Source organism: Alphaproteobacteria bacterium, assembly GCA_017308135.1.
In the GTDB taxonomy this organism is placed as follows: Bacteria; Pseudomonadota; Alphaproteobacteria; order CACIAM-22H2; family CACIAM-22H2; genus Tagaea.
Genome location: JAFKFM010000011.1, coordinates 1 through 57,671 on the forward strand (window position 1 = coordinate 1; position 57,671 = coordinate 57,671).

The 57,671-nt window shown below is 63.1% G+C and carries 48 protein-coding genes and 2 pseudogenes (1 of these 50 running past the window's edge); 37 read left to right on the plus strand and 13 right to left on the minus strand.

Annotation, left to right across the window (positions count from 1 at the left end; translation table 11 throughout):
- The 4 genes from J0H39_19280 to fdrA form a co-directional block, all read left to right on the plus strand.
- On the plus strand, positions 1-8,580 hold an 8,580-nt coding region (locus tag J0H39_19280; protein MBN9498902.1), incomplete at its 5' end, for a filamentous hemagglutinin N-terminal domain-containing protein.
- A gap of 34 nt (positions 8,581-8,614) precedes the next feature.
- Complete coding sequence (locus J0H39_19285; GenBank protein ID MBN9498903.1) at positions 8,615-10,207, plus strand: MBL fold metallo-hydrolase; 1,593 nt, start codon at positions 8,615-8,617, stop codon at positions 10,205-10,207.
- Positions 10,208-10,240: 33 nt separating this feature from the next.
- Positions 10,241-11,650, plus strand: coding sequence for a DUF1116 domain-containing protein (locus tag J0H39_19290; protein ID MBN9498904.1), 1,410 nt, complete (start codon positions 10,241-10,243; stop codon positions 11,648-11,650).
- A complete protein-coding gene (gene fdrA / locus J0H39_19295) occupies positions 11,647-13,143 on the plus strand; it encodes an acyl-CoA synthetase FdrA (protein ID MBN9498905.1) in 1,497 nt (498 codons plus the stop codon). Before J0H39_19290 ends, fdrA begins: the two co-directional genes overlap by 4 nt.
- Here the strand turns inward: fdrA and J0H39_19300 are convergent.
- A complete protein-coding gene (locus tag J0H39_19300; protein ID MBN9498906.1) occupies positions 13,127-13,855 on the minus strand; it encodes a DUF2877 domain-containing protein in 729 nt (242 codons plus the stop codon). The two genes, fdrA and J0H39_19300, sit on opposite strands and share 17 nt — an antisense overlap.
- 83 nt (positions 13,856-13,938) lie before the next feature.
- Between J0H39_19300 and J0H39_19305 the strand changes: the two genes are divergently transcribed.
- Together J0H39_19305 and J0H39_19310 are read left to right on the plus strand one after the other, a co-directional pair.
- Positions 13,939-15,468, plus strand: coding sequence for a cryptochrome/photolyase family protein (locus J0H39_19305; GenBank protein MBN9498907.1), 1,530 nt, complete (start codon positions 13,939-13,941; stop codon positions 15,466-15,468).
- Between the two features lie 370 nt (positions 15,469-15,838).
- Positions 15,839-16,237, plus strand: a complete 399-nt coding sequence (locus tag J0H39_19310; GenBank protein ID MBN9498908.1) for a helix-turn-helix transcriptional regulator — start codon at positions 15,839-15,841, stop codon at positions 16,235-16,237.
- Between the two features lie 75 nt (positions 16,238-16,312).
- On the opposite strand, the gene J0H39_19315 is transcribed toward J0H39_19310, so the two are convergent.
- Entirely contained in the window at positions 16,313-17,131 is an 819-nt protein-coding gene (locus J0H39_19315) for a flagellin (protein ID MBN9498909.1), read from the minus strand.
- A gap of 278 nt (positions 17,132-17,409) precedes the next feature.
- On the opposite strand from J0H39_19315, the gene J0H39_19320 reads away from it, so the two are divergent.
- The 9 genes from J0H39_19320 to J0H39_19360 all read left to right on the plus strand — a co-directional run bounded on the left by J0H39_19320 (position 17,410) and on the right by J0H39_19360 (position 27,445).
- Entirely contained in the window at positions 17,410-19,899 is a 2,490-nt protein-coding gene (locus J0H39_19320) for a response regulator (protein MBN9498910.1), read from the plus strand.
- A gap of 7 nt (positions 19,900-19,906) precedes the next feature.
- Positions 19,907-21,322, plus strand: coding sequence for a sigma-54-dependent Fis family transcriptional regulator (locus J0H39_19325; GenBank protein MBN9498911.1), 1,416 nt, complete (start codon positions 19,907-19,909; stop codon positions 21,320-21,322).
- A gap of 102 nt (positions 21,323-21,424) precedes the next feature.
- Positions 21,425-22,684, plus strand: a complete 1,260-nt coding sequence (locus tag J0H39_19330) for a DUF3419 family protein (GenBank protein ID MBN9498912.1) — start codon at positions 21,425-21,427, stop codon at positions 22,682-22,684.
- Positions 22,685-22,704: 20 nt separating this feature from the next.
- Complete coding sequence (locus J0H39_19335) at positions 22,705-23,316, plus strand: class I SAM-dependent methyltransferase (GenBank protein MBN9498913.1); 612 nt, start codon at positions 22,705-22,707, stop codon at positions 23,314-23,316.
- Between the two features lie 51 nt (positions 23,317-23,367).
- Positions 23,368-24,105 carry an ABC transporter ATP-binding protein gene (locus tag J0H39_19340; protein ID MBN9498914.1) on the plus strand — a complete coding sequence of 246 codons (738 nt, stop codon included), beginning with the start codon at positions 23,368-23,370 and terminating at the stop codon, positions 24,103-24,105.
- Positions 24,102-24,884, plus strand: a complete 783-nt coding sequence (locus J0H39_19345) for an ABC transporter permease (GenBank protein MBN9498915.1) — start codon at positions 24,102-24,104, stop codon at positions 24,882-24,884. The genes J0H39_19340 and J0H39_19345 overlap by 4 nt, the downstream gene beginning before the upstream one ends.
- Entirely contained in the window at positions 24,881-25,693 is an 813-nt protein-coding gene (locus tag J0H39_19350; GenBank protein MBN9498916.1) for a nucleoside phosphorylase, read from the plus strand. The genes J0H39_19345 and J0H39_19350 overlap by 4 nt, the downstream gene beginning before the upstream one ends.
- The gene (locus J0H39_19355; GenBank protein ID MBN9498917.1) at positions 25,690-26,685 is read left to right on the plus strand and encodes an ABC transporter substrate-binding protein; all 996 of its coding nucleotides are present in this window, start codon (positions 25,690-25,692) and stop codon (positions 26,683-26,685) included. The genes J0H39_19350 and J0H39_19355 overlap by 4 nt, the downstream gene beginning before the upstream one ends.
- A gap of 7 nt (positions 26,686-26,692) precedes the next feature.
- Positions 26,693-27,445, plus strand: a complete 753-nt coding sequence (locus J0H39_19360; protein ID MBN9498918.1) for an ABC transporter permease — start codon at positions 26,693-26,695, stop codon at positions 27,443-27,445.
- Here the strand turns inward: J0H39_19360 and J0H39_19365 are convergent.
- On the minus strand, positions 27,442-28,368 hold the full coding sequence (locus J0H39_19365; protein ID MBN9498919.1) for a LysR family transcriptional regulator: 927 nt from the start codon (positions 28,366-28,368) through the stop codon (positions 27,442-27,444). The two genes, J0H39_19360 and J0H39_19365, sit on opposite strands and share 4 nt — an antisense overlap.
- Positions 28,369-28,508: 140 nt before the next feature.
- Between J0H39_19365 and J0H39_19370 the strand changes: the two genes are divergently transcribed.
- The 6 genes and pseudogenes from J0H39_19370 (at position 28,509) to J0H39_19395 (ending at position 32,889) form a co-directional block, all read left to right on the plus strand.
- Positions 28,509-29,132: an FMN-dependent NADH-azoreductase gene (locus J0H39_19370; GenBank protein ID MBN9498920.1), complete on the plus strand. Its 624-nt coding sequence runs from the start codon at positions 28,509-28,511 to the stop codon at positions 29,130-29,132.
- A 66-nt stretch (positions 29,133-29,198) separates the two neighbouring features.
- A complete protein-coding gene (locus tag J0H39_19375; protein MBN9498921.1) occupies positions 29,199-29,888 on the plus strand; it encodes a substrate-binding domain-containing protein in 690 nt (229 codons plus the stop codon).
- Positions 29,889-30,421: 533 nt separating this feature from the next.
- Positions 30,422-30,965 (plus strand): annotated as a pseudogene (locus J0H39_19380) (hypothetical protein).
- Positions 30,965-31,315, plus strand: a complete 351-nt coding sequence (locus J0H39_19385; protein MBN9498922.1) for a hypothetical protein — start codon at positions 30,965-30,967, stop codon at positions 31,313-31,315. The pseudogene J0H39_19380 and the gene J0H39_19385 overlap by 1 nt, the downstream one beginning before the upstream one ends.
- Before the next feature lie 194 nt (positions 31,316-31,509).
- Positions 31,510-32,616, plus strand: a complete 1,107-nt coding sequence (locus J0H39_19390; protein MBN9498923.1) for a hypothetical protein — start codon at positions 31,510-31,512, stop codon at positions 32,614-32,616.
- 135 nt (positions 32,617-32,751) lie between these two features.
- On the plus strand, positions 32,752-32,889 hold the full coding sequence (locus tag J0H39_19395; GenBank protein ID MBN9498924.1) for a hypothetical protein: 138 nt from the start codon (positions 32,752-32,754) through the stop codon (positions 32,887-32,889).
- 538 nt (positions 32,890-33,427) lie between these two features.
- On the opposite strand, the pseudogene J0H39_19400 reads toward J0H39_19395, so the two are convergent.
- The 5 genes and pseudogenes from J0H39_19400 to J0H39_19420 all read right to left on the minus strand — a co-directional run bounded on the left by J0H39_19400 (position 33,428) and on the right by J0H39_19420 (position 38,725).
- Positions 33,428-34,366: pseudogene (locus J0H39_19400) on the minus strand (IS3 family transposase).
- A gap of 163 nt (positions 34,367-34,529) precedes the next feature.
- A complete protein-coding gene (locus J0H39_19405; GenBank protein ID MBN9498925.1) occupies positions 34,530-35,633 on the minus strand; it encodes a glycosyltransferase family 2 protein in 1,104 nt (367 codons plus the stop codon).
- A 990-nt stretch (positions 35,634-36,623) separates the two neighbouring features.
- Positions 36,624-37,997 (minus strand): adenylate/guanylate cyclase domain-containing protein, encoded by a 1,374-nt coding sequence (locus J0H39_19410; GenBank protein MBN9498926.1) that lies wholly within the window; start codon positions 37,995-37,997, stop codon positions 36,624-36,626.
- 5 nt (positions 37,998-38,002) lie between these two features.
- Positions 38,003-38,224 (minus strand): hypothetical protein, encoded by a 222-nt coding sequence (locus tag J0H39_19415; GenBank protein MBN9498927.1) that lies wholly within the window; start codon positions 38,222-38,224, stop codon positions 38,003-38,005.
- Between the two features lie 36 nt (positions 38,225-38,260).
- The gene (locus J0H39_19420) at positions 38,261-38,725 is read right to left on the minus strand and encodes a hypothetical protein (GenBank protein ID MBN9498928.1); all 465 of its coding nucleotides are present in this window, start codon (positions 38,723-38,725) and stop codon (positions 38,261-38,263) included.
- 850 nt (positions 38,726-39,575) lie between these two features.
- Here J0H39_19420 and J0H39_19425 point away from each other — a divergent pair.
- The 6 genes from J0H39_19425 (at position 39,576) to J0H39_19450 (ending at position 42,142) form a co-directional block, all read left to right on the plus strand.
- The gene (locus tag J0H39_19425) at positions 39,576-39,767 is read left to right on the plus strand and encodes a hypothetical protein (GenBank protein MBN9498929.1); all 192 of its coding nucleotides are present in this window, start codon (positions 39,576-39,578) and stop codon (positions 39,765-39,767) included.
- A 24-nt stretch (positions 39,768-39,791) separates the two neighbouring features.
- The gene (locus J0H39_19430) at positions 39,792-40,259 is read left to right on the plus strand and encodes a multicopper oxidase domain-containing protein (protein ID MBN9498930.1); all 468 of its coding nucleotides are present in this window, start codon (positions 39,792-39,794) and stop codon (positions 40,257-40,259) included.
- Positions 40,260-40,550: 291 nt separating this feature from the next.
- On the plus strand, positions 40,551-40,865 hold the full coding sequence (locus J0H39_19435) for a hypothetical protein (GenBank protein ID MBN9498931.1): 315 nt from the start codon (positions 40,551-40,553) through the stop codon (positions 40,863-40,865).
- A 33-nt stretch (positions 40,866-40,898) separates the two neighbouring features.
- The gene (locus J0H39_19440; protein MBN9498932.1) at positions 40,899-41,198 is read left to right on the plus strand and encodes a copper-binding protein; all 300 of its coding nucleotides are present in this window, start codon (positions 40,899-40,901) and stop codon (positions 41,196-41,198) included.
- A 65-nt stretch (positions 41,199-41,263) separates the two neighbouring features.
- On the plus strand, positions 41,264-41,383 hold the full coding sequence (locus tag J0H39_19445) for a multicopper oxidase domain-containing protein (protein MBN9498933.1): 120 nt from the start codon (positions 41,264-41,266) through the stop codon (positions 41,381-41,383).
- A gap of 3 nt (positions 41,384-41,386) precedes the next feature.
- Entirely contained in the window at positions 41,387-42,142 is a 756-nt protein-coding gene (locus J0H39_19450) for a phytanoyl-CoA dioxygenase family protein (GenBank protein ID MBN9498934.1), read from the plus strand.
- A gap of 386 nt (positions 42,143-42,528) precedes the next feature.
- On the opposite strand, the gene J0H39_19455 is transcribed toward J0H39_19450, so the two are convergent.
- Positions 42,529-43,215 carry a Crp/Fnr family transcriptional regulator gene (locus J0H39_19455; protein ID MBN9498935.1) on the minus strand — a complete coding sequence of 229 codons (687 nt, stop codon included), beginning with the start codon at positions 43,213-43,215 and terminating at the stop codon, positions 42,529-42,531.
- Here J0H39_19455 and J0H39_19460 point away from each other — a divergent pair.
- From J0H39_19460 to J0H39_19500, 9 genes are all read left to right on the plus strand, one after another.
- Positions 43,138-43,803, plus strand: coding sequence for a hypothetical protein (locus tag J0H39_19460; protein MBN9498936.1), 666 nt, complete (start codon positions 43,138-43,140; stop codon positions 43,801-43,803). The genes J0H39_19455 and J0H39_19460 overlap by 78 nt on opposite strands.
- A gap of 691 nt (positions 43,804-44,494) precedes the next feature.
- Positions 44,495-44,995 carry a DUF4396 domain-containing protein gene (locus tag J0H39_19465; protein ID MBN9498937.1) on the plus strand — a complete coding sequence of 167 codons (501 nt, stop codon included), beginning with the start codon at positions 44,495-44,497 and terminating at the stop codon, positions 44,993-44,995.
- Between the two features lie 59 nt (positions 44,996-45,054).
- Positions 45,055-47,535 carry a copper-translocating P-type ATPase gene (locus J0H39_19470; GenBank protein MBN9498938.1) on the plus strand — a complete coding sequence of 827 codons (2,481 nt, stop codon included), beginning with the start codon at positions 45,055-45,057 and terminating at the stop codon, positions 47,533-47,535.
- A gap of 23 nt (positions 47,536-47,558) precedes the next feature.
- The gene (gene cueR / locus J0H39_19475; GenBank protein MBN9498939.1) at positions 47,559-48,086 is read left to right on the plus strand and encodes a Cu(I)-responsive transcriptional regulator; all 528 of its coding nucleotides are present in this window, start codon (positions 47,559-47,561) and stop codon (positions 48,084-48,086) included.
- 83 nt (positions 48,087-48,169) lie between these two features.
- Positions 48,170-48,370, plus strand: a complete 201-nt coding sequence (locus tag J0H39_19480) for a heavy-metal-associated domain-containing protein (protein ID MBN9498940.1) — start codon at positions 48,170-48,172, stop codon at positions 48,368-48,370.
- A 356-nt stretch (positions 48,371-48,726) separates the two neighbouring features.
- Positions 48,727-49,233, plus strand: a complete 507-nt coding sequence (locus J0H39_19485) for a DUF305 domain-containing protein (protein ID MBN9498941.1) — start codon at positions 48,727-48,729, stop codon at positions 49,231-49,233.
- Complete coding sequence (locus tag J0H39_19490) at positions 49,230-49,703, plus strand: DUF411 domain-containing protein (protein ID MBN9498942.1); 474 nt, start codon at positions 49,230-49,232, stop codon at positions 49,701-49,703. The genes J0H39_19485 and J0H39_19490 overlap by 4 nt, the downstream gene beginning before the upstream one ends.
- A 24-nt stretch (positions 49,704-49,727) precedes the next feature.
- The gene (locus J0H39_19495; GenBank protein MBN9498943.1) at positions 49,728-52,067 is read left to right on the plus strand and encodes a heavy metal translocating P-type ATPase; all 2,340 of its coding nucleotides are present in this window, start codon (positions 49,728-49,730) and stop codon (positions 52,065-52,067) included.
- Positions 52,068-52,078: 11 nt separating this feature from the next.
- Complete coding sequence (locus tag J0H39_19500; protein MBN9498944.1) at positions 52,079-52,297, plus strand: DUF2933 domain-containing protein; 219 nt, start codon at positions 52,079-52,081, stop codon at positions 52,295-52,297.
- Between the two features lie 4 nt (positions 52,298-52,301).
- Here J0H39_19500 and J0H39_19505 read toward each other — a convergent pair whose 3' ends face one another.
- The 4 genes from J0H39_19505 to J0H39_19520 form a co-directional block, all read right to left on the minus strand.
- Positions 52,302-53,030, minus strand: a complete 729-nt coding sequence (locus J0H39_19505; GenBank protein ID MBN9498945.1) for a pyridoxine 5'-phosphate synthase — start codon at positions 53,028-53,030, stop codon at positions 52,302-52,304.
- Between the two features lie 3 nt (positions 53,031-53,033).
- Positions 53,034-54,005 (minus strand): 4-hydroxythreonine-4-phosphate dehydrogenase PdxA, encoded by a 972-nt coding sequence (gene pdxA / locus J0H39_19510; GenBank protein ID MBN9498946.1) that lies wholly within the window; start codon positions 54,003-54,005, stop codon positions 53,034-53,036.
- A gap of 156 nt (positions 54,006-54,161) precedes the next feature.
- The gene (locus tag J0H39_19515) at positions 54,162-55,478 is read right to left on the minus strand and encodes a HAMP domain-containing protein (protein MBN9498947.1); all 1,317 of its coding nucleotides are present in this window, start codon (positions 55,476-55,478) and stop codon (positions 54,162-54,164) included.
- Complete coding sequence (locus J0H39_19520) at positions 55,475-56,206, minus strand: response regulator transcription factor (GenBank protein ID MBN9498948.1); 732 nt, start codon at positions 56,204-56,206, stop codon at positions 55,475-55,477. Before J0H39_19520 ends, J0H39_19515 begins: the two co-directional genes overlap by 4 nt.
- A gap of 499 nt (positions 56,207-56,705) precedes the next feature.
- On the opposite strand from J0H39_19520, the gene J0H39_19525 reads away from it, so the two are divergent.
- Positions 56,706-57,671, plus strand: the 5' portion of a protein-coding gene (locus tag J0H39_19525) for a TolC family protein (protein MBN9498949.1). The gene runs 417 nt beyond the window's last position; the window shows 966 of its 1,383 coding nt (coding positions 1-966); its start codon is at positions 56,706-56,708; its stop codon lies beyond the right edge, outside the window.

The following is a 57,671-nucleotide window of genomic DNA, read 5'->3' on the forward strand; positions in this document are numbered from 1 at the left end:
CAGAGCTTCTCGATCGGGGCGGGCAATATCGTCCGCTTCATCCAGCCGGATAGCAGTTCGCTGGCGCTGAACCGCGTCATCGGCCCCGACCCGTCGATGATCTTCGGCTCGATCCAGGCCAATGGCCGGGTCGTGATCATGAACCCGGCAGGGATCTATTTCGGGCCGTCGGCGATGGTTGACGTGAACGGCCTGGTCGCGACCACGTCGCGCATGAACCAAGCCGATTTCCTCGCCGGCAATCTCAACTTCTCGATCGCCGGCGACGTCAACGCGCGCGTAATCAACGAAGGCTTCGTCAACGTCGCCCAAGGCGGCTTCGCCGTGCTGTCGGCGGCGGCCGTCGAAAACAAGGGCACGATCGTCGCGCAAGGCGGCACGGTGGTGCTGGCGGGCACGCCGACGTTTACGTTGGATTTCTTCGGCGACGGACTTTTGAAGTTCGCGTCCACCGGCACGGTCACCCAAGCGCCGGCCGGTGCGACCGCGCTGGTCGACAACTCGGGCACCGTTCAAGCGAATGGCGGGCGCGTGCTGATGACCGCGCGCGCGGCGCGCGACGTGATCAACAACGTGATCAACGTGACGGGCATCGTCGAGGCGCGCTCGGCGCGCATCGAGAACGGCGAGATCGTCATCGACGGCGGCGAGAACGGCACGACGGTCGTCGCGGGGCGCTTGGATGTGTCGGGCAACGAAGCGGACGCGAAGGGCGGCAATGTCACCGTGCTCGGCGGGCGCGTGGAACTCGCGGCGGGGACGGATATCCGCGCTTCGGGCGAAGCGGGCGGCGGCACGGTGCTGGCCGGCGGCGGCCAGCACGGCCAGGGCACGGCCTACAACGCGCAAACGCTTTACATGGACGCGGCGGCGGTCATCGCCGCGTCGGCCACGCTCAACGGCGATGGCGGCAAGGTCGTGCTGTGGGCGGACGACACGGCGCGCGTCGAAGGTTTCGCCGATACGGTGTCGGTCGATACGCGCGCGATCAACGGGCGCGACGGCACGCTGCTGATCGATCCGACGGATTTCACGATCGCCACCATCGGCGGCGACATGACGGCGCTGGCTTTCCTCGGCATCCTGGGCAGCAGCAACGTCACGATCGATTCGACGTCGGGCAGCTCCGGCACCGCGGGCAACATCAATATCGACGGCGCGATCGCCTATGTCGGGGGTGCGGCGCGCACGATCACCTTCAACGCGCTGGGCGGTATTTATTTCAATGCCGGTGTCACGTCGATCTCCGGCGCGTTGAGCATCGCGCTGCAGGCGGCGGGCAACGTGGTGGTCGGCGCCGGAATCAGCACCAATGGCGGCAGCCTGACCGCGGCGGGTTATAACGGCACGGGCTCGCTGGGCGGCAGCTTCACGAACACCGCCGCGATCAATGTCGGTGCCGGGAATGTCACGCTCAACACCATCGGCGGGATCGCGCTAGCCCAGTCGGTCACGTCGTCGGGCACGGTGACGCTGAACGCGGGCGCCGCGATCAGCCAGACCTACGGCATTCTCGGCACGCCCAGCCTCGTGGTCGGCGGTACGGGCGCGGTCACGCTCAACGAACTGACCAACACCTTCGCCAATATCACGCTGAACCGCGCGGGCACGACGACCAACGTATCGATCGTTACGTCGGTCTCGCCGAACCTCCAAGCCTCGACGCTCGGCACGGGCAGCTTCTATCTGGGCGGCGTCGGGTTCACGCAATCGGGCGCCGTCGTGCAGGACGCGCTGGCCGATAGTTTCACGATCCAGGGCAATACCGGGACCGTCACGCTGTCGCATAACAACTTCTTCACCGGCGACGTGACCGTGCTGGGCGGCACGATCAACGTCATGGCCGATCAGGTCTTCGATATCGCCTCGTCCGCCAATCTCAATCTGCTGTCGAACGGCAGCATCTACGTCGAGAACAGCCTGACTGCGATCGGTGCGGGCTCGATGAACATGATTTTCAACACGCGCTATGCCGGCGCTGCCTATGGCTCGATCTATATTCAGCCCGCAAGCAGCGACATCGATATCACCACCAATGGCGGCTACATCGTCATGGGCGGCGGCACGGGCGGCCTGACCAACGCGTTGCCGGGCGTGGCCCAAGCGGCGATCGGTGGCGGCGGTACGGCGCAAGGCATCGTGATCCAAGGCTACAACGACGGCGGGACGGCGCGCTCCGTTTCGATCGCGACCAACGGCGGCAATTTCTTCGCGCGCGGCACGGGTGCCACGAGCGGTGCGGCCCCCGCGGGCTTTTATATGTATTCGACCGCGGGCGGCGGCGCGGTCTCGATTGCGACGGGTGCCGGCAGTATCAACATCTACGGCCAGGGCGGGACGGGCAACGACGGCAGCGGCGTGTTCCTGCAGGGCAATTCGGGGGTCAATACCGCCACGCTGCAGACGACGACCGGCAATATCACCGTCACCGGCGTATCGGGCAGCGGCGCCAGTTCGCACGGTATTCTCGCGGCGTATTTCAGCGAGATCGAGACCGGATCCGGCACACTGACGCTGAACGGCAGTTCGGTCGGCAGCGGCTTTTCGCGCGGCCTTTGGAGCCTTGGCGTGATCGACGCGGGCTCGGGCGCCGGTTCGTCGATCATCGGCACATCGGTCGTCGAATACGGTATTTTGGCGATGCCGGGTGCGGATTGGCGCGTCGCCAACAGCACGTTGACGGCCGGCGGCACCAGCGCGGGTGCCGGTGCTGCGGGCGTCGGCATGGACGGAATCGCTTTCTCGGCTGGCAACGGGACCATCGACATCTCCGGCGAAGGCGGTTCCGGCGGAAACGGCATCAGTCTCAGCGGTGCCATCACCCTCGCGGGTGACGCCGTAAATTTGGTTTTCAATGGCACGGGCGCTGCGGGCGACATCGTCGTCAGCGGCACGATCACCACGACGTCGGCGACCGGCGCGCGCGCCGTTTCGTTGATTTCGACGGGCGATATCGACATCCAAGGCACGCCGGCGGCGGTCACGATCGGCGCCACGACCGGCGGCATGCTGAATTTCAGCGCCGATGCGGCCGGCGATCTGACGCTGGGCGGCAAGATCGTCACCGAAGGCGGCGGCGTCGGGCTGAACGCGGGAAGAAGCGCTTCGATCTACGCCGGGATCGAAACCTTCGGCGGGTATATCTCGATTTACGGCAACGCGACCGGCGGCAGCATCGCGGGCGCGAATTTCGCCGGTGCGGGCAACGGCGTCACGATCCATCAGCAGACGATGGACCAAGTCATCATCGACGCGGGCGGCGGCAATATCGACATCGCGGGCGTGGCCGGCGACACCGGCGGCTACAATATCGGCGTGTTGATGAACGGCGGCCAGGTGCAGACCACCGGCACGGGCGCCATCTCGATCAAGGGCAAGGGCGGTGCGGCCAACACCGATTTCCAGGTCGGCGTCTATATCAACGGCAGCACGTTCTTCGGCGGCGGCGCGTTCGCGTCGGGGGCCGGCGTCTCGGCCGGGACGGGCGGCCTCATCATCAACGGCGATGGCGGTACGACCGCCGGCGGCAATTCGAACTACGGCGTCGTCCTCGCCACGTCCTATGTCACGAGTGCGGGGTTCGTGAATATCGAGGCCACCGGCGGGGCGGGGGCGAGCGATTCGATCCTGCTCGCGGCGGGCACGGTGCAATCGACCGGTGCGGGCTACGACGACATTCTGCTGACCGGCCATGCGCCGGTGGGAACCGGCTACGGCATCAATTTCGCCGGCGGGTTCAGCGGCGACGGCAGCACCGTGACGGTCGGCGGCGCGTCGTTCCAGGGCAGTCTGTTCCTGCGTGCCGATTCGCTGTCGTCGACCGTGGGCACGCTCAATCTGTCGCACCAGCCGACCGGCGGCACGATCCAGTTCGAGACGCTGACTCCGTCGCTGGGCATCGGCGTCAACGGCGGCGACGCCAGCGGCGGGATGGCCGTGACCGCCGGCATTTTGGGCAGCATTACCGGTTTCGAAGCGCTGAAATTCGGCAATAGCAGCATGACCGGCGCTATCCAGATGGACTCGACCGATTTCAGCGCCTTCGCCGGTCTGTCGTCCATCAACGATTACATTGTGCAGACACAAGGCGTGTTCTATTCCAACACGCTGGACTTCGCCGCTAAGTCGGTCACGATCAATGCCGGTGGTGCCAGTGGCGGCGCGCTGACAAATATCGATCAGCTGACGCTGACGGGGGCGGGCTCCTTCACGGGCAACGTGGAGGCGACCTATCTCGCCATCGACAAGACCGGCACATCGGGCAGCGTCGATCTCACCGTTGCCGGCTCGGTCACGCTCGACCCATCGACGATGGGCAGCGGCACGCTGACGCTGAACGCCTTGAGCATCTCGCAAGCCGGCGCGCTGGTTCAGGACGCGAACGGCGGCAATGTCACGATGACGGCGACCGGTTCGATCACGCTCAATCTGGCCAACAATTTCACCGGCACGGCGATCACAATCGAAGGCGCGTCGGTCACGATCGGCGCCAATCAGTCTTTCACGCGTGGCGGCACGCAGACCGTCAATCTGACAGCGACCGCGGGTAACGTCTTGGTCAGCGGCGAACTGACCAAGTCGGGAACGGGTGGCGCTACTTTCAACATCGACGCCGCGGAAACCGCGTGGTTCGCCAATGCGGGCATTTACTCGGACGGCGGCAACATTAACGTGTGGGGCAACGCGCCCGGCGGCGACAACAATGTGGGCACGACCGCGGGCACCGCTTGGGGCGTTCGCATCGACGGCGCCAACGCGATCCTGTCGGCGGGTGCCGGCAATATCGAAATCGTCGGCAAGGGTGCGACCGATAGCGGCGCCGGCCAGCACGGCATCGTGATTCTGAACGGCGGTCGCGTCGAAACGGATTCGGGCTACATCATGCTGTCGGGGCGCGGCGGCGACGGCACGGGGGCGAGCGCACAGGGCATCATCGTTTTGCCGGGGGCGAGTATCGCGTCGCAATCCGGCTATATCGAGCTTTTCGGCTATGGCGGCGCCAACAGTTCGGGCGCGCACGGCATCGCGTTCGACGTCGGCGCTTCGATCAGCACCGCCACCGGCGCCTATATCCTGTTCGCGGGCCAAGGCTACAACGGCGGCACCGGCGTCATCGCCAATGGCTCCAACGCGATCGACGCGGGCACGGGCCAGATCGGGATCACGTCGAATAACGGCATCGCGTTCGACGGGGTGGCGTTATCCGGCACGGGTGGTGCTAGTTTCGACGGCGGCACGGGCAATATCGCGCTCAACAACGGCAGCAACAACATCGCGGGTACGGTCGGCTTCACGACGTCGGCGGGCAATGCCAGCTTCGTCAACGCCAATACCGGCACGCTGACGCTCGGCACGTCGAACGTGGCCGGATATCTGGCCGTCGCGACGGGCGGCGCCATCGATCAAGGCGCGTCGCCGATCCATGTGACCGGCGCCACCAACATCACGGCCGGCGACGCGATCCTGCTGACAAATCCCGACAATACATTCGGCGGCGCGGTTACGCTGACCAATAGCGGCGCTTCGAACAACGTCGCCATCTTCGCGACCAACGGGTTGACGGTCGATACCGTTACGACCCAGGGCAGCTTCACCGCGCTGACCGGCGGCGGAATTTTGACCCTGGCGGCGGCGAACAGCTTCGCCGCGGGCCAGAACGTCACGTTGACCGCGACCGGCGGCGGAGCGATCGAGATTAACGCCGCTCAGACATTGAATGGCGGGACGTTCACGGCCGACGGCGATGCGGGCGTGAACGTGACGGCGGATATTTCGACGTCGGGCGGAAACATCAATCTCTACGGCAACGCACCGGGCGGCGGCGCCTTCGGCGCCGTGACCGGCGCGTTCCACGGCGTTGCGATCGAGGGCAGCACCACGATCGTCGATGCGGGCGGCGGCAATATCGCGATCAAGGGTGCGGGCGGCGACACGGGCACCTATCATGGCGTGACGGTCCGCCTGGGCGCCGGGGTTCAGACATCGGGTGCCGGCACGATCACGATCGAAGGTCAGGGCGGCAGCGGCGCCACCGGATCGACGGGTGTCGAGTTCTATGACGGCGGCGCCTATGCCCAGACGCAGAACGGCGCGCTGACCATAACCGGTACCGGCGGCTCGGCCGGCTACGGCAATTTCGGCGTGGCGCTCGCCACGGCGGAGTTGCGCGCGATCGGTGCCGGCGCCATTTCCGTGACGGGCACGGGCGGCGGCTTGGGCAGCGTCGGCGTGCATGTCGGCGGCGGCGGCGCCACCAGCATCACGGCGATCGACGGCAATATCACGATCAACGCCACCGGCGGCGGCGCCAACGACAGCGGCGCCATCAGCTGGGGGTTGGAAGTCGGTGCGGGCGGCCAGATGGGTTCGATAACCACGTCGGGTGTGGGCAACATCGCGATCACCGCAACGGCGGGCGGCATTTCGGGCGACAACGACCGCCACGGCATGATCGTCGGCTCGGGCGGTTCCGTCATCACGCAGTTCGCGAACATTTCCATCGATGCGACCGGCGGTGCGGGCAGCGGCACCAATAATCACGGCCTCTATCTCGACGGCGGCAGCATCAGCGCGTTTGGCACATCCGCCGGAATCTCCATCCTGGCGGATTCGCTGGCCGCGGAAATCGGCTCGACGGTTTCCGCGCTCGGCACGGTGACGTTGGCGCCGCAGACGTCCGGCGCCGATATCGGCATCGGCGGCGGTTCGGGCGTGGTGCAGTTGCCGTCCGATCTTTCGATCATCAACGCCGGGACGTTGAAGATCGGCGACTCTTCGACCGGTCTGATCTCGGTCGGGGCGGGCGGGATTGCGCCGACCGGAATCGGGGCTCTCTATCTCCACGGCACGACGATCTTCCTCGACGGCGACATCACGCTGCCGATCGGCAATCTGACGCTGCACGGCTATTCGGGCGGCGTCGTTCAGAACACGGGCTCGTCGATCGACGTCAATAATTTGGTGTTGCGCGGTGCGGGCAACTTCACGCTCGACGGCGGCGGCTCGGGCTATAACGCGGTCAATTACGTCGCGGCCGACGTGACGGGAAATCTCACGCTGCGCACGCAATCGGTCTCGACCTACACGGACGCGGCGATTATCGCCGACGCGTCGGGCACGGTGAACGGCATTTCGGCGACCGGCGACCTGACCTGGACGTCGCAAAGCAGTATCGGTCAAGCGACGGGCGCCAACGTCGTCGTCGGCGGTTCGGTCAATTTGGAATCGATCGGCGGCGGCGTCACGCTTTTCGAGGCGGGCAACGTGTTTACCGGCTCCGTCGGCGCGGGCGCCTATGGCGGAGTGATCTCGTTGCGCGCCGGTTCGATCACGGTCGGCACGGGCGGCATCTACGCCGCCGGCAATATGATTTTGGCGACGACGAGCGGCGGGCTTCAGCAATCAACCGGCGCCCTGACGGCCGGCGGCGATTTCAACGCTTCGTCCGCCGACGGGATCATGCTGTCGAATTCGTCGAACACGGTGACGGGATATACGTTGCTGACGACCACAAGCGGCAATATCGATTGGACGCAGGCCAGCCCGATGAACATCGGATCGATCAATTCGGCGGGCACGCTGGATGTCAGCGTGACCGGCGGCTCGATCAGCCAAGTCGGCGCCGTTTCGGTCGTCGGCACTTCGAGCTTCACGGCGACAGGCGGCATTGCGTTGACCAACGCGAGCAACGCGTTCGGCGGCGCGCTGTCGTTGACGGCGACGTCCGGTTCGGCGTCGGTCACCAATTCCGGCGCGCTGACATTGGGCGATGTGACAGTCGGCGGCGCCTTGACGGTGACCGCGGGCGGCGCCCTCACGCAATTGGGCGCATCGTTCTTCAGCGCGGGCTCGACCAGCTTGTCGGCGACGGGCACGATGACGTTGACCGAAAGCGGCAACAATTTCGGCACGTCGCTGCTGCTGAACGGCGCTGGCGGTTCGCTCGACGGCACGGTCAACAGCCTGAGCGGTGCGGCCGCCGTTCCCGGCGTGACCGCGACGAGCAGCGGCTTCACCTTCGCGGGCGAGACGATCGCGAATTCTGGCGGCGGTGGCGGTGGCGGCGGCGGCAACGAGGGTACAACGACCAACACGGTCACGACCGAAACGCTGGCGCAGATCATCACCCAGATCCTGACATCGACGGTCGTGCAGCAATCGTCCTCGACCGCGTCGACCGACGCGACGACCGTCAACCCGGTGAGCCCGGCGGCCGTGCAGGCGATGCTGATCGCGATCCTGGCGGAAGCCGCGTCGCCCGCGGGCGGCACGGGCGGCGGCGAAACGCAAGGCGATGGCACCAACACGCAACAGGCCGGCGCACCCACCGGCACTGGCGGCCAGCCCGGCGCACCGACCGTCACGGCCGATGCGGGCACGTTCGGGGCGGGCACGACGATCACGATCAACACGTCGGGCGGTGCGGTGCAGTCGATCACCGTGACGCCGGTCGGCGGCGGCGCGCCGGTCACCATTCTGCCGGGTCTGCTCAACCTGACGCCGCCCGCGATCCCGACCGCGACCGCGACAGGCACGCCGGGTATTTCGGGCAATTTCCCGCTCGCCTGGGGCGGCCGATAAGCGGCCTTTCGCGTTTGGCGCTACACTCGCGCCGATGAACACCGATTCTTCGCTCGCTATTCGCTTTCACGGGGCCGCCGGCACCGTGACCGGTTCGTGCTTTCGCGTCGACGGCGGGGCCAAGCCCTTCCTTGTCGATTGCGGCATGGCGCAAGGGCCCAAAACCTTGCAAGGCCTCAACCGCCGCACCTTTCCCTTCGCGCCCGGCGATATCGGCGCGGTGGTGCTGACCCACGCGCATATCGATCATTCGGGGTTGCTGCCGCGATTGGTTGCCGAAGGATTCTACGGCCCGATCTTCGCGACACCGGCGACCTGCGATCTGCTGCAATGGATGCTGCGCGACGCCGCCGCGATTCAGGAAATGGAAACCGATCGCGCGGCCACGCGCCTGCACCGGCGCGGCCAAGGCGACATCTTGCCGCCGATCTATACCCGCGCCCATGCCGAAGCGGCGCTGGCGCAATTGCGTCCTGTGTCGCTCGACAAGGAACTCGCGCCCGTCGCGGGCGTCAAAGCGCGTTTCGGTCACGCGGGACATATTCTCGGGGCCGCCTGGGCGGCGATCGAAATCGCGGGCAAGCGCCTCGTCTTCTCCGGCGATTTGGGTCCGCGCGGCAAAACCCTGCAGCACGATGCCGCGCTGCCGCCCAAGGCCGATTTGCTGGTGATGGAGTCGACCTATGGTGGGCGCGAGCGGCCGCCGGAGGACGAGGAGTCGCGCCGCGCCAAGCTCGCCGCCGAAGTGCTCGACGCGCATCGCGCGGGCGGCAATCTGCTGATCCCCGCTTTCGCGGTCGAACGCACGCAGGAGCTGATCCACGATCTGCTGCTGCTCGCGCGCGAAAGCCGCATTCCCGCGATGCCGATTTACTTGGACTCGCCGCTCGCCTCGCGCGCGACCGAAGTCTTCGCGCGTTACGCGTCGACGCTGGAACCGGCACCCGATGGCGGCGCGCATTTCAAGGCGCCGCATTTGCGCGCCATCGAATCGGTGGCGGAGAGCAAGGCGCTCGCACGCATCCGGGGCGGCGCCATTCTGATCGCGGGATCGGGCATGTGCGAAGCCGGGCGGATCAAGCATCATTTGAAGGATCATCTCTGGCGCGCGGAATCGACATTGCTGTTCGTCGGCTATCAAGCGCCGGGCACGCTCGGCCGCTTGATTCGCGACGGCGTGGATCCCGTGCGCATCCATGGCGAGGAGCTTGCGGTGCGCGCGCGCATCCGCAATCTCGATTCCTATTCGGGCCATGCGGGGCAGGGCGATCTCGTGCGCTGGGCGCAGGCGGCGATCGGGTCCGCCACCCAAGTGGCGCTGGTGCATGGCGAACCCGACCAGCTCGACGCGTTGCGCGCGGCCCTCGCCGCTACGGGAATAGATGCCGCCCGGATCGCGATTCCCGATCTCGACGATTCGCTGGTCGCCGTTGATGCGGGCTGGCGGCTCGACCCCGCCCGGGACGGCAACGATCTGCGTGCGGCGGCCAAAGCGGGCCGCGATTGGCACAACGACTATGCCGGTACGATCCTGGCCGTGCGCAAGGCGCTGGAAGCCGCCCCGGACGATGCCGCGCGCGCGAAAATGCTGACGGAAATCCGCCGGAATCTGCCGCGCGGGGCTTGAAAACCGCGCCCGGACAGGGTCTTATCCGGCCTCATGTCAGGTCAATCTTTGCTCGCTTCGGGCCTTCGAATCGTCAATGTCGGGCTCGACGGTTTCGCGCGCGATCTTTCCCGCGCCGGCATTCCCGTTTCCCATGTCGATTGGGCCCCGCCCGCCAAGGGCGATGCGCGCTTGGCCGGTTTCCTCGCCAAGCTCGACGGCGATCCCGCAATCGACGCCGCGAACAAGGAAGCGCTCGCGCGCTTTCTGAAGGCCGAGCCCGTGCTGATCGACGTGGTGCGCGCCGATACGGTGCTGCAAGGCCTGGGCGATCGCACGATCTTGCATGCGGGGCCGCCGATCGAATGGGATCGGATGTGCGGGCCGTTGCGCGGCGCCATTCAGGGCGCGATCGTGCTCGAAGGCTGGGCGCCGGATCTGGAGGCGGCCGAGAAACTCGCCGCGTCGGGCGGAATCAAATTCGCGCCCAATCATCATTTCGGCGCCGTCGGCCCGATGACCGGCATGATCACGCGCTCGATGCCCGTGATGGTCGTCGAGAATCGCGGCTTCGGCAATCGCGCCTACTGCACGCTGAACGAGGGTCTGGGCAAGGTCATGCGCTTCGGCGGTAACGACGAAAGCGTGCTGACGCGTTTGCGCTGGCTCGCGTCGGATTTGGGGCCGGCCCTTGCCGCCGCGCTGAAACGGTCGGGCGGTTTGGCGTTGAAGCCGATCATCGCACGCGGGCTGTCGATGGGCGACGAGATGCATCAACGCAACGTCGCTTGCACCAGCCTGTTCGTGCGCACGATGGCGCCGTGGCTCGCGCGCGCCGTGCCGGATTCCGAGAAGCTCGCCAAGATCCTCGAATTCTGCGGCGGCAACGATCAGTTCTTCCTGAACGTCGCGATGGCGATGGGCAAGTCGATCGCCGATCCGGTGAAGGGCGTGGCGCATTCCACGCTCGTCACCGCGATGTGCCGCAACGGCACGGATTTCGGCATTCGCGTCGCCGCGACCGGCGATCGCTGGTTCGTGGCGCCGGTCGAACAGCCGCGCGGGTTGTATTTCCCCGGCTATACCGAAGCCGACGCCAATCCCGATATCGGCGATTCCGCGATCGTCGAAACGATCGGCCTGGGCGGCTTCGCGATGGCGGCCTCGCCCGCGGTCGCGGGCTTCGTCGGGGCGGGCTCCGCGTCCGAAGCGCTCGACATCACCCGTTCGATGGTCGACATCGCCGCCGGCCGCAATCCCGATTGGACGATCCCGGGCCTCGATTTCGCGGGCGTGCCCGTCGGCATCGATGTGCGCCGCGTGGTCGAAACCGGGATAGCACCCTTAATCAATACGGGCATCGCGCATCGCAAGCCCGGTATCGGCCAAGTGGGTGCCGGCACCGTGCGCGCGCCGTTGTCGTGTTTCGTGCAAGCGCTGGAAGCTTTGGCGGAGGGCAAATAATGAGCGTCCTCGCCAATCGCGTCCGCAAGGGCTTCTATCTCGACTCGGTCGCGCTGATGCGCCTGTCGCAATCGGTGTCGTCGTTGCCGGGTGTCGCCAGCGCGGCGATGATGATCGGTACGCCCAGCAATCTGCGCATCCTCGACGAGGCGGGTCTGCTCGATGCCGAAGGCAGCAAGGCCGGGCCGAACGATTTGGTCGTGGCTTTACGCGCCGGTTCCGCCGGCGAAGCGAAAGCGGCACTCGATGGTGCCGACAAGCTGTTGTCGCGCCCGCCGGAACAAGCGGGGCCGAAGGGGGCGCGCAATCCGCGTTCGATGGATGCCGCGATCGCGGCGTTGGGCGGCGCCAATCTCGCGCTGATCTCCGTGCCCGGCGCGTTCGCGGGGTCGGAAGCGCGCAAAGCATTGTCGCGCGGCCTCAACGTCATGATCTTCTCCGACAACATGCCCGTCGATGAAGAGCGCGCGTTGAAGCTGTTCGCGCGCGACACGGGCTTGCTGGTGATGGGCCCGGATTGCGGCACGGCGATGATCGCGGGTGTACCGCTCGCTTTCGCCAATGCGGTGCCGCAGGGCGAGATCGGCATCGTCGCCGCTTCGGGCACCGGTTTGCAGGAAGTCGCCACGCTGATCGCGCGCGCCGGGTTCGGCGTGTCGCACGGGATCGGCACGGGCGGGCGCGATCTGTCGGAGAAAGTCGGCGCGTTGACGACGCTGGCCGCACTCGACGCGCTCGATGCCGATCCGGCGACGAAGCGCATCGTGATTATTTCCAAGCCGCCCGCCGCGTCGGTCGCGAAGCTGGTGCTGGAACGCGTCGCCAAAAGCCCGAAGCCGCATGTGATCTGCTTCTTGGGTGCGGATACGCTCGACATGCCGAAGAACGCGCGCCTCGCCGCGACGCTGGAGGAGGCCGCCGCCTTGGCGAGCGGTCCAGTCCCCGACGCGTTCGATGCTGGCGCCGTCGCCGCCGAATGGAAGAAGCGTTTGCCCGCCTCGCGCCGTTTCGTGCGCGGCGTCTATTCGGGCGGCACGCTCTGCGCCGAAGCGCAAACGATCCTGCGCAAGGCGGGAGCCGCGTTCTGGTCGAACGCGCCGATCCCCGGTGCCGCCAAAGACAAACCCGCTTCCGGGCATGTGCTGATCGATTACGGGGCCGACGAATATACGCTGGGCCGGCCGCATCCGATGATCGACCCGACCTTGCGCGATGCCGGCATCGTCGCGGGATTGGACGATCCGAACGTCGCCGCGATTCTGGTCGATATCGTGATCGGCACGGGGGCGAACGACGATCCCGCCGAACACGCGGCCAATGCCGTTGCGGCCGCGAAGTCGCGCGATGCGGTCGTCATCGCCTGCGTCACCGGCACCGATCTCGACGCGCAGAACCGCGCGGCGCAAGTGCGCACGCTGGAGGAGGCGGGGATCGTCGTGGCACCGTCCAACGCCGCCGCCGCGCGTCTCGCGGTCGCTATCGCTGCGCGTTAGTCAGCGCAACGATCGCGCCGTCCATCGCATCCCAACCCGACGACGCGCCGATCCGGTCGAGCGACGCGAAATCGCCGCCCGTGACGAGATCGCGCAGGGCGTCGTGAAACGCGGCCGAACCTTCGCCGTCGGCGGCGGCAATCAAATGCGCTCGCGAGATATCGCTTGTCCGCTTGGGCGCGTGTTCGCGGATGAAGGCGGCGAGTTCGTCGGCGCGTGCCGCATGGCCGAAGACGCGGAGCGCGATCGCGGCGCCGCCCAGCGCGTCGTCGCCCGAGGGCGTCAGGCCCGGCCCCAACCCGATCAAGTCGCGGCACGAATCGAGCGTTGCCATCCCCCCTGCCCATCGGTTTAGGGCGGCGAGCCCGGCGGCGAACGCATTGTCCCAAACGCCATCGCGTTTCGCAGGTCGCATTGCCGTTGCGCGTGCCAGCCCGGCGTGAAGATCGGCGTCGCGCCATGCGGGCAAGGGCGGCGGCGTCCAGATCGGTGCCGGCGCAAGCGCGAATATGTCGGGCAAATCGGGCAAGGCGCCGGCCAAGCGCGCTTGCACCGCGCCGTCGCCCAGTTCGGCGGCGACCACGCAGACGATCCGGCCCGCCGAATCCCGCGCATACACCGAACGCTCGAATCGCGCGAACACGGTCAAGGCGCCGGCGGCTTGCGCCGCGATCCGGCCGAGCGTCGAAGGCGTGATTTTCTCAGTATTCACGGGAATTCCCGGAGGAAATGAACCGGCAGCGCGGGCAGAGCGTAACGAAGCACGCAACGCCGTTCTACAACCCGCCGGTCCCGATGATCCAGACCCTCCGCTTCGTCCTGGGCGACCAATTGACCCGCAGCCTTTCGTCGCTGCGCGATCTCGATCCGGTACAGGACATCGTGCTGATGGTCGAAGTCGGCGCCGAAACGACCTATGTGCGCCATCACAAGCAGAAAATCGCTTTCGTGCTCGCGGCGATGCGCGGTTTCGCAAAGTCGCTCGCGGATGAGGGGATCCGCGTCGATTACGTGAAGCTCGACGATCCCGCGAACACGCATAGTTTCACCGGCGAACTGAAGCGTGCCGTCGCGCGGCACAAGCCCGCGCGGATCGTTGCGACCGAGCCCGGCGAATATCGCGTATTGGACATGATGCGCGCTTGGTCGCGCATGAACGATTTGCCGGTCGAAATCCGCGACGACGATCGCTTCTTCTGTTCGCGCGCCGAATTCGCTGCATGGGCGGCGAATCGCAAATCCTTGCGCATGGAATTCTTCTACCGGGAGATGCGGCGCAAGACCGGCTATCTGATGCAAGGCGAGGCCCCCGTCGGCGGGGCGTGGAACTTCGATTCCGAGAACCGGAAAACGCTGCCGCGCGGGCACCGCGTGCCCGTCCGGCGGCGCCCGGCCGTCGATCCGGCGCTGCGCGCGGTGCTCGATCTCGTCGCCGCGCGCTTCGGCGATCATTTCGGCGATTTGGAGCCGTTCGCTTGGGCGACGGATCGCGCCGGCGCGCTGGCGGCGTTGCGCGAATTCATCGGCGAAAGATTGCATCTGTTCGGCGATTATCAGGACGCGATGAAATCGGGCGAGGATTTCGTCTATCACGCCGTCATCTCGCCTTATCTCAACGCGGGCCTGTTGAGCGCACGCGAAGTGTGCGACGCCGCCGTCAACGCGTGGCGCGACGGCACGGCGCCGCTCAACGCCGTCGAAGGTTTTTTGCGCCAAATCCTGGGCTGGCGCGAATTCGTGCGCGGCATCTATTGGACGCGCATGCCCGATTATGCCGCGACAAACTATCTGAACGCGCGGCGCCGTTTGCCGGAATTCTTCTGGTCCGGCGATACCAAGATGAATTGCCTTCGCGAAACCATCGGCGCCACGCGCCGCAACGCCTATGCGCATCACATCCAGCGCTTGATGATCGCGGGCAATTTCGCGCTGCTCGCGGGCATCGCACCGGCCGAAATCGAAGAATGGTATTTGATCGTCTATGCCGACGCGTATGATTGGGTCGAATTGCCCAACGTGCACGGCATGGTGCTGCATGCCGATGGCGGCGTGCTCGGCTCCAAACCCTACGCCGCATCTAGCGCTTATATCGATCGCATGTCGGATTACTGCAAGACATGCGTCTATGATCGGCGCAAACGCGTGGGCGAAGGGGCTTGCCCTTTCAATTTCCTCTACTGGAATTTTTTGATCGAGAACGAGCCCAAGCTTGCGCGTAATCCACGCATTGCGATGCCGTATCGCACGCTCGGCGCGATGACGCCGACGGAACGCGAGTCGCTACGCGCGGCAGCGTCGGCATTCTTCGAGTCGCTGGGACTTTGAATTCGCGCCGCCGCGGCCTTTTTTGGGCGCGCGAGGGAACGAAAGCGGACGCGAAATATCAGATGCCAAGCGGCGCGTTGGTTCTAAATCGATATAGTGGCGTATATCGGCGCGGCGAATCTCACGATCAGATTTGCAAATCCTCGCGTGGAACGCGTTATTCGCGATTTTGTGCGTACAATATTTGACGCGCCGCCCGCGTCGCGTAGAATGCCCCGCTTTCGCGTACAATCGTAGTAATCAGCGCGATCAGGAGGACGAAGTGGCGGCGAAATCGACGAAGCGGGCCGGACGACGGACGAAGGGCGGCCCCTCGGACGTGGACGTGCATGTCGGCGAACGGGTCAAGGCGCGGCGGATCGAACTGGGCATGTCGCAACAGGAACTGGGCCGGTTGATCGGCATCACGTTCCAGCAATTGCAGAAGAACGAGCGCGGCGTGAATCGTCTCTCGGCGTCGCGCCTTTACGAAACCGCCCGCGCGCTCGACGTGCCGGTCGGCCATTTCTTCGAAGGCTTGTCGTCGGAATTCGACTCGGCGACGCGCAAGGCGGTGGCTTCGGCCGTCACCCATCCGCTGCCGTCGCAGATCGACGATCCCGCGTTGAAGCGCGAGACGCTCGACATGGTCGGCGCCTATTACGGCATTCGCGACCGCAAGGTCCGTCAGCAGATCGTCGGCACGATGCGCGCGCTGGCGCGCACCGACGGCGGTTCGCCGATCCACGACCGGCCGCGCCGCGGCCGTCCGCCGAAAAATTCGCGCTGACCGCGAACACCGGCGCGGACAACCGGAAGGGGATTCCGGATGGCCGCGCCGGGCCCGCCATGCGCATCCCTGTTCCTAGCGCATCAACGAAAGCAGAATGGCCGGCTGCTGGTTGGCCATCGACAGCTGCTGGATCGCCATCTGCTGGCGGACCTGCTGCGCCTGAACCTGCGCCGCCGCTTTGCCGATATCCGCGTCGACCAGCTGACCGAGACCGGTCGTCGTCGCGTCGGAAATCGCGTTTACGAAACCCGACTGTAATTGCAGCGAACGCGTATCCGTCGCGTTCTGGCCGATCGCCGTGCCGACCGCCGTCTGGAACGTGGTCAGCGAGGTAAGGGCCGCCGTCGCCGCCGTCGCGGACGACACGCTCGACGTCGCGAAGGTCGTGAACGCGGTCGATACGCCCGATTGCGACGCCATGCTCAGCGTCGTGCCGCTGGTGTCGGCCATGAAGCTGCGCGAGGTCGACGCGTTCGACAGAAGATTGACGCCGTTGTAGTTGGCCATCGCGATGAAGGTCGAAACCTGGCTGGTCATCGCGTTGAAATCGGCGGCGTAGATCGTGCGCTGCGACGCGCCGATCGAACCGTCGGCGAGCTGGGTCAGCTTCGCCTGCATGTTGCCGACGAGGTCGGAGATATTGCTGAGCGCGGCCTGCGTGACCGAGCCCATGCCCGCGCCGCTCGCCAGCGAATTCTGAACGGCCGAGTAGGCTTGGAGATTGGCGCGGATCCCTTGCGCGACCGAGAAAGTCGACGCGTCGTCCGTCGCGTCGGCGACGCGATAGCCGGTCTGTAGCTGCTTCGAATAGATGCCGAGCGTTTCGCCCGTCGTGCGCAAGCTCGCGAGCGCGCGCGCCGCGCCCAAATTGGTGTTCACCGAAAGCGACATGGTCCCTACTCCTTCTGGAGTTCGATTTTCAGATTTGCGGTCCTGCGACGCGTTGATCCGCGCCGCATCCGCATCGCTCCTTCCGCAACCGCCGGGCCAGGCGTCGTGACGTCGCCGGAAGCTTGGATTTATTGGATTCCCGCGCGACGGCCGGAGAGGTCGCGCGGCGATCTGTGTCGCAATTCGCGACACGCCGCGGAAAATTGCGATTGTCGATTCAGTGCCGATTAAGCCCGCGACGCTAGTTCTTCGATCCAGGCCAAATCCGGATCCGTCGAATGACCTCCAGCGACCCCCAAGAACAATCGCGCCGCCCCGGCGGATTGCCGCGCATCGCGTGGGCGGTGGTCGCCGCTTTCGTCGCCGGCGTCTGGACGATCGTGCTCGCCATTCAGACTTCGACCCATAACGGCATCCGCAACCAAGCGCAGATGGAAGCGCGAACCTTGGCGCTGGCGATGGCGGAGCAATCCGCCAACTTCATCGGCCGGATCGATCAAGCGCTGCGCACGGCGAAATTCGTTTTCGAACGCGATCCCGACAACGCATCGATCGACGAACTCGTGCGCCGCAAGGCGATCCCGATCGACGATATCGTCCAATTCGCCTTCGCCGACGCGAACGGAACGATCCTCCAATCCAATCTTCCCCTCGCGCCGACGCCCGTCAGCGTCGCGGATCGCGAGCATTTCATGGTGCACGCCGAGAGTGACGCCGGGCTGTTCATCAGCAAGCCGGTCTTCGGCCGCGTGTCGCAACGCTGGTCCGTCCAACTCACGCGGCGTGTCGATGGCCCGAACGGCGAATTCGCGGGCGTGCTGGTCGCGTCGGTCGACGCCTACAATTTCGGCGGTCTGGCGAAAGTGCTCGGCGACAAATCCGCCGCCGTCAGCGCGATTTTCGGATTCGACGGCCGGCTTCGCTCGCGTACCGCCGTCACCGCGCAGATGCTCGAACGCGACTTGTCGGCGCATCCGCTTCTGCGCCTCGCGCGGATCGAGTCGACGGGCGTCTGGACGGGGCCGAGCGCGTCCGACGGCATTCGCCGTATCCACGGCTATCGCTCGGTACCGGGCGTGCCCTTGTTCGTCAGCGTCGGTTTCGTCGAGAACGACGTCTACGCCGATCAGCGGGCCCGCGCCCTCACGGATTTCGGCGCCGCGACTCTGTTGACCTTGCTGATCCTGGTTTTCGCCGCCGCGTTGAACCGCCAAATGCGCCGCACGGATACGGCGCGCGCCCAAGCGCAAGCGGCCAGCGACGCGAAGTCGCGCTTCCTGGCGATGATGAGCCATGAAATCCGAACGCCGCTCAACGGCATCGTCGGCGTCGCGGGGTTGCTCTCCGATATGGACTTGCCGCGCGCGCAACGCAAATTCGTCGACGTATTGCGCGATACGTCGCAGTTGCTGACCCATATCCTGAACGACGTGCTCGATTTCTCGAAGCTCGAAGCGGGCAAGATGGATATCGAAGCCATCGAATTCGATTTCGGCCATCTCGTCTCGCGCACGTTCGAGCTGATGCGCGCGCGCGCCGAAGCGAAGGGTCTGCGCTATCGCTTGGACGCCGAAATTCGAGACGGCACGGTGTTGATCGGCGATCCCGCGCGCTTGCGCCAGATCACGCTGAACTTCCTGTCCAACGCGATCAAGTTCACCGCGTCGGGCGGCGTCACGTTGCGCGCGCGCGTATCGCGCACCGTCGAGGGCCGGGGCCGGATCGAACTCGCTGTGCTGGATAGCGGCATCGGCATTCCCGCGCATCTTCAGGCCGAGCTCTTCCGCGATTTTTCGCAGCTCGACAAATCCACGTCGCGCCGTTTCGGCGGCACGGGGCTGGGATTGTCGATCTGCAAGATTCTGGCGGGACGCATGGGCGGGGATATCGCGGTCACCAGCGTGCCGGGCGAGGGCTCGACCTTCGCCTTCGCCGTGGACCTGCCGTTGGCGGCACGCCTGTCGGCGCCGGCCGCGACGGTAACGGCCGCGATCGATCCCGCGCACCGGCTGCGCATCCTGTTGGCGGAGGACAATCTCTCCAACCAGCTGATCGCGACTTCGTATCTCGAAAAGATGGGCCATCGCGTCGATGTGGCGAATAATGGCCGCGAAGCGGTCGAAGCGGCCGCGGCGCTGCCCTACGACCTAATCCTGATGGACGTGCAGATGCCCGAGATGGACGGGCTGGAAGCCGCGCGGCATATCCGCGCTTTGGCCGGTCCGGCCCGCGTCACGCCGATCGTGGCGCTGACCGCCAACGCCTTCGCCCAGGACGAGCGCATGTGCCGCGAGGCGGGAATGGACGGCTTCGTGGCGAAGCCCTTCGAGGCGCCGGCGCTCGCCGCGGCGCTGGTCCAGCACGCGCGCGCCGCTTCCGCGAACGCGGCGGAACGGCCTCCGGCGTTCAAGGACGAGCCGGTGTTCGACGCCGACACGCTCGACCGGATCGAAGCGCAGATCGGCGCCGACGCGACCCGCAAGGTCGCGGCGTTGTTCGGCCAGGATGTGCAAGGCCGTCTCGATCGCCTCGCCGCGATGGGTGTGGATGAAGCCGCCCAGGCGGCACGCGAGGCGCATGCGATCAAGGGCTCCGCGTTGTCGGTCGGCGCGCTCAAGCTCGGCCGTCTCGCCGCGGCATTCGAGATGGAAGCGCCGACGCTAACCGCCGCCGACTTCGCCGCGCGTATCGGCGATCTCGGCGCCGCATTCGCCGAGGCGGAAACGCGCGTCGCGGCGCGCGAAACCGTCGCGTCGATCGCGGAATAGGAGCCGCATCATGTGCGCCAAGCGTCATGTGTTGATCGTCGAAGACACGCTGCCGATGGCGGTGCTTTACGAGGAATATCTGCGCGACGAATCCTACGACGCGGCGATCGCGGGCTCGCTCGCCCAGGCGCGCCTAAAAATCGAATCGCGCGTCCCCGACGCGATCGTGATCGATGTCGGCCTGCCCGACGGCAGCGGCATCGAACTTCTGCGGGATATCCGCGCCAAAGGCTTGCCGACCGAAGCGATCGTCGTCACCGTTTCCGGCTCGATGAAGCTCGCCATCGAAGCGATGCGCGAAGGCGCCTATGATTTTCTGGTCAAGCCGTTCGATCGCGATCGACTGACCGTCACTTTGCGCAACGCGCTGGAGCGGCGCAAACTCGCCGACGCTGTCGTCGAACTGCGCGAGGAGTTCGGCCGCGACCGGTACTACGGCTTCGTCGGCGCGTCGCTGCCCATGCAGGGCGTCTACCGGATCATCGACTCGGCCGCGCAAAGCAAGGCGACCGTCTTCGTCACCGGCGAAAGCGGTACGGGCAAGGAAGTCTGCGCCGAGGCGATCCACAAGCGCAGCCCGCGTGCCAAAGCGCCGTTCGTCGCGCTGAATTGCGCCGCGATCCCGAAGGATCTGCTGGAAAGCGAGATCTTCGGCCATGTGCGGGGCGCCTTCACCGGCGCCACGGCCGATCGCGCGGGGGCGGCGTTGCAGGCGCATCGCGGCACGCTGTTCCTCGACGAAATCGGCGAGATGGATTTGAACCTGCAGGGCAAGCTGTTGCGTTTCCTGCAAACGGGCCTCGTGCAGCGCGTGGGCGATTCGAAGCCGCATGAGGTGGATGTGCGCATCGTTTGCGCGACCAACCGCGATCCGGCGGCGGAGGTCGCGGCCGGCCGTTTCCGCGAGGATCTGTTCTATCGTCTGCATGTCATTCCGATCGGGCTGCCGCCGTTGCGCGAACGCGAAGGCGACGTGTTGCTGATCGCGCGCGAGTTGCTGAAACGCTACGCGCGCGAGGAGCGCAAGCGCTTCGCGGGCTTCACGGCCGAGGCGGAAGCGTTGCTCGCCGCTTACGCGTGGCCCGGCAATGTGCGCGAGTTGCAGAATGTCGTGCGCAGCACCATCGTGCTGCATGACGGCGATACGATCGATGCGGTCATGCTGCCGGAAAAGTTGCGCAATCGTGCGCCCGTCGCGGGGCCGCGCCTCGCCGTGCCCGCGAATGGAAACAGTCCTTCCAACGTGACGCCCGGCGCGCCGGGTTCACCGTTGCGGCCGATGTGGCGCATCGAACGCGACGCGATCGAAGCGGCGATCGCCGCCTGTGCGGGCAATGTGCGCCGTGCGGCGGCGTTCCTCGAGATCGACGCATCGACCATCTATCGCAAAAAGCAGCTTTGGGAAGGGCGCGAGCGCGCCTGATACGCAACCGAACCGTCACGAAGCGATCACGCGGGCGTCATTCGTGCGGCCTATCGAGGGAGGAAGAATTCCCGACTCGACGCGAACGAGGTTCCGCTGCCGATGCTCTCGCAAGGAATTGCCGCGCCCACCACGCTGCGCAACGTGACGAAAGCGGTCAAACGCAGCCGCACCTTGTCGCCCGAAGGCCTGCGCGAGCGGCTTTTCTCGCTGCTGTTCTCGGGCCTCGTCTACGCCCAGATCTGGGAAGATCCCGACGTCGACCTCGCCGCGCTGGCATTGAAGCCCGGCGCGCGGATCGCGACGATTTGCTCGGGCGGATGCAACGCGCTCGCCTATCTCGCCGCCGATCCCGAACGCGTGCTGGCGATCGACCTCAACGCGCATCATATCGCGCTCGCCAAGCTGAAGATCGCGGCGTTGCGCCATCTGCCCGATCACGCGACCTATTTCCGGTTCTTGGGCGCCGCTTCCGCCAAGGACAACCCCGCCCTTTACGACACGCATCTGCGCGCGGCATTGGATGAATCGGCGCGCGATTACTGGGATGCGCGCGATTGGCGCGGACGGCGGCGCATCGGCGCGTTCAAGCGCCATCTCTATCGCGAAGGCCTGCTCGGCCGCTTCATCGGCGCGGGTCATGCCTTCGCGAAGCTGCATCGGCGCGATCCGCGCCGCTTGCTGGAAGCGGATTCGATCGACGCGCAAAAGCGCATCTTCGACGCCGAGATAAGGCCGATCCTGAAAGGCAAGCTGTTCCGCAAGCTGGTCGACAATCCCGCGTCGCTTTACGGCCTGGGTATTCCGCCCGCACAGTATCGCTCGCTGCTGGAAGCGGCACCAGAAGGCGGCGCCATGGCCGACGTGCTCGAAGCGCGGCTCGAACGCTTGGCTTACGGCTTTCCGCTGTCGGAGAATTACTTCGCGTGGCAAGCCTTTGGCCGCGCCTATCCGCAGGCGGCGGCGACGGCGTTGCCCGCGCATTTGAAGGCGGCGAATTACGAGACGTTCCGCGCGCGCGCCGACCGCATCGAATTGCGCCAAGCGAATATGATCGACGTGTTCGAGGCGGCCGCCCCCGGCAGCTTCGACGCCTTCGTGCTACTCGACGCGCAGGATTGGATGGATGATCCGACGCTGAACCGGTTGTGGCGCGCGATCGCGCATGCGGCCCGTCCGGGTGCGCGCGTCATTTTCCGCACGGCGGCGGAACCGTCGCTGCTGCCCGGCCGCTTGGCGCCGGAACTTCTGGGGCGATGGAACTACGCCGAGGCCGAAAGCCGCGAAGGCACGTTGCGCGACCGTTCGGCGATCTATGGCGGGTTCCACCTCTATCGTCTGCGCGACGGAGCGGCCGCGTGAACACCGTCCATGCCAGCTTGATGGACGGCGTCTATCGCTGGCAGACGCCGATCTACGACCTCACGCGCAAATACTATCTGCTTGGCCGCGACAGCTTGATCGCCGATCTCGACCCGCCTTCCGATGGCGGCGTCTTGGAAGTCGGTTGCGGCACGGGGCGCAATCTCGCCGTCGTTGCGCGCCGATACAAAGACGCGCGGCTTTACGGCTTCGATATCAGCCGGGTGATGCTCGATACGGCCGAAGCGAAACTCGAGCGGCGCGCGGCGTTGGCGCAGGCCGACGCGGCAACGTTCGATCCGCAAGCCGTGTTCGGCCGCAAAGGCTTCGAGCGCGTCTTCTGCGCCTATACGCTGTCGATGATCCCCGATTGGCGCGCGGCCCTTTCGCGCGGGTTCGACGCCGTGGCGCCGGGCGGGCGGATCGCCGTCGTGGATTTCGGCACGATGCGGCGCTGGCCGGGCCCCGCGAGAGCGGCGCTACGCGCTTGGCTGGCGGCGTTCCATGTCGCGCCGCGCGACGATCTGCTGGAAATCTTCGCGTCCCTCGCAGCGGAACGGGGGTTCCACGCCCGCACGCGGGACATTCTCGGCGGCTACGCGATTTACGCGACGGCGCAAGCGCCGGTTTGACGGGCGCCCCACTTCCCCTATAACTGGCCGTTCATTTGCTTGGACGGCGGTATGATTACAATTGAAGCCGTGTCGAAAAGGTTCGTCGGGCCCAAGGGCGAGCCGGTCGACGCGCTGACCCCGGTGGATTTGACGATTCCCGCCGGGCAGTTCCTGTCGATCGTCGGCCCGTCGGGTTGCGGCAAATCCACCTTGCTGCGGATCATCGCAGGCCTCGAAACGCCCAGCGACGGCAAGTTGACCATCGCCGCGACGGGCGTGGCGCGGCCGATCGGCTTCGTGTTTCAGGAGCCGGTCCTCCTGCCCTGGCTCTCGACCCTCGCGAATATCCGTTTTCCGCTCGATACCGGCGGCGTGGCGCGCGACCAGGCCGACGCGACCGCCCATCGCCTGATCAAGATGGTCGGCCTGCAAGGTTTCGAAGACGCGCTGCCGCACCAGCTTTCGGGCGGCATGCGCCAGCGCGCCGCGATCGCGCGTGCGCTGTCCTACGATCCGCCGATCCTGCTGATGGACGAGCCGTTCGGCGCGCTCGATCTGCTGACGCGCGACCGGATGAACGACGAATTGCTCCAGATCTGGCGCGCGACGAAAAAGACGATTGTCTTCGTCACCCATTCGGTCGAGGAAGCGGCGTATCTGTCGGATCGCGTGGTGGTGATGAGCGCGCGTCCCGGTCGGGTGCGCGCGATCCACGATGTCGATCTGCCGCATCCGCGCGGCGAGGCGACGAAGCTCGATCCGCGCTTCCATCAATTCATGGCGACGTTCCGGCGGGAACTCAAATGAGCGAAACCGCCGCCGTTCCATCGGCCCCGCGCCGCGTGCCGCCGATCGTCGATCACCTCGCCGGGATCATCGCGATCGTCATCGCGTGGCAGGTCTATGTCACGGCGACGGACGCGCCGGCCTATATGTTGCCCGCCCCCGGCGCCGTGGGCGGGGCGCTGGCCGATCTCGCGATCTCGGGCGCCTTGTGGCGCGATCTGGGTTTCACCTTCGGCAATGTCGTGTTCGGTTTGGTATTGGGCGCGTTGGCGGGATTTTCGCTCGGCTTCGTGCTGGCGAAATCGCCCACGCTGGAACGCTGGCTCGACGGGCCGATCCTGCTGCTGCAAACCGCCCCCAAGATCGCGCTCGCCCCGTTGTTCGTCATCTGGTTCGGCTTCGGCACGACGTCGAAGATCGTGCTGATCGTCTCGCTGGTGCTGTTTCCCGTGCTGGTCGCGACGATCGTGGGCTTGCGCGGCGTGCCGCAGAACGCGCTGGAACTCGCGCGCATCTTGAAGCTGACGACCTGGCAGCGTTTGATGCGCGTTGAATTGCCGATGGCGCTGCCGGAGATTTTCATCGGCCTGCGCATCGGCGCCGTCCAAGCCGTGGTCGGCGCGATCCTGGGCGAGTGGATGTCTGGCAAGCTCGGTCTCGGCCATTTGATGACATTTGCATCTGCCACCTACAAAACGCCGCTGCTGTTCGCGGCGGTGCTGCTGACCGTGGCGCTGGGCATCGCGGTGCATGTGTCGCTCGAAGCCGCCGAACGGCGCCTGTTGCGGTGGAAGCAATGAACGACAAGACGAACCAGCGCCGCGCCGCGTTTCCGTGGAAGGACGGCAAGCCGCCGCATTTGCCTTGCGCGCCGGGCGATGTCGGTCCCATCGTTCTGCTGCCGGGCGATCCCGCGCGTGTCGGTCTCGCCGCCAAGCTGCTGCCGAATGCCCGCGATCTGGGGCAACGGCGCGAGTATCGGATGGCGAGCGCGACCGTCGAGGGCATCGGCGTCACGCTTTGCTCGACCGGGATCGGCGGCCCGTCGACCGAGATCGCATTGGTCGAACTTGCCAATCTCGGCGCCAAGATCGCGATCCGCATCGGCGGCATGGGCGCCATCGCGCCCGGCTTGCCGTTGGGCGGCATGTTGATCGTCAACGACGCGATCGGCGATACCGGGGCCGCGCGCGTTTATGGCGCGAAAGGCCCCGTGAACGCATCGCCGCAGATCGTCGCCGCCCTTGCCAACGCCGCGCAAAACGACGGCACGGCGCATCGTGTGGGCCGCGTCGCGACGACCGATTCCTATTATCGCGGCCAAGGGCGTCCGCTGTTCGGCGACGCCGCCGGCCCGTCGCCCGACGACGATCCGATCGCGAAGTTTGCGGCCCAAGGTGCGGTGGGCTGCGATATGGAAACCGAAACGATTTTGACGGTCGGTGCGGCGCTGGGGCTTCAGGCCGGCGCCATCCTTGCCGTGCATGGCGATCGCACCACCGATCGCTGGCTCGAAGATTACGAACCCGCCCAAGAAGCCGTCGTGCGCATCGCGCTGCGTGCGGCCCTCGATCTTATGTCGTCCACCTCGAAGGGAGTCTCCCCATGATAAATCGCCGCCAAATCCTCGCCGCCGCCGCCGCGTCGGCTTTCGTGCCGGGTCTCGCCCGCGCGCAAGCCAAAACGGCCGTCACCTTGCAGATCGACGGGGCCGCCGTGCCGTTCTACGCGCCGATCTATGCCGGCATCGAGAAGGGCTTCTTCGCCAAGCGCAATCTGGAGCTCAACGTCATCTACGCGTCGGGTTCCGACATCATGCGCAACGTCGCCGCCGGCAATGTCGATTTCGGCTTCCCGAACGGCGATTCGGTGATCGCGGCCAAGGCGAACGGCCTGCCGGTGAAGGTGATCCACACCACCTATCAGCGCGGGATCGGCGCGTTGCTGACCAAGGCCGATGGGAAGATCAAGACCTATGCCGATTTGAAGGGCAAGACCGTCGCCGTCACGGCGCTGGGCAGCCCCAACTACCTTCAGCTCCAAGCGGGTCTGAAGAAGGCGGGACTGCGCATCGAAGACGTGAAGGTCGAAGTCGTCGCCACCGGCGCTATCGTGCAGTCGTTGCAGGCGGGTCAGGTCGACGCGATCGTGTTCTCGGAACTGCGCAAGTACAATCTCGAAGCCGATAAATTCCCGACGCATCTGATCCTGTCGAACGACTTCCTGCCGTCCTTCGGCAATGTGGTCGTGACGTCGGATCGCTTGCTCGCGTCGAAGGGCGCGGTCGCGCGCGCCTTCGTCGATGCGATCGACGAAAGCTTCGCCTGGGTGATCGGCGGCAATGTCGACGAAGCGCTGAAGATCGCCATCGGCAAATACGCGCCGACTTGGGCCGGCCAGGAAGCGATCCTGACGCGCGCCTTCAACGAGACCTTCATCGCGTCGGTCTGGCAATCGGCCACGACCAAGGCGAACGGTCTGGGGGCCGCCGACATCGCCGCATGGCAGGGTGCGATCGACGCGATGGCCGACGCCAAGCTGATCGACAAGGGCTTCAAGGCGGACGATCTGGTCGTGCAGCCCAAATCGATCCGCGGCTGATCGATCGATGAACGCCCCGATCCGCGCCTTGCTGTCGCTGGCCGGCTTCGTCCTGCTGTGGTGGGGCGCGGTTTGGGGCTTCTCGATTCCGGCGTTTTTGCTGCCGAGCCCGGGCGCGGTCATCGACCGCCTCGTGTTCCTGGCGATCAACGCCGAACTCTGGCGCCACACGACGACGACGCTGGGGCAAATTCTCGGCGGCTTCGTCATCGGCGCGGTGCTGGGCATCTTCACGGGTGCGGCCTTCGCGCGGCTGCCGCGCCTTGAACGTTTGTTCACGCCGATCATCTTGCTGGTACAGACGGCGCCCAAGATTGCGATCGCGCCGCTGCTGATCTTGTGGCTGGGCCTGGGGCCCGGCCCCAAGATCGTGCTGGTCGCGATCGTGACGTTCTTTCCCGCGATGACCGGTGCCTTGACCGGCTTTCGCTACATCGCCAAAGCCTATCGCGATCTGGCGCAGATCGTCGGCCTCACGGCGTGGCAACGTTTGACGCGCATCGATCTGCCCTTCGCCGTGCCGCCGATCGTCGCGGGTTTGCGCGTGGCGACCACGCAAGCCGTGACCGCCGCCGTGGTGGCGGAGATGATGGGCGCCAATCGCGGCCTTGGCTATCTGCTGACGGCGGGGCAGGAGAGCAGCGATTCCCCCGCCGTGATCGGCGTGATCGTGATTTTGTCGCTGACCGGCTGGGGCTTCTACGAACTCGTGCGTTTCGTCGAAACGCGCTTGATCCCCTGGCAAAGCGCCAAGCGCTAAGGCGCGTCGCGCTGGGCCATCAAGCAACGATCCCAATAAGGCTCGCCGCCGAAACGTTCGACCAATGCTTCGATCAGCAAGCGTAGCTTGGCCGAAGCGTTGGCGCCCGGCGGGCGCACGATATGCACCGCGAATTCGGGCGTGGGAAAATCCATCAGCAGCGGCACCAGCGCGCCCGCATGGATTTGATCGCCGGCGATGAAGGTCGGCAAAGCGGCGATGCCCAAGCCCGCCAGCGCCCATTCCAGAATCGCGGCCCCGCTGTCGCTGCGCAAACGGCCGGCGGGCCGGATCGCGATCGTCCGCTTGCCCGCGCGGAAATGCCAGTCGGGCACGGTGCTGCTGGTGTAGATCAGGCATTCGTGCTTGGCGAGATCGGCGGGAACTTTGGGCGTGCCATGTTCGGCGAGATAAGCGGGGCTCGCCACGATCGCGGCGCGCGCGGGCGCCAAGCGCCGCGCGATCAGACTCGTGTCGCGGATCGTGCCGATGCGGATCGCGGCGTCGTAGCCGTCGCCGATCAGATCGACCACGCGGTCGCTATACGCGACGTCGATCTCCAGTTTCGGATGGCGCTTGGCGAACTCGCTGAGCACCGGTGTGATATGCCGCACGCCGAACACCAGCGGGGCGGCGATGCGCAAACGCCCGGTCAAGCCGCCGCCATGCTGGGCGGCCGCTTCGTGCGCGGCGTCGAGCTCGGCAAGGATGCGCTCGCAGCGCGCCTTGAAATCGGCCCCCGTTTCGGTCGGGCTCATGCCGCGCGTTGTGCGGCTCAGCAGCCTTGCCCCCAGCTCGCGTTCGATGCGCGCGATTCGGCGGCTGACGATCGATTTGGACAGGCCCAGTTTCGCGGCGGCGCGGTTGAAGCCGCCACTCTCCAAAACCTCGACGAAACAGCGCATATCCGCGATTTCGATCATCGAATTGTTCCTTTTAGGTAAACAGAGTGCTGCTTAAAACAGGGATACTGTTCCTCTAACGGCATCACTACCTTGCTTCCGAGCCATTCGCCAGAGGGCCCCGCCAAGGGGCCTTCGAAAATCGTAGCAAGGAGCTTCCGATGACGACCGTTCTCGCCCTCACCAGCGCTTCCACCGGCCAGGCCTCGGTTTCCAGCGGCCTCGTGGCCGAAGCCGTGGCGCAATTGCGCGCCGCCGGCGCCAAGATCGTGTCGCGCGATCTGGGGGCCAATCCGCTGCCGCATCTGACCGAAGATTCGACCGCCGCGATCCGCGGCGCCGAGCCCGCCAACGACGCGCAGAAGGCGGCGCGCGCCCTGTCCGACGCCGTTGTGGCCGAAATCAAGGAAGCCGATCTGATCGTGATCGGCTCGCCGATGTACAATTTCGGCATTTCGTCGTCGCTTAAGACGTGGATCGACCACATCGCGCGCGCGGGCGTCACGTTCAGCTACTCGGAAGCGGGCCCCAAGGGCTTGCTGACCGGCAAGCGCGCCCTCGTGATCGAATCGCGCGCCGGCATGTATAGCGAAGGCCCGGCGAAGCCGATGGATTCGCAAGAGCCGTATCTGCGCACGGTGCTCGGCTTCCTCGGCATCACCGACGTGACCTTCGTGCGCGCGGAAAAGCTCGCCTTCGGGCCGGAAGCGCGCGACGCGGCGCTGGCCGCCGCGAAGTCCGCGATCGCGGCGTGGGTCGGCACGACGGCCGCGAAGGCGGCCTAAGCCCGCTTGGCGATCGGATCGCCGCGCTTTACCTTGGTCCTCGACCAAGCGTAAAGGCGGCGGCCGATGGCACAAAAGTTGATCTGTATTTCATCGATGGCGACTCGGCATATTTTGGCCGAGATCTCAGCATCGCACGCCGCCGCGTCGGGCCGGAAGATCGACGTCAATTCGATGGGCGGTGTGGATGCCGCCAAGCGCGTGGAAAGCGGCGAAGCGGTCGATATCGTCGTGCTCGCTTCCGGCGCGTTGGCGAAATTGGCGCGCGGCGGTTCCGTGCGCGCCGACAGCATCGTCGATATCGCGCGCTCGGCCTTGGCCGCCGCCGTCAAAGCTGGGCCTGCGAAACCCGATCTCTCGAGCGACGATTCAGCCAAGCGCGCGTTGCTGGGCGCACGCGCTATCGCCTATTCGACCGGCCCCAGCGGCGATCACATCGTGGCACTGTTCAAACGCTGGGAGATTTTCGCGGCGATCGAAGCGCGCTTGGTGAAGGCGCCGCCCGGCGTACCGGTGGGCAAGCTCGTCGCCGACGGTGCGGCCGAAATCGGCTTCCAGCAATTGAGCGAGCTGCAAGGCTTGCCCGGGATCGACATCGTCGGGCCGCTATCGCCGGCGTTGCAGTCGGTCACGAACTTCGCGGCGGGTGTCGCCGCCGCCGCCGCCGACAGCCAAGCGGCGGCCGGCTTCATCGCGGCGTTGCGCGCCCCCGCCGTGCGCGAGGTTTACATTCGCCACGGGATGGAACCGGCGTGAATTTCGATTTAAGCGGGGAGAGGGGAATGGCGCGCCCGGCGCGACTCGAACGCGCGACCTTCAGCTTCGGAGTCCGGACGTCGTGGGCTAACGCTTTGATTTCTAATCATCCGAAATCGCCCAAAGGACGCCGCAAGCCGTGAACAGACGCGGAAAGTCCCACAAGAAGTCCCACAAGGGAAGTCCAGCGCTCTAGCGCGCTAATCGCAAGAGCTGACCCGTTCTCGACCTTGTTTAGAAAACCCGGGCTGGGTTGGTCAGTAGCCCCGCTCGGCTTGGTGGATTTGGGATATCGGCTGCCCGGCCATATGCCGAGGTAACAAAAGCCATCGGTGGTTCCAGTGGCAGTTTCCTTTTAGAATTTCAATTTAAAGTGTATGTATTATTTTTACAATCGCGCGCATTTAAAGGAAGTGTACAGCAGAAGCCGGTCGCCTCATGCGGCACAAAAAGGCCTTGAATTATGATGCCGCAATTCACTGTCCTCACTATATTTAGGTGAGGATAGTGAATTGCGGCATCAAATACTAGACCTGACAGGCGGCCAAGCGGTTCTTTCCGGTGCGATCTCGGGGCGACAGCTCTTGAGTGCCTTAATCGCCGCAACGCCGATAGCCACCACGCCTGCGTTGGCATTCCTCGACTTCACCGGTGTTGAGGTTGCGACGTCTTCCTTTCTGCGTGAGTCTGTCATTGGGTTCCGCGACTTCGCCCGGCAGGCGTTACCGAACGTTTATCCAGTCGCTGCCAATCTGCCAGTTGCTGTTGTTGAGGAACTCGAATTTTTTTGTCCGAACCCGAAATGACGCTCTCTTGGCCTGTGACCTCGACACGAAGGGTAAGGTTCTTGTTGCTTACCTAATCGGCGAACTAGAGCCCGCTCAGCGCGCCACGTTCGATGCCATCTGTGAAGTTGGAGCTATCTCCGCCCCTGAACTCGCTACACGCTTTGCCAGCCTGAACATTGGTCCGACTGCCTGGAATAACAGACTTTCCACGCTTGCAAACAAAGGCCTGTTGATTGAACGGCGGCAAGGCAAAACTAAATCCTTCAGCCCACTTTTGGAGATTGCCTAATGGGGCTCGACTACATTCGGGCCCAGACGGGCAAGTCGTGGCGCAAGCGCTGGGACGGCGGTCTCGATCGGTTGAAGATGCCAACGCTTTTTGATCTCACGATGTCCGAGACGTCGCGCGTGGTGACGGCAAAGCTCAATCCCACCGCGCGAGTGAAGGCTGGCGACAAGCTGATCGTCCAGAGTACGGCCGAGGGCCTGATCATCAGTGATGGCTTGCGGTCGATCGGGTGTGTCGAGAATCCGACGTCAGAAATGTCGGCTACCGTCCGGGAAAGCGGCGGCTACGCTGAAGGTGAGCTTCAGCGCGTCGGGTTGTTCGGTGATACTGCGGAGATAATGGTCAAATGAATCGTCGGCCTCCTCACGAGCCATCGCGTCAGTTTCAACAGCCGCAGCGTTTATGGGACGATGCTGCGCATCACGTGATGTCGTTGGGGTGTTCGACTTGCCTTGAGCGTCACCACTGCGGTGGAGTTCACACCGATGCTGGCGTCCTCGACTGCCAAGACCTTTGCTCCTGTGCCGACAAAAGCAAGTGCGATATGGTTTGTCGGTTCAATCCGAGTAAGTACGTAGCGCGTATGCGCGAGATCAAAGGACTCGGTTTTGAAAATGCGCCGCGGACGACTGCGAACGGTATGCCTGAAGTTCCACTTGTCGTACCGTTCGTTGATCACCGTTATGGTCGCACCACGATCTTAAATGAGCCTGTGGTCGCCATTTCGTTGTATGAGCTGGTCAACATGGCGACTGGCAAGGTTCATGTCGGTTCATGCGCTGAACTGGCGGAACGCTTTCTCATTTCCGCTGATTCGCGAATTGTGGTCAGTGGCGTCGATAAGGATAAGCCAATCGAACGTTGGTGGGAATTGAAAGGGCGATTGCCGATCCTTGAGGCGTTGAGAAATCTTGACGTCACCCTAATCACCGTACCTAACTACAGTGTTCTGACTGACTTGCCCCGTACGGACAATCTCTGCGCCATGAAGCGGATCCTGCTCGCTTGGACTGAGATGTCCGCCGCAGGATTGTCGTCAGCGCTACATGTGAACGGGCGAACAGAGCATGATTATGTCCGCTGGAGCGAATTAATTTGCGAGCGACCGGAAATCGAAATTCTCGCTTTCGAGTTCGCGACTGGTTGCGGTTGGGGCGGCCGTATCGATTGGCATATATCGCAACTCTGTGCGCTAGCCGATCGTGTTGAGCGCCCATTGGCCATCATTATTCGGGGAGGCGGCCGAAAGCTCGATATCTTGCGGCGTCATTTCGCACGGGTGAGCTTGATAGAGACAGAGGCGTTTGCACGCACGATCCGTCGACGCCGAGCTTATTTGACTGAGGCAGGCCGGCTGAAATGGGGGAAATTCGAGACGCCTATCGGTGCACCGCTTGACGATCTCTTTGCGCACAATGTGAGTCTGGTACGTGCCTCATATGAGGCGCCGCGTCATAAGATCGCGGTTTCACTGTCCCTGCCTGCTAAGCCCAGGCGTACAGCGCACGCTAACGACAAGGCCGCCGAGCCAAGCTCTCTGCGTGAGCTCGACCTGGCCGGTGAGGCTCGGGGTATCACCCCACAGTCGCAGTGCATGGTCGCCGCTACGAAACCGCAATTCGGCAGAGTGATTGGCGAGGGCACGAAATAATTGGCCGACGCCGTAGCCATGGCCCGTGTTACGTGCGTAACGTGACGCACCATCTGAAATCGCGACACGCAGTGCTGCACCAGAATCGGTGAGGTGCGCAAATTCTTGGTTCTCGCGAAGGCTCGAGAGTACGCCGTGCCCGGCATCGGCGACGACGAATTCGAAGGTACCGCTACTGGCGCCGTAAGCGAGAAGTCCGCTGACGGGTTGGCCACTGTGTTCGAAAACATTGTCCTGAAGCTCACCGATGGCACCAATCAGGCCAACGACTAAAGTTCTTGGTAGATCGACAACAACGGCGGCATTCTCGGCGTGTTTGGTCCATTGGTTCCAGAGCGCGTTGTCGGCACTTATGGACGGATCATATCGACTGAGTGGGAACACGCCCGCACGATCGTGTATGCCGGCGCCGCTGATCTCGCCTTTGGAGAGGGCGCTTACGGCTTGGTTGAAAATTGGCGGTTCGATTGTAACGCTGCGGTAGGCATTAGGCATGGATATATAGGCGATGGCGAGTTCTACCAATGGCCCAATCATACCCGAGCGCTCAATCGTTAAGGTGGGCAATAGCGGCAGACGACCTGAGACTGCTTGCCAAAGTAGATCGTCAACTACCTCGAACGTTGCACCGACTCGATGTTGCTCCCCTTCGCTCAAAGTTATTCCCATCAAACAATCTGAACAACAGATAATTTATCAAAAATATTATTATATAGGCCAATTTTCAAGCCCTCTATTGCCAAGCCAAATGAGAAGAGCAATCTCGGAAGGTGACGATACTTGGGATGCCCCGGGTTTGGTGGACACGCGGTTAAGCTAATCGCATCTTAGCCTCGAACGCCATCGGACTCTCGTAGCCGATCGTCGAGTGACGGCGGTGCGGGTTGTAGAAGCTCTCCATCGCGGCGTTGTCCCAGACGTTGCCCGCCCGGCTCATCGAACGGACGATGCTCTGATCCGCCAGCAACCGCTGGAACGCTTCGCTGCCGTACTGGCTGCCGCGATCCTAGTGATGCAGCACCGACCTCGGCCGGCCCCTTCGCCAGATCGCCATCATCAGCTGCGACCCACTTCGCATTCGGCCGGTCGGCGCGGAAGTCGCGATCAAGGGCGTTGGCGGGAAGATGCGTCGTCGGCCGTATCCCCATATCGACCGGTAGACGACGCCGACGCGGGCGGGCCCGCAGCGCAAGGCTGCGCATCAGACGCTCGATACGCTGACGCCCGCAATCCAGCCCGGCAGCCAGCACGTCACGCCAGACGCGACGCGACCCGTAGGTGCGATCGCTCGCCAGGAAGCTCGACCGGATCGCCTGGGCCAACGCCCCGTTATGGACGGCACGATCGCTCGGCGGCCGCGTCAGCGAGGCGTAGAAGCCCGCCCGCGAGACACCGAGCGCCTCGCACATCCAGCGCACCGGCCATATCCCTCGGTGCTTCGCCACGAAGCCGAACTTCACGTCGACTCCTTCGCGAAGAAGGCCGCGGCTTTTTTTAGAATGTCCCGCTCGGCCTTCAGTCGGATCACCTCGCGGCGCAGCCGCGCGATCTCCTGCTGTTCGGGCTTCATCTGCCCGTGGCCCGGGAACGAATGCTGCGGATCGGCGGTCTGCTGGCGCATCCACTTGCGCAGCACGTTCTCGTGGATGTCGAGATCCCGGCACGCTTGCGCGACCCATACACCGCGCTCCTTCACCAGCCGAACGGCCTCAAGCTTGAACTCCCGCGTGAACGTCCTACTCTGTTCCATATCGCCCCACCAGGTTCAGTCTGACACCTATCTCGGTGTCTCCCAAACCCGGGGCAGCCCAGTGCCGATATGAGGGGATTGCGAGAACGTGCGGTTGTGCGGCCGCGCTTGTGCAAACTAGTGACCAAAGATCAGTTTGTTTGACGCCGTTCTCCCTCGGTGATCAAGAACGCGACCGCGTCTGCGCGCGATCCCGGTTCGCCTGAAACACCATGCGGACAACAAAACCCGGCCGATTCGTCGCCTCTTGATGGATGCGACCGATATACTCGCCTAGTACACCTATCGCGGCCAATTGCACGCCGCCGGACAGGAGCAAAAGTATCGCAACCAAGAAATACTCTGAGATATCCTGGTGATCCCAACCCCAGATATCGAACCCGAACGCCCGCTGCGTCAGCAGCAGGGCGAAAGCAGCGATGGCTCCAATGGACGAGATCAAGCCGAGGCCAAGAACGATCCTCAGCGGGACGCGGGAGAATCCGACTATTCCGTCAAGCGCCAGCTTGAAGAGCTTCCAAATCGGATACTTCGTTTCGCCGGCGGCGCGCGCTTGGCGCTCGTAGACCAGACCGGAATGTCGGAAACCAGCCCAAGCACGAAGCCCCCGTACGAAGCGGGTCTTTTCGGGGAGCGCGTTGAGCACATCGACGACGCTGCGGTCCATTAGGGCGAAATCGCCGGAGTCGAGCGGCATGTCGATACTGGCTATGAATTTGAACAACCGGTAAAATGCGGCATAAGCGGTGCGATGAAGCAGTGATTCCTTGCGCCCGGCGCGGACGCCGTAGACCACGTCGTAGCCGGCGCGCCAGCGGTCGAGCATCAACACGACGACTTCAGGCGGATCCTGAAGGTCGCCGTCCATCACCGCGACCACGTCGCCTGACGCGTGGACTAGCCCAGCGGAGATCGCTTGTTGATGGCCGAAGTTTCGCGAGAGGCTGACCACCTTCGCGCGCGGCTCGTCGGCGGCCAGGGTTAACAGAATCTCGCCGGTCCGGTCGCGGCTGCCGTCGTCGACGTAGACTACTTCGAGGGCAAAGAAAGGGCTGGCGCCGAGAGCGTCGATCAAGGCCCGGTGCGTCAGTCGAACAACCGCTTCCTCGTCGTGCATCGGCACTACCACGGAAAGCGTCGGAACGGCTTTGCGGCTCGGCTGAGCCGAATCCGTTCCTCTCACTCGATCCAGACCTTCCAGACCTTCGCCGGCAACGCTGACGTCGGCGCGCACCTCCGTGCCCGAATGCTGGCCGTCGTGGAGCACAGCCCTAGGCTCCGCGCCAAGAGGGGGGGCCGTCTGACTGCCTCGATTGGAGTGGACAAAGTGATCGACGGCCATGCTCTTATCTTTTCCAACTTGCAGGATCAATGCGCAGCGAATATATCGCTGGGATGGTTTTCTAGAATTTCCAAAAGTTGCTTGATTGAAACTTTTCATTACCGGTTAGCCGCATATTGACTTCAGCGAGTTTCGCGGCACCGTAGGCGTCTGCTTGTCGAAGCATCGCGTCGGGACGCTCAAAAAGAACCGGAATACGGGGGCCGCTTCGCCGGAGGCGCGGACCTTCACAGCCGCGACGCCGAAACAGTTTTTATGCAGTCGCCGTTGGCGATCGACAGAACCGGGCTGAAGGCATAGCTTCATATGCTCGCTGATATCCGAATTTTTCGAGCGGCGCCATCTGGACAACGAGAACACACACGGCTCGAAAAGTCGATCGATGAACGCGCCGCTAACCAGCTAGCTATCGACTTTACCCATGCCGAGCGGATGGGAGTAATCGTCAACGTAGTGTGCGAAGCGCCAATTTACAAAAGGCCCGAAGATGGAACGTCCTCTTGCAGCTTGATGGCCCAACGCCGCGCGGACACCCGAGCCGCACCGCGTTTCGACGAACATAAAGATTCGCTAGCTTGTTCCGCTGATCATCGGCAATTACTGAATACGGTAGTTGTTCAGGCCCTTGAAGGTAGGCAACGCCCTCGCCCGAGGGGACGAGGGTGACCCGCCAATCTTGTGGGTATCAAATCCGCTACACCCGGATCGGCCATCCTCGGCGGTCGCCTATTGCACCGGCGGCGATGCACTGAACGTGATAATCGCTTTTGTATTCGTATGGCTCGTCGCCATCGTCGTTGGAATTACCCACGCGGATTTCGGCGTGTGGCTTAACTTGGCCGTACGCTGGGGCTGAGCCTATCTGCCGCTTATGCTCACGGTTCTCATTCTCGACGCCCGGCTTTCGCCGGTCGCTCAGGGGCAATCGATCTCCTTTCGGCTCGCCCGGCGTGGCGTTCCGAATCGCGCTCGTGCTGTTTGATCGCAGGGCGACGCGTCGCGCTCCGTCTCCCGCGGCAAATAGGCGATTTCAAGCGTACCGTCGCGACCGGGCAGGCTGGTCGACCGGGTTCGCCAAGCGACCGGCGGCAGGCCGTCAAGCGCGGCGAAGACGCGCTCCGAAGCCACTACAGTCGCATCCAACATTTTGCTCATCCCTTCGAGTCGCTCGGCCACGTTCACGGCGTCGCCGAATACGGTGAACTCGTCATGGCAGCCACCTGAAAGTACGCCGCCGAAAACTTCCCCGGCGTGGATACCGATCCCAAACCGAGGCGCCGGAAGTCCGGCGCGCGCGCGCTCCTCGTGCCATGCAGTCAGCATCGTCGCTGTCTCCACGGCACATGCGATCGCGCGCTGCCGGTCGTCCGGCGCCGGACGGGGAAAGCCGAAAACCGCCATTACGCCGTCGCCGATGAACTTATCGACCGTTCCGCCATGCGCGAAGATCGCGCTGGAAACGATGGTTCGATACTCCGATAGGAGCCCAGCGAGCTCCTCGGGCCGGGTGCTCTCGCTCAAGCGCGTGAAGCCGCGCAGATCGACGAACATAATCGCCGCATCGCGCAGTGTAAGCGCGGGCAACGCCGCCGCGTTCTGCAGCTCTGCGACGATAGCCGGCGAGAAGAACCGCGCCAGACGGCCCCGGCGGCGCTCGACTTCAATGGCGGTCCGCACTTGCGCGTTGTGATCGCGGGTCAAGAGGAAGCTGACGAACGCGGCGAAGCCGAACGCCGTCGCAAGCGCAGCCTCTTCGGCGAGCAAACGCCAGTCGTGGGATGTCGTCGAACCCATCCGCAAGGACAGTGCCACGGTTGCTGCGAGAACGGCGAGCCAGCCGACCACCACGACTCCGGAAAAGATCAGTACCAGTTGCGGGCGTAGCCGCAGCGAGACCTGAGCAAGCAGAAGGAATCCGATTGCCAAAATCGGCGCGGTCAGTCGGTGGTTCAGCGGCTCGGTCGCGGAGAAAGCATGCGCGTGGAACAGCGATAGTACCAGCGCCGCGTCGATCGCGGCGTACAGGTTTGGGAACCATGTCGGTACCCGGCGAAGCGCGACCGCCAGGATCCCGATGGCCGACGCTGCGCCGTAACCGAAAACGACGGCAGAGTTCAGCCATATCAAGTTCTCGACCGCTCCGAGGTTCAGCAACAGTATGAAAAACGCCGCCGATCGGAGCCAAGCGGAACGCGCCTCGCGCCGTGCCCCCCAATCCGAGCCCGCCATCTTCGGATCGGGCTCTTTGCGGGCGATCCCTCGGATCCAGGCTCGGAAATCGGAACCCACGCGCGCTAAAACCTGAACAAGCGGCCGACAGTGCCAATAAACTGGTCGCGTGCGCCACGTTCAGACACAAGAGGGGAATCGGCGACGTAGACCATGAAGCGGCTGAAATAGGCAAGCATGTTGAGACTAAAGCCGCGCCCCAACGCGCGCTGGAATGTCAAATTGATGTCTACATTCTTGACATCGGATCTCTCTGCATCGACGGGAAGGTTGGCTACGTGGCTCATGGTGGAATCAATCCCTAACTTTTAAGAAATATGTAATTAGGACGCCGAGCTGAGTTTGATGCCGATGCGACCGGGCATCATCTCGATGGCGTGGAAACGATAGTCGACTGCGGCGTCGACGAAGAGCGCTTTGCGCGATCCGTCGTTCACAGCCCGAACCGTCACCTGTTCGATTTCCCTAGGGCTGCGCGCCAGCCCGACAAATCCGCCCGCTTTGATCACGCCGTCCAAGGTTCGAAAGCCGTGCAGCTTCAGGTCGTCGCTGAAAGAGCGCCCGCGCATGTATCGAACCGGCGGTTTGGCCGAAAACCAGCCAAACGGCGTTTGCGCGACCCCGACGAGCGCCAGAGCATCGATAAGGGGGACCGACATGTAGGATGCGCGGAACCAATCGGCGTAGCGGATCGCGGCCACGGACAATGGTTTCACGCTATAGTTTCGGGAGCCTGCGGACTTGGACGCGAGCATCGCGGCATCGCCCAGCGTGATTTCCCAGCCCAACGCCGGTCCGGATATCTCTGCCTGCGGCATCGAATGGCCGGGGGAATGCGCGGGTGCTTGTTCGGGCGCGAAGACGCTTAAAACGAAGTATAGAGTCGTCACGGCGAAGATAGAGCTAGAAAGGATTCGGAGCATAAGCTGACCGTGTCTAGGGAAGGGTGCTACTCTACGGCACGCTGGTATTCCCATCATGTCGTCGCCGTAACAATTTACTTCAATTCATGAGAGATAAATGATTCAGGGAAAATAATATTATATTTAAAAATACTGCAACCTAACGGCAATTAGATGGAAATACTTGTAAAAATAGAATTCTCGTTGCGGACGAATTGCGTTGTGTACGCAATATATATAGTATTAAAATATTAAAAACTATAAATTTTTGAATTTCTCATACCTTAAGTTCAAGGTTTGGAGAAAGGCGTGATTAGCCATCGTTCGGATTGGCGGAAAGTCGGGCCAGTTGATGATGTGGAGGAGAACACGCAATTCGGTCGATACACTGGCGGACATTTCTCGGCCCAATGTTGGGGCCTGGGTGACTCCGGTCACGTCGGCACCTGAGCGTTTGCACCCGAGGGCGGAAACGGTCCAGCGCGTATTGATTGAGGATCGGCGAGATCTGCTGCGATTCATCGTCCGAAGGATTCCGGACTCGATTGACGCCGAGGTGATCCTACAGTGGTTCACGGTTTGCGCGATGGAGATATCGGTAGATTTGCGCGAGGTCGCTTCGGTCCAACTCTGGCGCGCCCGTGTGCTGACATAGGCTATTGCCAATCACGGCGGGGGTATCGTCCGAAAGCGGCGCCACGGAATCGCCCTTGAAGCTGAGGAGACCGGCTGGGCGGTGTTGACGCACGACGAAGATATCGATACCGCGCAAATGTCGGCAGGAATGATGGGCTTCTTCTTCGTTGGTTCTCACGATACGCGTCTGCATGCCGTCGATCGGGACTTCGTCTTTTTGCTCAACGCGTTCGATATCGAGCCCTGCAGCAAAAGACCGAAGAACTCGACGATGCTCGACTTCAACCTGTGAGGCCGGAACAGTCGCGTATTCTTGGTGATCGATCCGCTGGTCGTTCGCAACGGCGACCGCGCGGGAATCCCGACCGGCGGCCTAAAGATGACTAACCAAACGATCCATCTCCACGGCTTCGACTTCGTCGTGACCGGACCGGACGGTTGCCAAGGGCTCCCGACGGCACGTTGGCCCGAGGTGGGCGCCGATATTCCCGTTGCTGCCATGCGGGCGATCAAGTTAACCGTGAGCGAGCCTAGCGATTGGGCGATCCATTGCCACAAGTCGCACCATACGACGAACTTCATGGGTCACTACGTTCCGACGATGATCGGCGTCGATCATCGCGATATGGTCCACAAGATCACGAACGTGACGCCCGACTACATGGTCATTGGTGAGCGCGGCATGGCCGATATGCAGGAGAAGGAAATGCTCATCTCGAGAAGCGCGCTCCTCATGGTGGCCGGCCGAGACAATCGTTCGGGCCGCTCGAGATGGTCGGGATGATGTTCTCGGTTGTGAGGGTCCGTGAGGGACTCGTGCGCAACGAATACAAGTATCCGAGTGGGTACAAGCATCCGCCCAGCACCGTCGCCTATGAATGGAAGAGCTGATTCCTCCCGCTTGTTTCGAGGGAGATTGGCATGAAACACATTCTAAGTGGGATTTTTGCGTTTTCCGTCGGCGCTTTGGCATCCATCGCCCTTGCCGCGCGGAGCCATGGCGGGAGAATTTCGCATTCGGCCATCGGCTAGGCGGGGCGATCCGACCAAGGTCTCGCGGACGCTTGAAGTCGTGATGAATGACCAGATGCGCTTCCTCCCCGACTGGATGACAGTGAAGCCGGGCGAGACGATCCGCTTCGTCGTCAAAAATGTCGGCGAACACGAAGACGAGATAATGCTCCTGACGAAAAAAGCAATGGACCACGCGAAGGTCACGCCGCAGCACCCTGGCATGGAGGATGACGCCGATAGCGCCGTTACCGTCCCGCCCAGCAAGACCGGCGAATTGGTCTGGCAGTTCATCCGGGTGGGAAACTTCATGATCAGTAGACTGATGCCCGGGCATGTAGAGGTCCGGATGCTCGGCTCTATCTCCGTTCGCCGCTGACGTAGCCTATCCAATACATACGAAGAAGAATCCATGCGCCGAGTTCTTGGTGGTATGGCGGCAATCCTCGTGTTTAGCGCCGGACTGTCCGGTCTAGCACTTGCGCAGAAGATCGATCGGGTGGAGGGCGAAGTCTGGCAGACCAGCGAAGCGGAGGGCAAAGTTACGCTGCGCCACGGTCCGTTGCCGAATCTGGACATGCCGACTATGACAATGGTACTCGCGTCAATGAAACCGACAATGCGTAAGGGTATCAAGGTCGGCGAGATGGTGAATCACGTCACCTCGAGCACCAAAGTCGTCTTCTACGTCCTCGAGATAACGAAGCCATAGGAGGCTTCGATGATTGGGCCAGTGCAAAAAAATCCGACGATGAAGTCGCGGTTCTCGTGGATGGGATGGTTGAGCTTCTGGCCCATTTCGATCAACTTATCACGAAGGACACGCCATTCATGTTCCACTGTCATGTCCTCGAACACGATGGCTCAGGCATGATGGGGCACTTCAAATCTGCATAGGCCATGCCGATGGATCGAGATGATATCGAGCGGTTTCGGAATGATGGATATGTCGTTGTTCGGTCGCTTTGTCCGATTTTTGAAGTCCAAGCGATTAGGCAAGCTGCGTTCCAAGAGCACAATCTGAGAGCGCCGCCGATGGAGCTCGAAGCGGATCTCGGATATCCAGGCGCGCCGTCGTCTATTGCCGCTCCAGGCGGGATCACGATTCGACGCTTATTGAACGCGGTCGATCGCAGTCCGATTTTCTCCGCATGGATGTGCGGCCCGAAAATGGCGGCGCATATCGAGCCATTGATTGGCGAGCCGGTAGCGATGTCGCGCGTACACCACAATTGTATAATGACCAAGCATCCGCAGCATGGAAGTCGGACTGACTGGCATCGGGACAGTCGATATTGGTCGTTTGCGCAACCGGCCCTCGTATCCGCTTGGCTCGCCCTCGGCACGGAAACCCCCGAAAACGGCTCCTTGCGGATCGTACCCGGTTCGCACCTTCTCGAAATCGCTGAAGACCGATTCGACGCCAAGAAGTTCTTGCGCTTGGAACACCCCGAAAACCGACAGCTTCTCGATCGCGCGGTCCGCATCAGTCTCGACCCAGGCGACGTCCTGTTTTTTCACTGCGAGGCATTGCATGCAGCGGGTCGAAACACCAGCGACGCGATCAAGTGGTCGCTGGTCTCGACGTATCACGGATTGTCGAACTTACCGATTCCCGGCACGCGATCCTCCCAGGCCCCGAGCATCTCTCTATAGGATTTCGACGTCCGACGTCAGAATGATCGGGACGGATTGACGCCGCTTCAAATCGAGGCTTCGGTGCCTTTGAGATTGCGGTTTATGCGGTATTCAATGAACTTTCGCTTGATCGACCGCGGTTTAGCTTGTCCCGACATCCGATAGCGATCTTGGCAAACAATGATCGCCATCATCTCAGAGCAATGACGAACGGACTCTAGTTCCAAACGGATGAGTTCATGGGCTCAGGCCAAGGGGAGCCAGCTTGCGCTGTTCGGCGTCTACGCTCATAGAACTAAGTGATCGGCTTACGTTGGGGAATGCATACGGGCTACCGCCTCGTCATCGGTGTCAATGAGCGTGGAAAAGTTTTTACGCAAACTAGTCGCTCTGTTCCAGGAGCGTTAATGCTCCCGCCGCTTGGCAATCTCTCGATAGAGCGCTTCCGCACTCGTTCCGATTTCGGCTGCGACCGTCTTCCAATCACCTTTGGCCGGCTGCCCGCCGTCATTTGCCGCAATCCAGGCGTCGAGGCGCTCGGCAACCGTCTTTAGCGAAAGAATTTCGGCGCGTAGACGCGCCGCTTGAACTTCATGCGCCAGATAGGCGGCCCACTCCGTTGCGAATCCTGGGCGATCGTTGAGGGCGCTACGCATGTCAGCTTTGTCGATAGACTGCGTTCGGGTCGGTCTGACCGCGACGGCGTCGCAGTGGTAGTGCTCGGAGAATAGAGAAGCCTCCGCGAGTACCGACCCGGCTCGCGCGCGCTGAAGCACAAGCCGTCCCCCATTGGCCTGAAGGCGGATGAGATGCGCCTCCCCTTCCACGATCTGATGGAGCGTGCGCACGGAATCACTCTGCCGAAATAAGTAGTTGCCAGCCGCGAACGCGTGCGCACGTGACGGCAGGAAGCTCAGAAGTTCGATAAGTGCACCAGACATGATCACTATCATGTCGTGCCCCGCGTCGATCTGGCAAGAGTCTGTCCTATGTATCCGAATGGAGTTTCTAAAATGAGAAAGCTCGTAATCGCCGCCATTATGTTGGCAGTGCCTCTCGCGGTATTCGCTCTTTATGCCGCCCGCGCACATATGCCGAGCATGATGACGGCCCAGATGGAAGCTGGCGCGCGCAACAATATTCCGCATCCATTGGCGCAGAACATGCGCAGCGGCATGCGGCACGAAATGCAAGATCATTCGCGGCACGGTTTCTCCTCCACTCAAGCGCCAGCGATGCCAGGACAGAATGCCTTCGGCGCCATCCAAGAGATCGTGGGACTACTTGAGGCAGACCCTGAGACGGATTGGTCAAAGGTCGATCTGGAGGCGTTGCGCCAACACCTGATCGATATGAACGACGTGATACTGAAGGCGGTCGCAACGGAATCGCCGGTCAAAGGCGGGATTGAGGCGACGATTACCGGGACCGGCCGTACGGTTGGCGCTATCCAACGAATGGTGCCCGCCCATGCGAACGAACTAAACAAGATGAATGGTTGGTCCGCGAACGCCGAAGCGCTGCCTGACGGAGTACGCCTCACCGTGACCGCTGCCAATCCCGCGCAGGCGACCCGAATTCGGGGGCTCGGCTTTATTGGTTTGATGGTCAGTGGCGCGCATCACCAGCCGCACCATTTGGCGATGGCGAAGGGCGAATTTGTACATGCCCACAACTAAACTGGCCTCAGGACCTAGATCAGTCTGATCTTGCCGGTTCAACCGCATCTAAAGCGAGGTGAGCATTTTGGGCTGATGAGGTGGTTAGCCCAAGCTGCCGGAACTGGCGTGCTCAATAGAATTTGAATCCATTGAAGGAGGCGTGAAACTCCTGCGGTCTCGGTACAGGATCAGAGGCTTGCGTTCAGTTAATATTGGGCGTTTTTGAACGCCATGCTTTCCATTGTAATCGTTATCTCTGTGTGCGCCAAAGTCGTCGCAGCTTAGACGACCGGAAATGGTCTAAAACATAGTCCTCTCCCAGCTCTAGCATGAAACAATCCGTTACATCGTGAAATCATCCTGATACGTGAGCTGCCTAAGGTCGAACTATGGGCACCCGTGTTCTGCGGGTGTGTGCAGAGGAGGGGAACATGATGGAACATGAAATGATGATGCCGGGGGGCATGATCGTCATGGGCGTCTTCGGCGTCCTCGTCGCCATCAATTTGGTGCTTGGGGCAGCCGCGCTCTGGAAATACCTAAGGTCGTAAGCGCGATCAGGCTCGGCAAGAAGCCAACCTTGCCTTATGGGAAGGCGTTGTCGGTCGAGCAGTCATGACGCTGAGGCATGGGACGGAAGCTTGACCTTCCAACGATGGGAAGACCGAGCGTGGCGGCACGATTGAACCGCCGCTCGATGAGGCTTCCGATGTTTGTTTCCGCCCATGCGCACCATGCTCATCATCGTCCGGAGATGTCCCGGCCGCGAGTTAACCTGAATCGGATTGCCTGGCAGGCGACGCTTCATTGCCTGACCGGATGTGCTATCGGCGAAGTCTTGGGCCTCGTGATCGGCACCGCGCTTGGTTGGTCGGTCTGGCCCACGATCGTACTGGCGGTGTCGCTGGCCTTTCTCTCTGGCTTCGCGTTGACGGCGTTGCCGTTGCGGAGTGCCGGGATCCCCGTCAATGAGGCGCTCAAACTCGCCTTTGCGGCCGATTTCGTGTCGATCTCGCTCATGGAGTTCGTCGATAACGCGGCGATGCTCCTCATCCCAGGAGCCATGGAGGCCGGACTCGCAGAGCCCCTGTTTTGGGGCAATATGGCCGTTGCGCTGGCTCTCGCTGCAGCCGCAGCGTTCCCGGTCAACCGCTGGCTGATCGCGCGGGGCCGGGGACACGCCGTCGTCCGCGCTCGCCACATCCACTGACCCGCTTGACCTTCCCGCTTTGGAAGGCCGCATCGACGTTCCCAACAAGGGAGACTCCGATGAACGCCGCCGTTTCACTGAAGCCCGTCCAATCCGCCTTCACCCTCGATGTCCCGATCGAGGGTATGACCTGTGCGTCCTGCGTCAGCCATGTCGAAAAGGCGCTGACCGCGATGCCGGGGGTCAAGTCGGTCTCGGTCAATCTCGCAAGCGAGAAGGCCAGCCTTGCGTTTGCCGACAGCGCGACCGTCACGAACTTGCCCGGTGTCGTCGAACGCGCCGGTTATGCGATCCCGACGGTGGAAGCCGAGTACACGATCTCGGGCATGACCTGCGCATCCTGCGTCAGCCATGTCGAGAAGGCGATCAAGGCCGTTCCCGGCGTGGCGGATGTCTCGGTAAACCTCGCGATCGAACGGGCGCATGTCAGGGCCTATGCGGGCCTCGTGCCGGCCGGTGCCGTCGAGACAGCTGTCGAGAAAGCCGGCTACGAAGCGAAGCCGGTCGCGGAAACGACCCGCGACGAAGACCCCGCCGACGCCAAGGCGGGGGAAGTTGGCCGGCTACGCCGTTCGTTGATCTGGGCGGCGGCGCTGACCTTCCCGATTTTCGCGGTCGAGATGGGCGGGCACGCGATCCCGGAAGTCCATTCCTGGGTCGAACTGACCATCGGCCACAAATACCTCAAATACGTCTTCTTCGTTCTCGCGACGCTCGTGATGTTCGGGCCCGGGCTGCGGTTCCACCGCACGGGTCTGCCGAAGCTGCTGCGCGGCGTGCCGGACATGAACTCGCTCGTGTCGGTCGGCACGCTCAGCGCCTACGGCTATTCGCTGGTGTCGACGTTCGCACCGGCCGTTTTGCCGGCGGGGACCGCGCATCTCTACTACGAGGCAGCGACGGTGATCGTGACGCTGATCTTGCTGGGGCGCTGGCTCGAAGCGATCAGCCGGGGCCGGACCAGCCAGGCGATCAAGCGCTTGATCGGCCTGCAGGCTAAGACCGCGCGGGTCATGCGCGGCGATGCGTTCGTCAAGGTCCCGCTCGAGCAGGTCCGGCCGGGCGACCGGATCCAGGTTCGGCCCGGCGATCGTGTCCCCGTCGATGGGACCGTCATCGAAGGCCAAAGCCATGTCGACGAGTCGATGATCAGCGGCGAACCGATTCCCGTCCTCAAGGCCGAGGGGGCTGGCGTCGTCGGCGGCACGATCAACACGACCGGCAGCTTCGTCTACGAGGCGATCCGGGTGGGGGCGGACACGCTGCTCGCCCAGATCATCCGGATGGTCGAAAGCGCGCAAGGCGCCAAGCTGCCGATCCAGGCGCTCGTCGACAAGGTCACCGCGTGGTTCGTGCCGGCCGTGTTCGCCGCAGCGGCGTTGACCTTCGCGGTCTGGTGGATCTGGGGCCCCGAGCCGGCGTTGACCTTCGGTCTCGTCAATGCGGTCGCCGTGCTCATCATCGCCTGCCCTTGCGCGATGGGGCTCGCGACCCCGACCTCGATCATGGTCGGCACGGGGCGGGCGGCCGAACTGGGCGTGCTGTTCCGGCGCGGCGACGCGCTACAGGGCTTGCGCGATGTCAAAACCGTCGCGTTCGACAAGACCGGGACGTTGACCAAGGGCAAGCCGGAGCTGACCGACCTGGTCCTCGCACCCGGCTTCGGGCGGCGGGACGTCCTATCGCTCGTCGCTGCCGTCGAGGCGCAGTCCGAGCACCCGGTTGCGGCGGCGATCGTCGCCGCGACGAAGGCGGAAGGCATCGTTCCGGAAGCCGCCGTCGGCTTCGCGGCCGTACCCGGTTACGGAATTGGCGGGCAGGTCGGCGGCAAGCGAGTCGAGGTCGGCGCCGACCGTCACATGGCGAAGCTCGGGATCGATATCGCCGGCTTTGGGGCGCAAGCGAGGGCGCTTGCCGCAGAGGGCAAGACGCCGCTCTACGCGGCGATCGACGGCAAGGCAGCGGCCCTGATCGCCGTCGCCGACCCGATCCGCCCGACGACGGCGGCCGCGATCGCCGCGATGCACAAGGTTGGCCTCAAGACCGCGATGATCACTGGCGACAACCGGCTCACGGCCGACGCCGTCGCCGGGCAGCTCGGCATCGACTCGGTCATCGCCGAGGTGCTGCCGGCAGGCAAGCTCGACGAGATACGAAAGCTCCGCTCGGCCGGCGGCGCCATCGCCTTCGTCGGCGACGGCATCAACGACGCGCCCGCACTCGCCGAAGCTGATGTCGGCATCGCGGTCGGGACGGGTACCGATGTCGCGATCGAAAGCGCCGATGTCGTGCTCGTCTCCGGCGACCTCACGATCGTCGCGACGGCGCTGGCGATCTCGCGCGCGACGATGCGCAACATCGAGCAGAACCTGTTCTGGGCGTTCGCCTACAACGTGGCGCTGATACCCGTCGCGGCGGGCGCCCTTTACCCGTTCACCGGCACGTTGCTGTCGCCCATGCTCGCCGCCGGCGCCATGGCGATGTCGAGCGTGTTCGTGCTTACCAATGCGCTGCGGCTGCGGCGCTTCGCGACGGCGTAGACGGGAGCCAAGGGAGACAGGCGATGAACATCGGCAAAGCCGCGGCGGCGGCCGGCGTATCGGCCAAGATGATCCGCTACTACGAATCGATCGACCTGATAAAGGCTCCCGTTCGGACGGAGTCCGGCTACCGGGTCTATTCGCCCGAAGACGTCCATACGCTGCGCTTCATCGGCAGGGCGCGGGACCTCGGCTTCTCGATCGAGGAGATATCGAGCCTCCTCACGCTGTGGCACGACCGCAGCCGCGCCAGCGCGGACGTGAAGCGCATCGCGACCGAAAAAATCGCCACCCTGGAAGCCAAGATCCGCGAGCTCGCGGCGATGGTGGAATCTCTCCGGCACCTCGCGGAGAATTGTCACGGCGACCATCGGCCGGACTGTCCGATCCTCTCCGATCTCGCCAACCCGAAGGCGGCCGCACAGGCCGCCGCCCGGCCCGGCAGCCTCGCGAACCTGAAAGGCGTGCGCGCGCAACGCTCGATGCGGGCCGACTGCGGCCACGTGCCGCGCTCCGGTAAAATAGGCGGCGCCGGCTGCAAAACCCGTTGACCTTCCAGCATTGGTAACTTGCAACATGTTCACCTTGCTCAAATACTCGTGAGCGAGGCCTATACCTCTCAAGGAGAAATCTTGTGGCTACGGTGCTGAAGGTCGAAAAGATGCACTGTCGGCGCTGCGCCAAGCGCGTGACCAGCGCGATCATGGGGGTGGCGCCGCAATCGAAGATCGACATCGACATCGAGGGACGGCGCGTTACGATCGACGGTGTTGGGAATCTCTCGGATGTCACCAAGGCGCTTGCGGACGCAGGCTACCCAGCCCAGAACGCCTGAGCAGTAGTTCGGAAAGCAAATGCTGCCCGCCAAACGTTAGGCGCATGCAGTTTCGCTCAACAGTGTAAGGCATATCAAGAAGACATGCGAATATTGTGTTACGCGGGATAATCGCTCCAAGCGGAATCGGCCTCAGTATTTCGATACGAAGCAACTTGATGGATGTTATCTAAGGTTGTAGAAAAACTATATTGGTTCCCATCTCATTTTTTGTTCACTGCAAAGATTTATGGTAACTGCGGCATTTTGGCGCCCTGACTGAAATACACAGTTACGAAACGGATAGGGTTCGGCAACGTCTTGTCTCCATCTTTGAGGATGAAAATGAGCGCGATGTTTTTCGAGGGGTATTCATCATGCAAACGTTAAAACTTCTGCGCGGTGTCGTGATTGCGGTCGCGGTGGTTGTCGGTGCTAGTTCGGCGTTTGCGCAGAACCTTCGCAATGAACACCAGGATCACGTCCGGAATCTGTCGCTGGCGGCGTCGGCACCGGGCACGCAGCAGCGCGACGTTGGCAAGATGGACGGCATGATGCGCGAGATGATGCCGATGACTCACGATATGATGGGCGAGAACATGGGCGGGCGGGTTGATCGCGCCGCGCCGGCACCATCGACGCGCGCCTTCATGGAGGTCAAAAAGCGCATGTACCGCGACATGACGACAGCCTTCTCGGGCGACGCTGACGTGGATTTAGTGCGTGGCATGATCTCCTATCACCACAGCGCCATCGATATGGCTCGCGTGGTCCTCGCGCACGGCAAGAACGAGACGGCGCGCAAATGGGCCGGCGACATCGTCCGCGAACAAGAGCGTGAAATCGCGGAGATGCGCGAATGGCTGCGGCTCAACGCGCGATGACCGCCGGTACGCCGACGCGTCGCGCTGTTCTCGGGCTGGCGCTCTGCGCCGTCGCCGCGCCCGCTTTTGCGGCCGCGCCTCGTATGGAGGTGTGGCGGGAAGGTAGCTGCGGGTGCTGCGGCGCCTGGGTCGAGCACATCCGCAATGAAGGCTTTGCCGTGACCGACCGCGTCGTGCCGTCGGTGTCGCCCTTCCGCCGGATGCTCGGCGCGCCGCTCGATTTGCTATCCTGCCACGCGGCGCGCGTCGAGGGGCTGGCGATCGAAGGTCATGTGCCGGCGTACGCCATCCGGCGGATGCTCGCCGAGCGCGCGCCAGATGTGGCGGGGCTTGCCGTGCCGGCGATGCCGATCGGCACGCCCGGGATGGAAATCGAAGGGCGCGAGCCCGAAATCTACTATGTGGTGGTCTGGCGGCGGGATGGAAGCTACTCCCCGTGGCTGAGGATGCGCGGCGCCGTGCCAGTTTAGGCGGCGCGGGGGGAAGGAGCACGGATGCAGACGCACGACCATCAGGCGCACGAAGGCCATACCGCGCCCGCGACTGGCGCAAAGGATCCCGTTTGCGGCATGCGGGTGGACCCGGCGACCGCCAAGCATCGTTCGGAGACGCCGACGGGGCCGCGGTTTTTCTGCTCGACCGCTTGCAAGACCAAATTCGACGCCGATCCGAAACGCTACGCGGCGGGTGGGCCGCCTCCGCCCGCCACGCCTTCGACCGACGCCACGGTCTACACCTGCCCGATGCATCCCCAGGTGCGTCGCGACGCGCCCGGATCGTGTCCGATCTGCGGCATGGCGCTTGAGCCCTTGGTTCCCGAGGGTGGCGATACGCCGAGCCCGGAGCTCACGGACTTTACGCGCCGGTTCTGGGTCGGAACGGCGTTGACGATCCCCGTCGTCGCGCTCGAAATGGGCGGCCATTTCGCCGCCCTGCACCAAGCCCTGGGGCAGCAGAACGGCAACTATCTGCAAGGGATTCTCGGCACGCCGGTCGTCTTATGGACCGGATGGCCGCTGTTGAGGCGCGGCTGGGACTCGGTGGTCAATCGCAGCCTGAACATGTTCACCCTGATCGCGATGGGGATCGGGATCGCGCTTCTCTACAGCCTCGTGGCGGCGCTGGCGCCGGAAGTCTTTCCGGACGCGTTGCGGAGCGCCGAAGGCGCTGTCGCCGTTTATTTCGAAGCGGCCGCCATCATCACGGTGTTGGTTCTGCTCGGTCAGGTCCTCGAACTGCGGGCGCGAGAGACGACGAGCGGGGCTATCCGCGCGTTGCTCGATCTTGCGCCCAAGACGGCGCGGAAGATCGCGCCGGACGGGACCGAGAGCGAGATGCGGATCGAGGAGATCGGTGTCGGCGACAGGTTCCGCGTGCGTCCCGGCGAGAAAATTCCGGTCGACGGCACGGTTCTCGACGGCCGCAGCTCGGTCGACGAATCGATGGTCACCGGTGAATCCATGCCCGTTACCAAGGAGCCCGGCGCCGCCGTGATCGGCGGCACGGTCAACCGGAGTGGCGCGCTGATCGTCGAAGCGCGGAAAGTGGGGCGGGACACGATGCTCGCCCGGATCGTCCATCTGGTCGCGCAGGCGCAGCGCAGCCGCGCGCCGATCCAGCGGCTGGTCGACCAGGTGTCGGCGTGGTTCGTACCGGCGGTAATCGGCGTGGCGATCCTCGCCTTCGTGGCTTGGTATGTCTACGGACCCGAGCCGCGCTTCGCACTGGCGCTCGTCGCCGCCGTGGCTGTGCTGATCATCGCCTGCCCTTGCGCGCTGGGGCTGGCCACGCCGATGTCGATCATGGTCGGGGTCGGGCGGGGGGCCGAAAGCGGCGTCTTGATCAAGAACGCCGAGGCGCTCGAGCGCATGGAGCGCGTCGACACGCTGGTGATTGACAAGACCGGCACGCTGACCGAAGGCATACCTGCCGTGACCGGGATCGTGGTGACGCCCGGCATATCGGAAGCCGAAGCGTTGCGGCTGGCGGCGAGCGTCGAACGGGCGAGCGAGCATCCCTTGGCTGCGGCGATCGTCCTGGCGGCGGAAGCGCGGAAGCTCGCGCTGGCGCCGGTCGAGGGATTCGACTCGCCTACGGGCAAGGGCGCGGTGGGGCGGGTCGAAGGCCGTGCGGTCGTCCTAGGCAATGCGAAATTCTTCGCGGAACGTGGCGTGGGCGTCGATGCGCTGGCCGACGAAGCTGAATCGCTCCGGCGCGATGGCGCCACCGCGATCTTCCTTGGGGTCGACGGGCGCGTCTGGGCCATCTTTGCGATCGCCGACCCGGTGAAAGCGACCACGCCTGAAGCGCTCGCGGGCTTGCGGCGCGACGGCATTCGGATTGTGATGCTTACCGGCGACAACCGCACGACCGCATTGGCGGTCGCCGCGCGGCTAGGTATCGAAGAGGTCGAGGCGGAGGTGTTGCCCGAGCAGAAAAGCGTCATCGTCGAACGGCTCAGAGCGGCGGGCCGAGTCGTCGCGATGGCGGGCGACGGGGTGAACGACGCGCCCGCGCTGGCGTCGGCCGAAGTCGGGATCGCGATGGGCACGGGCACCGACGTGGCGATGGAGAGCGCGGGCGTGACCTTGCTCAAGGGCGATCTCGTCGGCATCGTCCGGGCGCGGCGTCTGTCGCAAGCGACCATGCGGAACATCCGCCAGAATCTGTTTTTCGCATTCGCCTATAACGTAGCCGGCATCCCGATCGCGGCGGGCATCCTTTATCCGTGGTTCGGCATCCTGCTTTCGCCCATCATCGCCGCGGCGGCCATGGCGTTGTCTTCGGTCAGCGTCATCGCCAATGCGTCCCGTCTACGGAGATTCCAGCCATGAATGGCATATCCATGCGCGCGCTTACGTTGGCGGCGCTGTCGCTCGCCACGATCGTTGCTTTCCTGCTGCTGAAGGAGCATTGGGGGCATGCGCTCGGATTCTTGCCCTACGCCATTTTGCTGGCGTGCCCTTTGATGCATCTCTTTCACGGCCACGGCGGGTCCGGCGGCGACCGGAAGTCCGATCACGCAGGACATGATGGAACGCAAATGAAGCGGGACGGCACGTAAACGGCTATTTCAAGCTAGCCGCCATCGCTTCGCGCATCCGCCGGATCGCCGTCTGCAAGCCCTCGAAAATCGCTTCGCCGACGAGAAAGTGGCCGATATTGAGTTCTTTGACGCCCGGTAAGGCGGCGATCGGGCCGACATTTTCGTAGGTTAGCCCATGGCCGGCATGGCATTCGAGGCTAACTCGTTCGGCGGCGAGCGCGGCCGCGTGAAGCTTGACGAGTTCGGCGTCCCGCTTGGCACCCTCGGTGTGCGCGTAGGTTCCTGTGTGAAGCTCGACGACGTGCGCGCCTACGGCGGCAGCGGCCGCCACTTGCGCCGGGTCCGGATCGACGAATAGCGAGACGCGAATCCCGACCGCCGAAAGCTTAGCGACGAAGGGCGCCAAACGCGATTCATGTCCGGCCACCGCGAGGCCGCCTTCCGTCGTCACTTCCGTCCGCTTCTCGGGTACAAGGCAACAGGCATGGGGACGGACGGACAGTGCAATACCCAGCATCTCCTCTGTGACGGCCATTTCGAGATTCAACGGAAGGCTTAGCTCCGTAAGCAAACGACGCACGTCGTCGTCACGGATGTGGCGCCGATCCTCGCGTAGATGAGCAGTGATGCCGTCCGCACCCGCCGCCGCTACCAAATGCGCCGCCGCCACGGGATCGGGATGCCGCCCGCCGCGCGCGTTCCGGACGGTGGCGACATGGTCGATGTTAACCCCGAGTCGCAATATGCTCACCGGTTACTCCCTTTCTGATGCGTGCGCGAGCTGGCTTGCCAGCCGCAGGGCCGCAATTAGACTGCTGCAATCGGCGATGCCACGGCCCGCTATATCGAGCGCAGTTCCGTGATCGGGCGAGGTCCGTATGAACGGCAATCCCAACGTGACATTAACCCCGCCATCGACATCGAGGGTCTTGACGGGAATGAGCGCTTGATCATGGTACATGCATATCGCCGCGTCGTAGCGCATTCGCGCCCGAGCGGTGAACATTGTATCCGGCGGCAGAGGTCCTTCTACGGCGATCCCGGAGCTTCGTAAAAGTTCTACAGCGGGGCGAATGATCTTTTCTTCCTCGTCGCCCATAGTGCCGCCCTCGCCAGCATGAGGATTCAAGCCGGCGACCGCGAGGCGAGGGTGCTGCAGGCCGAACCGCGTTCTTAACTCTGCAGCGACCAGAATTCCGATCTCGACGATTTTTTCGGTTCGCAAGGCTGCGATGGCACTGGTCAAGGATCGGTGGATGGTGACCGGGATAGTTCGGACTTCAGGACACGCCAGCATCATCGCCACGCGAGGAACGCCGGCAAGTGTGGCGAGATACTCGGTATGACCGGGATGAACGAACCCGGCGCGGTAGAGAGTCTTCTTTTGGATCGGGTTCGTGACGACCGCGGATGTCAATCCCGCACGCGTTGCCGTTACGGCGGTATCGATTGATGCGATGGTCGCAGACGCATTTCGGATATCGGGAAATCCCGCTTGTGAGATCACCGGAAGCGCGATGGGCGAAACAGGGAGTGCGTCCTTGAACACATCTGCTGCGTCCGAAATCGACGAAATCTCCCGTATCGGTATATCGAGATCTAATCTAGCTGCTAGCGTTGATAAGCGAGACGGCGCGTCGAACGCGACGAAGACGGGACCAGTTTCTCGCAGTGCCAGCCAAGCCTTCAACGAGACTTCCCCGCCGATTCCGGCAGGCTCGCCCATCGTTAGTGCGATCGGCTTGGTTGATGGTTCGAAGCTCACGGCGGCACACTACACCCGATATTACGACGGCTCGCACGCCGAATCGCTCAGCATCAAAAAATACTGAACGGTTCCGTCGAACATCGTGTTTCGCGCCGGTAACGATTTGTTTCATGTTCATTCGCGCGGCTTAACCGGTAGCTCAATCCGAGCCTGAAGCCCACTGTCTAGACGATTGATTAGCCTGATTGATCCGCCATGCTCCACGATCGCATCGTGAGCGATTGTTAGCCCGAGACCAAAGCCGCCAGTCGCGAGATTACGCGAATCCTCAATTCTGAAAAACGGTAAGAATACCTTCTCCGTCAGTCCATCGGGAATTCCAGGGCCATCGTCATCGATTAAAACGACGATCTTATGCGCGCTTTCTTCGAGAGTTACCCGCGCCACTTTTCCATACCGTAGAGCATTGGAAACAAGATTGGCGAAAGCGCGCTTTAATTGAAGCGGGCGCCCCCAGGTGACGGCCAGGGGGGGAGCGGTGAGGCTCACTGCACCCCCTAGATCCGCAGCCTCGCTGACGATCGACTCTATAAGCGCCGTTAGGTCCAGTCGCTTGAAAGGTTCAATTGAGGCATTTCCCCTGATGAATGCCAATGTTTGGTCAATCATCTGATCCATTTCTTGAAGATCAGCGGCCATTGCGCGCTCTGTTTCACCGCTCCCGCGGTCTTCCAAGCGCAATCGCAGACGCGTAATCGGCGTCTTCAAGTCATGAGACACCGCCGCAAGAGCAAGCGTGCGTGTATCTACGAGCTTTTTTATCCGCTTTTGCATGTCGTTAAATGCACGCGATAGCTCGCGCAATTCCCTTGGGCCGACTTCGGGTACAGGCTTCCCATCGCCACCCGCGTAAAGCTTGCCGGCTGCGCTGGCGAGTATCGATAATGGCCGGGTAATCTTACGCACGAGGAGAAGGGAGACCAGTACTGTGCCGAGTACCATTAGCGTCGATGAAAGTAGTGTACCGGATTGCGAGCTTGGCTTTAGCGCAGTGGTAAAGATACCGACATTGAGCCATGTCCGGTCCGGTAAGCGCATAGAAAGAACCATGGAATGCGGATCAATTCCTGATCCGAAAACAAGCCCTCCTTCAGCCAACTCAGGTGCAAATGCAACTATCCGAGATTCTAAGTTTCGAATTTCCAAATCTTGATCGCTGCCCGGCACGGCCAAATAGCTGCGACCCCAATGCATATCCAATGGCCCGCCGGACAAATCATGGGCAATTCGCTCGCGGTCAGACTCAATGGCACGCGCGACCGCGCGCTTTGCGACCACCAGTCGTTCGGCAAGTGCAAGATCGCTCGCTTGTGTCAACTCCTGATCCATTGCGAACTGATGAACCCATAAACTGGCGAGATGTGCGATACCGACCGCCAACACGAGGGTGACCATCGTGCGCGATTGTAGTGAATCAAACCACCGCATCATTCGCGTCTGGTCTCCGCCATCAACATGTAACCCGCTCCCCGGATGGTCTTGATAACTCCGCCTTCTGAATCCGACGATCGCAGCTTCCGCCGAAGCCGACTGATCTGCACGTCGATGGCGCGATCGAATGAATGCGGTTCACGATTTCTCGCCGCATCAAGAAGGTAGTCGCGCGACAGAACGCGGCGCGGCGCTTCCAAAAACGTTAACAACAAGTCATACTCTCCAGTGGTGAGATCGACGGACACGCCAGTCGGATCGGCTAATTCTCGGCGCAGCGTATTGAGCCGCCAACCATCGAACTCTATCGTTCCTCCGATAATTCCCATTGGCGCTGCGGTTCGATCGGATCCCGTACGCCGCAGAACCGCCTTGATACGCGCCAACAACTCGCGCGAGCCGAAGGGTTTGGAAAGATAATCGTCGGCGCCCAGCTCCAAGCCGAGAACTCGGTCCGCTTCATCGCCCTTCGCGGTTAGCATCACAACTGGTGTGGATCGCGTTGCACGAATCTCTTTGCACAGATCAAGCCCGCTTCGTCCTGGCAGCATCAAGTCGAGCACGATCAGATCCACGGGGGAATGACGGAGCGCTTCCCACATTTCGGCGCCATTGCGCGCGATCGTCACTCTATAGCTATCGGCTCGAAGCGATTTAGCGACTAAGCGCCCAAGCTGGATGTCGTCATCGACGATAAGAATGTGTGGTGTTGCGACGCCGATCGACATCTCAAAAATCTCCCTGAAATCGGTCCGTAGTCTGCCTCGTCAACATGCAAGGTCAAGCGCGCCTAATACGACGGCGAAACAAATTGTTACGGATCAGACAGCCTAGCGCAATGGAGGAGGAGGACATTCTACTCGATTTATCGGATTGGTCTCCTGGCAGAAGGAACTTGTGAAGGTGAAGGCAAATTATCTCTCCGCGACCGCGATCGGATCAGTGCTCTTGGCGTTTTCGACGCTCGCCGTTGCTCAACAGCCCACATCAAGCCCTTCTGCGCCTTCAGTTCCTTCTACGCCTTCGGTTGTTGTGCATCCTTTAGTGGTATCTCCGATGCCTATCAGTCGCGATCCTGCGTTCGTTGCCCCTCCACCTGTTCGCGATGAGGCGGAAGTCGAGTGGCGTACCGCCAATGACGAGGCTGCCAGATTGGGTGGCCATGTCGGACAACTGCGCGGCCGTCGATAGTTCCCATTCATACAGACGAATGATGACGAGAATCTCATGAACCTGATTGGTGTCACCGCCCCGAATCTCCCGAAGCTTATGTCCGTCGCTTTTGGCGTATTGCTTCTTGCCGGTTGCGCTGCGCAGCCAACTTCACTTTCGGGCGCTGGTTCGACGGCGCCCGTGGCCACACAAATGGCAAGATCGGGTTGGATAGCGACCTACGCGGATGATCCGTCCGTAGCCGCAGCAACGAGAAACATTCTCTCACGTGAGCTCGATGCGGATACGGCTGTGCGCCTAATGTTCCTTACCAACACGGCATTGCAGCGTAGGTATTTGGAGTACCGCATCGACCCGGCGCGCATTGCCGAGGCCGCGACGCGTTCGCATGGTTCCGGCCCGCTGGAGCTTCAGATTGCAACTGAAATAATGGGGTCGGTACGGCGCGCGGGCAATCAAGTTGACGCACTGAAGTTCGAGGGAGTGCGTCTCGACGTCGCTGCCGACTTTGTGCGCGCCGCGCTCGATGTGCGCCGGGCGTATATCGCAGCGGTGGCTGCGAAGCGAAACGCTGAATTATCCCTGGATCTGAAAACCGCTGCGGAAGCATCCGCTGAACTCAGTCGGCGAATGGCGCGAGTCGGGAACTGGCCTCGGATCAACGAGTTTAAGGAAGCGGCAGCGTTGGGCGAGGTCAGCGTACAAGCCGGCAAGACGCGTCAAGCTGCCGTGGCGGCGCGTGAGCGGCTGACCCGGTTGCTCGGGCTCTCCGGGGAGTTGGCGGTCTATAAGCTGCCGAGCGTGCTCGCACCGCTTCCGTCCGAGCCAGCGGCGAGCGAAAATCCCGATTCTTCTGTTCTGGTCAAGCGACTTGATCTTCGCGCGCAGCTATTTGATATCGCGGCCGAAGTTCGTGATCTCGAGATTGAAGGATTCGGCGACGGCGCGTTGCTGACGTCCGCGCGTTTCGTTTCCCTTCCCGGCGTGATGTCTCTGTCGGGTGAAATAACAAAGGATGTA

Bases quoted from the DNA above. Each gene is read 5' to 3' on its own strand.
- J0H39_19285 (MBN9498903.1), top strand. From the start codon at position 8,615: ATGAACACCGATTCTTCGCTCGCTATTCGCTTTCACGGGGCCGCCGGC.
- J0H39_19290 (MBN9498904.1), top strand. From the start codon at position 10,241: ATGTCAGGTCAATCTTTGCTCGCTTCGGGCCTTCGAATCGTCAATGTC.
- J0H39_19305 (MBN9498907.1), top strand. From the start codon at position 13,939: ATGATCCAGACCCTCCGCTTCGTCCTGGGCGACCAATTGACCCGCAGC.
- J0H39_19310 (MBN9498908.1), top strand. From the start codon at position 15,839: ATGTCGCAACAGGAACTGGGCCGGTTGATCGGCATCACGTTCCAGCAA.
- J0H39_19315 (MBN9498909.1), bottom strand. From the start codon at position 17,131: ATGTCGCTTTCGGTGAACACCAATTTGGGCGCGGCGCGCGCGCTCGCG.
- J0H39_19320 (MBN9498910.1), top strand. From the start codon at position 17,410: ATGACCTCCAGCGACCCCCAAGAACAATCGCGCCGCCCCGGCGGATTG.
- J0H39_19330 (MBN9498912.1), top strand. From the start codon at position 21,425: ATGCTCTCGCAAGGAATTGCCGCGCCCACCACGCTGCGCAACGTGACG.
- J0H39_19335 (MBN9498913.1), top strand. From the start codon at position 22,705: ATGGACGGCGTCTATCGCTGGCAGACGCCGATCTACGACCTCACGCGC.
- J0H39_19340 (MBN9498914.1), top strand. From the start codon at position 23,368: ATGATTACAATTGAAGCCGTGTCGAAAAGGTTCGTCGGGCCCAAGGGC.
- J0H39_19345 (MBN9498915.1), top strand. From the start codon at position 24,102: ATGAGCGAAACCGCCGCCGTTCCATCGGCCCCGCGCCGCGTGCCGCCG.
- J0H39_19350 (MBN9498916.1), top strand. From the start codon at position 24,881: ATGAACGACAAGACGAACCAGCGCCGCGCCGCGTTTCCGTGGAAGGAC.
- J0H39_19355 (MBN9498917.1), top strand. From the start codon at position 25,690: ATGATAAATCGCCGCCAAATCCTCGCCGCCGCCGCCGCGTCGGCTTTC.
- J0H39_19360 (MBN9498918.1), top strand. From the start codon at position 26,693: ATGAACGCCCCGATCCGCGCCTTGCTGTCGCTGGCCGGCTTCGTCCTG.
- J0H39_19365 (MBN9498919.1), bottom strand. From the start codon at position 28,368: ATGATCGAAATCGCGGATATGCGCTGTTTCGTCGAGGTTTTGGAGAGT.
- J0H39_19370 (MBN9498920.1), top strand. From the start codon at position 28,509: ATGACGACCGTTCTCGCCCTCACCAGCGCTTCCACCGGCCAGGCCTCG.
- J0H39_19375 (MBN9498921.1), top strand. From the start codon at position 29,199: ATGGCACAAAAGTTGATCTGTATTTCATCGATGGCGACTCGGCATATT.
- J0H39_19385 (MBN9498922.1), top strand. From the start codon at position 30,965: ATGGGGCTCGACTACATTCGGGCCCAGACGGGCAAGTCGTGGCGCAAG.
- J0H39_19390 (MBN9498923.1), top strand. From the start codon at position 31,510: ATGGTTTGTCGGTTCAATCCGAGTAAGTACGTAGCGCGTATGCGCGAG.
- J0H39_19415 (MBN9498927.1), bottom strand. From the start codon at position 38,224: ATGAGCCACGTAGCCAACCTTCCCGTCGATGCAGAGAGATCCGATGTC.
- J0H39_19435 (MBN9498931.1), top strand. From the start codon at position 40,551: ATGAATGACCAGATGCGCTTCCTCCCCGACTGGATGACAGTGAAGCCG.
- J0H39_19440 (MBN9498932.1), top strand. From the start codon at position 40,899: ATGCGCCGAGTTCTTGGTGGTATGGCGGCAATCCTCGTGTTTAGCGCC.
- J0H39_19445 (MBN9498933.1), top strand. From the start codon at position 41,264: ATGGTTGAGCTTCTGGCCCATTTCGATCAACTTATCACGAAGGACACG.
- J0H39_19450 (MBN9498934.1), top strand. From the start codon at position 41,387: ATGCCGATGGATCGAGATGATATCGAGCGGTTTCGGAATGATGGATAT.
- J0H39_19460 (MBN9498936.1), top strand. From the start codon at position 43,138: ATGAGAAAGCTCGTAATCGCCGCCATTATGTTGGCAGTGCCTCTCGCG.
- J0H39_19455 (MBN9498935.1), bottom strand. From the start codon at position 43,215: ATGTGCGCGGGCGGCATAAAGAGCGAATACCGCGAGAGGCACTGCCAA.
- J0H39_19465 (MBN9498937.1), top strand. From the start codon at position 44,495: ATGTTTGTTTCCGCCCATGCGCACCATGCTCATCATCGTCCGGAGATG.
- J0H39_19470 (MBN9498938.1), top strand. From the start codon at position 45,055: ATGAACGCCGCCGTTTCACTGAAGCCCGTCCAATCCGCCTTCACCCTC.
- cueR (MBN9498939.1), top strand. From the start codon at position 47,559: ATGAACATCGGCAAAGCCGCGGCGGCGGCCGGCGTATCGGCCAAGATG.
- J0H39_19485 (MBN9498941.1), top strand. From the start codon at position 48,727: ATGCAAACGTTAAAACTTCTGCGCGGTGTCGTGATTGCGGTCGCGGTG.
- J0H39_19490 (MBN9498942.1), top strand. From the start codon at position 49,230: ATGACCGCCGGTACGCCGACGCGTCGCGCTGTTCTCGGGCTGGCGCTC.
- J0H39_19495 (MBN9498943.1), top strand. From the start codon at position 49,728: ATGCAGACGCACGACCATCAGGCGCACGAAGGCCATACCGCGCCCGCG.
- J0H39_19500 (MBN9498944.1), top strand. From the start codon at position 52,079: ATGCGCGCGCTTACGTTGGCGGCGCTGTCGCTCGCCACGATCGTTGCT.
- pdxA (MBN9498946.1), bottom strand. From the start codon at position 54,005: ATGGGCGAGCCTGCCGGAATCGGCGGGGAAGTCTCGTTGAAGGCTTGG.
- J0H39_19515 (MBN9498947.1), bottom strand. From the start codon at position 55,478: ATGATGCGGTGGTTTGATTCACTACAATCGCGCACGATGGTCACCCTC.
- J0H39_19520 (MBN9498948.1), bottom strand. From the start codon at position 56,206: ATGTCGATCGGCGTCGCAACACCACACATTCTTATCGTCGATGACGAC.